The sequence below is a fragment of the Sphaerisporangium sp. NPDC051011 genome, from assembly GCF_040653595.1.
Taxonomy (GTDB): domain Bacteria; phylum Actinomycetota; class Actinomycetes; order Streptosporangiales; family Streptosporangiaceae; genus Sphaerisporangium.
Genome location: NZ_JBFAGG010000015.1, coordinates 171,116 through 228,013 on the forward strand (window position 1 = coordinate 171,116; position 56,898 = coordinate 228,013).

Genomic DNA, 56,898 nt, shown 5'->3' on the forward strand with positions numbered 1-56,898 from the left:
TGGCCGCGGGCGAGGTGGTCGCGCTGCTCGGGCCCGAGGGCTGCGGCAAGACCACGGCCCTGCGGGTGCTGGCGGGGCTCACCCCGTCCCTCGGCGGGCACGTCCTGCTGGACGGGGCGGCCGTGCACGCCCGCGCGCCCCGCCGCAGGTCCGTGGCCATGGCCGGGCGTGATCCGCTGCTGTTCCCCCACCTGACCGCGCTGGACAACGTCGCCTTCGGCCCGCGCTGCCAGGGCGAGCCCAGGGGGCAGGCGCGCCTGGCGGCCTCCGCCTGGCTGGAGCGGATGGGCCTCGGGGCGCGCGCGAGCGTCCTGCCGCGCGAGCTGTCCCCGGGCGAGGCCAGGAGGGTGGCGTGGGCCCGGGCCCTGGCCGCCCGCCCGCGGATCTTGCTGCTGGACGACCCGCTCGCCGCCCTGGACCCGGAGGAGCTCGCCCCGGCGCGGGTCCTGCTGCATCGGCATCTGACCGATTTCACCGGCGCGTGCCTGCTGGTGACGGGCGACCCGCTGGACGCCATGGTGGCGGCCGACCGGCTGCTGGTGATGGACGACGGCGCGCTGGTCCAGGAGGGCGCGCCCGCCGAGGTGGCCCGCCGCCCGCTCACCGGCCACGCCGCGCGCCTCGCCGGGCTCAACTTGTGCCGGGGGCACGCCGCGGGGCGGTCGGTGTCGGTCGGTGGCGGGACGGGTGCCGTCCGGGGAGGCGAGGTCACGTTCACGGTGCGGGAGGCGCTGCGCGGGCCGGTGTTCGTCGCGTTCCCGCCCTCGGCGGTCACCCTGTCGCGGACCGTCCCCGGCGGGACGCCGCGCAACCTGTGGCGGGGCGGCGTGCAGGGCATAGAGGGGCACGGCGACCGCGTCCGGGTCCGCCTCGGCGGGCCGATCGCGGCGGCCGCGGATCTGAGCCCGGCCACCCTCGCCGACCTGGGCCTGGCCCCCGGCGACCAGGTGTGGGCCTGCGTCCCGGCCGCTGAGACCCACGCCTACCCCGCCCCCGCGCCGTCCCCGTGAGGCCGCACGCGCGACCGAACGACTCGGTCGCGGTGCCTGCGGTAGTGCCGCCGGGCCTTGAGGCGGTTGCCACAGGTGTCCATCGAGCACCGCGTCTGCTCGACGCGGGCCACTTCGCCGTGAAGAACGCGCGCCGTCAGGACATGCCGCGCAGCGCCGAGGCCGGGAGCGGGATCGCGGGGAACGGGTTGTCGGGCAGGAGGATCATGCGGCGTGGCTCGCCGGCCCGGCAGGCCGCGTCCAGGTGCAGCAGCGCCGAGCCGATGCCCGCCGCGCCGATCATGTAGCCGGTGTCGGCGGTGACCTCCCAGGGCCGCAGCCGCCGATAGGCCTGGTACCAGCGGTAACCGGCCTGGTCGTGCCCGGTGGCGCGGCCGATCAGGTTCTCGGAGAGGATGCGCGCGAACTCCAGGTCGTCGGGCTCGCCGGTCGCCGCCCACAGGCCGACGAACAGCTCGAGCAGCCCGGCGGTGCCGCAGCATTGGCAGGCGACGTTCCAGTAGCCGGCGGTCTGGCGGCGGGGGACGCCGCTGCAGACGATGCCGGCGGCGAGCCGCCGCACCCAGTCCAGGTCGCCGGGGTCGCCCGTCACGCGGTGGAGCTCGTAGAACAGGCGGGCCACCCCGGCCGAGCCCGAGCACAGCCCGAGGTAGTGCAGCCCCCGGCCCTGCGGCACGTGGTGGGGCACCAGGACGTGCTTGTCGGTCACGACGCTGACCGTGCGGACGAAGTCTGCGCCGCGCCGGGCGGCGTCCAGGAAGCGCCTGTCCCCCGTGACACCGTACAGGCGGGCGAGCAGGAACGCGGTGCCCGCGGTGCCGGACAGGAAGCCGGGCGTGACCGCGTCCTCCGGCAGGTCCGGGCAGCCCTCCCGGCCGAAGCGGTGGCCGGGGACGACGCGGTCGGCGACGCACGCCCCGGCCTCCACGGCGACCTCCTCGTAGGCGGCGACGCCGAGGATGCCGGAGGCGTGCAGCAGGCCGAGGATGATGCCGCCGTCGCCGCGCTGCGCCGGGTCGCCGGTCCAGCCGACGCCGTCGCCGGTCCTGCGCAGGCTGCGCACGACGCGGTCGGCCGCCGCCCGCGCCGCCGCGGAGAGGCTCTCGTCGCCGGTCGCCCACCCGGCTTCGGCGAGCGCGAAGACCATTCCGGTGAGCCCGTGGTAGAGCGAGAGGTCGGGCTCGTCCTCCCAGGTGGCGGCGAGGTAGCGGGCGCCCTGCCGGGCGTCGTCGAGGTAGGCCTCGTGGCCGGTCGCGGCGGCGAGCTCCAGGAAGAACAGCACGATGCCGGCGACGCCCGCGTACAGCGAGCCGGGCTGCCCGGAGCGGGCGGAGCGGCGGCGGGCGTCGGGGTTGGCGAGCCAGTGCCGGCCGCGCCCGTCGTCGACGGCGGCCGAACGGATCCAGCGGCCCGCCATGATCGCCGTGGTGAGCGGGGTCTCGGCGCGCGGCCATGATGGATGGTGGATCCGATCTGAGCTCATATCGCCTCCTCCACGCTCCCAGCATCCCATAAAACCCATGAATCTGGTAGGAAAACTAGGCAATCGCTCAACATCCGGTCAGCGTCTCCACCGAGACCCGGCGGGCTCCGTGACCCGCCGCATACCCGCGATATCAGAACACTCTCACATACGGCGGGCCCACGGGGCGATCGATCGGCATCGCTACCGGCACAATCCCGTACGTGCCGGGCCACATGGTCCGCCTTGAAGACGGGAAATGCACCCTCCGGGACGTTCGTCCAGATTTGCGATCACCAGGGGACCCACGGGCCACGGCGAGCGGCCGAGACGAAGGAGGCCGACCAAGTGAGCACACCGGCACCGGCCGGCGCCGTCCGCCGCGTCGTCGTCGACACCGACATGGGCATCGACGACGCCTGTGCGCTGCTCTACCTGGCCGGGCGCCCGGACGCGGAGGTCGCCGCCGTGACCTCGGTGGCCGGCAACTGCCCCGAGGAGCAGGCGGCGCGCAACATCGCCCACGTCGCCGGCCTGGCCGGGCTGGAGGCGCCCGTGGCGCGCGGCGCCGCCGAACCTCTGCCGGGGGCCCCGCCCGTCCCCCGCGACTCCCACGGCGCGGACGGCCTCGGCGACCTTGGCCTGGACCGCCCCCCGCCTCCCGCCACGGACGAGACGGCCGCGGCGCTGCTCGTGCGACTGGCCCGCGAGCGGCCGGGCGAGCTGGACCTGCTGGCGCTCGGGCCACTGACCAACCTGGCCCTGGCGCTGCGCGCCGATCCGGCGGTCTTTACAAAGTATCGTTCGGTCGTGGTGGTGGGCGGCTCCGGCCCCGGCGGCGAACGCCTCTCCGACACCAACGTCACGTGCGACCCCGAGGCGGCGCGGGCCGTCCTGTCCGCCCCGCACGGCGAGCTGACCATGGTCGGGGTGAACGTCACCGCCACCACGCTGCTGCCGGACACCGCCCTGGACGTCCTGCGCGCCGCCGGCACGCCGGGCGCACGGTTCGCCGCCGCGGTCCTCGCCGCCTACCGGGACATCAAGCGGCGGCGGCTGGGCAGGCCGGTCATCCCCCTGCACGACCCGCTGGCGGCGGGCGTCCTGCTCGACCCCGGCCTGGTCACCGAGGCCGTGACCGGGCCGGTCGCCGTCGTCCGCGACGGCACGTCCTGGCGGGCGCGCCCGGCCGCCGGACCGGGGCCGGACGCCCGCGTGGTCACGGCGGTCGACGCGGCCCGGTTCGTCGCGCGGTTCACCGCGACCCTGGCCCGGACGTCAGCCCGGTGACGAGCCGGCAGGCTCGGGCGCGGTCACCCTGCGCCGGCGGAGAGGCGGCCGAACAGCTCCAGGGCGGCCTCCCGCACGCTCGCCGGGGTGATGCCGTCCAGCGCGGCCCGCGCCTCGGCGATGTCGCGGGTTGTGGCGCAGGTGATCGCCACCGAGGTGGCGGCGGCGTGGTCGAGCGAACCGGCCGGCGTCCTGTCGGCCATCTCGCGGGCGGTCGTGGCGAGATCGAGGTTGTCCAAATGCGGCGCGGCGGTCATGAATTCTCCTCGCGGTCGTGATCGGCCCGGGCCGGGCCGACGCGAGCGCGCGGCGCGGCGGCCCCTCCGCCCCCCGGCGGCGGCCCGGCACGCGCCGGCGTCCGGTTCCAGGTCCTCAATCCTGCTCCTAAACGGCACGTTCGTGCCAGTCGGGAGGCGCCGCCCGGCCGCGTCGCGGATCTTGGATGTGGCGGGAACGCCGATGGGACAGGGCTTCACCAGCGGAGACGATCTTTTTCCGGCGTTTCTCCGGTTTCCGGAATATCACGGCATTCCGCAGGGCTGGACCGAGCAGGAACACGCGACAGTACGAGACCACCTGAGGATGCACATGGAAGCCATAAAGCTCGGTGTGGCGCTCCCCACGTCGGGACCACTCGCGTCACCCGTGAACATCGCCCGCGTCGCCCGGCAGGCCGAGCGGCTCGGATACGACTCCCTGTGGACCTACGAGCGGCTGCTGCGCCCGATGGCCGCGCTGCCCCGGCCGGACGGCGGCGAGCCGGAGCGGGTCCCGGAGATCTACCGGCTCACCTACGAGCCCCTGGAGACGCTGAGCTACGTCGCCGCCATCACCGAGCGGATCGCGCTCGGCACCAGCGTGGTCGACGCGCTCTTCCACCCGCCCGTCGTGCTCGCGCGCCGGTACGCGACCCTCGACCAGCTCAGCGGAGGCCGGGTGATCGCGGGCCTCGGCCAGGGCTGGATGCCGCAGGAGTTCGAGACGGTCAACGTGCCGATGCGGCGCATCGGCAACGGCATGGACGAGGCCGTCGCCGCGATGCGCGCCTGCTGGGGCCCCGACCCGGTGGAGTACGAGGGCCGTTTCTACCGGATCGCGCCCTCGGAGGTGAATCCCAAGCCGGTGCAGCCGCGCATCCCGATCCTGCTCGGCTCGATCACCCCCAAGGGGATCGAACGGGCCGCTCGCATCGCCGACGGGCTCAACCCGATCGCCCTCTCACTCGAGGCGGTCACCGGGTTCGCGGGCGCGTTCCGGCAGGCCGCGCGGGACAACGGCCGCGACGCCGACGCGCTGTCCGTGGTGGCGCGGGCCAACGTGCCGATCACCCGGGAGCCGATCGCCGAGGACGACCGGCCGTTCCTGGCGGGGTCGCCGGGACAGATCGCCGAGGACGTCAAGCGGCTGGAGGGCAGCGGCGTCGACCACGTCCTGTTCGCCAACCTGGCGGAGAACGACATCGAGGAGGAACTGGGGCTGCTGGAGGAGCTGAAGGCCGCCCTCACCCGCTGATCCGCGCCGCCGGAGTTCACGCCCGCCACTTCGGCGGCCCCGGTGGTCCGGTGCCGATCCGTCACCGCCCGCCGGCGAGGCGGATTCCGGACATGGCCCGCCGGGGTGGTGACGGGAGCGAGTCCTCGGGCTGGATGCGGCCATTCCGCGGGAGGAACGTTCGCCTAACACTCACCTCGTGACGCGCTCCGCCATGGCTGAAATCCGTTGCCCACCATGGAGGTACAGCCCGGCGCGGACCGAGGAGAAGCGTGATGGATGACGGGCCGGAGTTGACGTTGCCGGAAGAACTCCTGTTGCTGTGCGCGAGTCCGTCCACCGGAGTGCTGGAGCGGCCGAGGTACTTCACGCGCGTGCTCGCCGGGGGCGTGCTGGCCGAGCTTGAGCTACACGGGGCGATCACCGTCGGAGGTGGCTGTATCGACGAGGTCACACCGGTCGAGCTCCTCGATCCGATCATGGAGCGGGCGCTGGCCAGGATCGTGCTCGACGTCCGGCTCGGCAGGCCCGGGGCGCGGCAGACGCGGCTGGTGGGACTGCCGACGGACTATGACGGCGTGCCCGGGCAGGCGCCGACGACCGGCTGGGGGCGGAGGGTCGCCCGGGCGCGGGTCGTGATGCGAGCCGCGGGCGCCGGGACCCAGCCGCCGCGGGAACTGCGCAGCTGGATGGGATACGCCGAGTTCCATGACCTGGACCGGCGGTACGCCGAGGCCCTGGAGAGGCGGGGCATGCTGGTCGCGGACCGGCGCCGCGCTCTCGGGATCGTGCCCGTCACCAGATGGACCGTGAGCTCGTACGACCCGCTGCGGCGGGTGGCCGACCGGATCGACCTCGAACTCCGGCCGCACCTCTACGGCCGCCCGCCCGTGCCCCCGAGCCTTCGCACCGTGCACCTGATGGCCCTCGCCGGCGTCGCGGGCCTCGTGGGACACCTTTATCCCCTGCGGGACCACCCCGACCTGCGCCGGTACATCGAGCGCCTCACCGCCGGCCACGCACTCGCCCATGCCGCCTACGAGCTCATCAAGTCCGACGAGGAACGAGACTCGTGAGATCCGCGGAGGCCCCCGATCGCCGGCGCCGGCGAGAAAGGCGCCCGGCGGTCGCAACGCTCCGGATCGTTGTGGCGGCGGGACGCGCGACGCACCGCGATCACGGGCGACCGCGCGTGATCGGATCCGGCGCGGGGCGCGGCCATGGGTAGCGGGTATCCGGTCCGTGGCCGCGCATTCATGCCGAGTTCGCCGCTCGGCCAAGTGATCCACGCACGATCGGACCTGATCGATTCGCCGTGACTCACCTCCGAGCCGGCGGTCCCCCGATTCGCGTTCCCTCCGGCACACCGGCGGCCCGTGCCGTTCTCACGGCGCACGCCGCGACCGGGCCCCTCCTCGATCCGACTCTGAACAAGGAGTTCTCGTGAAGCGTGTCCGTTTACGGAAGGGAGGGGCTCTGCGGGCGCTGACCTTGACCGCCGTCCTCTCCACCTCCCTGTGGGTGTCCCCGTCGGCGCCGGCCCGTGCCGCGGGGGCGGACGGCCCCGCGGCCGTGCCGAGCCCACCGCTTCCCGTGGCGACCCTGGCGGGCTTTTCGGGCGCCTACCGTGACTCCGCGGATTACCCCGGCAACTTCCGCCCGGCCGCGATCAGCGCCGATGGCGACACGATCGCGTACACCTATACGCCGTTCACGACGTTCCAGAGCCAGAGCGTCATCGTGAACCGGAAGACGGGAACGTCCGTCACGCTCCCGGCGGACGGCGTTCAACTCAGCGAAGACGGCCGCAAGGCGGTCTATGTGACCACATGCGGCAACTCGTGCGCCAAGTTGTACGTGAGGGATCTGACCACGGGTGCCGACACCCGGCTGGACGTGCCCGACGACCGGCAGGAGAACTCGGTGTACGAGGTCTCCTATGACGGCGTGCGCACCGTCGTCTACCGGTCGCGGTCCGCCCAGGTGCCGGGAGCGGGCCTCTACCAGTGGTATGTACGCGACCTGGTGACCGGAGACGTCCGGACGCTGAGAGATCCGCGCGCTCCCGAGACGGTCACCACGTGGTACGGCCACGGCTCGGCGGTAAGCCCCGGAGGACGGTTCATCGCGATCAGCTGGCTGGACGCGGCGTACAAGGCGTGGGTGTCGGTCTACGACCAGGTGACCGGGCAGTACACCCTCGTGACCAAGGTCTACAACGGGGCGCCCAGCACGCTGACCCCGCTCGGCGGCATCAGCAACAGCGGCAAGATCGCGTTCATCACCGAAGAGCCGCTGGTGCCGGAGGACACCGACACCTTCCCCGACGCCTACGTTCGGGATCTTGTGACCGGAACGGTCACCCTGGCCAGCGGCACCATCGACGCAGCCGCCACCACCGCCACCATCAGCGCGAACGGCCAGTACGTCCTCCACACGCAATGGTCCGGCGAGGGTCTGGCCTACGTCTTCTGGAACCTGGCGACGGGCGCGCGGCGGATCCTGACCGGCATGGACGGCAAGGCGTCGTCCCTCGGGGCGCACATCGGCGGCCCCGTGCTGTCCCGCACCGGCCGCTACCTCGTGACATCGGCCATGACCGAGGCGGGCCGCGTCGGTGTCGCCCTCCGCGACCAGGCGCAGGACTGCGCGGGTGACTTCGTCACCGGGTCCGCCACCGGTCCCGGTGCGCTCTACGGCTCGCCGTTCGACGACGTGCTGTACGGATCCCCCGGCCCGGACACCATCTACGGGTTCGACGGCGACGACGTGATCTGCGGGCTGGACGGCGACGACGTCATCGACGGTGGTCGCGGCGACGACGCCCTCTACGGCGGGGCGGGTGATGACCGGATCGAGGGCAACGAGGGCGACGACGTGGTCGAGGGCGGTGTGGGTGCCGACAGCATGAACGGCGGCACCGGTACCGACGCGCTGCTGTACCGCTACGCCACCTCCGGGGTGGACGTGGCCCTCTACCGGGTGACCCCCAACGGCATGCCGGGCGAGGGCGACCAGGTCTTCAACGACTTCGAGCAGATCTACGGCTCGGCCCACAACGACACGATCAGCGGCCGTGACGGCGACGAGACCCTGGTCGGCCTGGGCGGTGACGACCTGCTGCTCGGCCAGGGAGGCAACGACATGCTCTGGGGCGGCGACGGCAAGGACATCCTGGTCGGGATGGCGGGGGACGACTACCTCAACGGCGGATTCGGCACGGACTCCTGCGCCGGCGGCACCGGGACGAACACCTTCGCCGACTGCACCAATACCTCGAACATCCCCTGAGCCCGGCGTCCCGTCACACCCGCGAACCGGCGTCCGCCCGCCTGCCCACCGGGCCGGAGGAAGCGGACGCCGCGCTAGCCGAGAATGCGGGCGGCGCCGAACCCGGCGGCAAGCGTCGTCCCGGCGGCGAAGCGCTGGGGGCCGAAGGCCGCCAGCCGGGGGTCGGTGGCCTCGCCGAGGACCAGCCGCGCCACGTGCTCGCCCCAGGCGGGGGCCAGTTTGAACCCGTGGCCGCTGGTGCCGGCGTCGACGAAGATCCGCTCGCCGACCCGGCCGGTCACCGGCTGCCAGTCCGGGCTGACGTCGTACAGCGACGCCCATCCGCCGGTCACGGCCGCCCGCCGCCGGGCCGGGCTCCGGCGGGCGACCGCGCGGGCGAGCCGGGCGAGCTCGGACTCGCGCGGGGCCGCCAGGAAGTCGTCCGGATCGGCCTGGGAGGCGGGGACGACGCCGCCGACCAGGAACTGCGTGCGCGGCTGCGGCGTGGAGTAGTGACCGCCGGCGACGTCGATGAGCACGTGGGGCACGATCTCGGCGGTGTCGGCGAGGTCGTGTTCGAGCACCGCGACGACGTGCCGCTCCACGGTCAGGGGCAGGTCGATCCCGAGCGGGCGCAGCAGCGCCGCGGTCCACGGGCCGGCCGCGACGAGCAGGTGGCCCACCGCGACCTCGCGGCCGTCCGCCGTGGTGACGACCACCTGGCCGGGCCCCTCGGCGATCCGCGCGACCCGGTGACGGGTGAGCAGGTCCGCGCCGTGCCGCCGCGCGGCCTCGGCCAGCCCGAGGGTCGTGGCGAACGGGTCGGCGAACCCCGCGCCCGGCTCCCAGACGGCGACGGCCACGCCGCCGAGGTCGAGCCCCGGCAGCCGCTCCGGCAGATCGGCCGCCGGGACCACCTCGCTCGGGACGCCCGCCTCGGCCAGGCGGGCGGCGGTCCGGCCGGCGGCGGCCACGTCGTCCGGGCCGTGCAGGTAGAACGCTCCGGTGCGGCGGAAGCCGGACTGGCCGCCGCCCGTGCGCTCCTCGAAGGCGTCCAGGAAGGCGATGCCGTCGCGGGCCGTCTCGACGAGGAACGGGTCGGTGTAGTAGGCGCGGCAGATGCCGCCGGAGCGCCCGGTGGGGCCGGCGGCGGGGGTCAGCCGCTCGAAGACGGCGACCCGGACGCCGCGCCGCGCCAGGTGGTAGGCGGCGGCGACGCCGTGGACGCCCGCTCCGACGATGCCGACGTCGTACGTCGCGTGTGCCGCCGTCATGCGCTCACATCCCTTCATTACCCAGTCAAAAGGTAGGAATAATCGGATTTCTCTGTCAACCTCCGCACGCCGCGCGGCGGCCAGGCCGCAGACAGGTCCATCACCATGATCGGCGCGGTGGCCGACTGGACCGAGCCGCCCGCGGACTGCGACGCCCACCTTGGTGGCCGCGCCCGGGGCGCCGAGGACGACCGGCGCCGTGCGGCCCGAGGCGTCCGGCCGGGTGGTGCCCTCGGGGAGCGCGCCGCCGGGGCCGATCCGCCCGGACGTGACGCCCGGCCGCGCGTCCCGGGCCATATTTAGAACTAATCAGGTAGGAATTGCATAACTTGTGATCGCGGGGCTATGGTCGAGAAAGGCCGGCCCGGCGACCCGGACGGCCGGCGGAACCGGGGGGCGCGAGCGGTCGAGCGGCCCGGGGCACCCCGGGAACACGCGCCCGTCGCCGCCGACCCTCCGAGCCCGGAACGGGAGACCGCATGAAGTTCCTCGCCATCACCCTGATCGTCCACGGCCCCCACCCCCTGACCGGCGAGACCAAGCCGACCACGGCGCGACTGCGCGAGGTGGTCGACAACGCCGTCCTGGCCGAGGAGCTCGGCTTCGACGGCTTCGGGGTGGGCGAACGCCACGAGCGCCCGTTCATCTCCTCCTCTCCGCCCGTGGTGCTCAGCCACATCGCCGCGCGCACGTCCGCGATCCGGCTGTTCACCGCGGTCACGACGCTGAGCCTGCTGGACCCGGTGCGCGCCTTCGAGGACTACTCCACGCTGGACCACCTGTCGGGCGGGCGGCTGGAGCTCATCATCGGCAAGGGCAACGGCGCCGCCCAGGCCAAGTTGTTCCACGTGACGGCCGAGGACCAGTGGGACCGCAACCGGGAGGGCTACGAGCTGTTCCGCCGGCTCTGGCGCGAGGACAAGGTGACCTGGTCGGGCCGGTTCCGCCCCGAGCTGCGCGAGGCCGAGGCCCTGCCGCGCCCGCTCCAGCGGCCGATCCGCGTGTGGCACGGCAGCGCCACCAGCAAGGACTCGGTCGATCTGGCCGCGAGGTACGGCGACCCGCTGTTCTCGGCGAACGTCACCAACCCGATCGAGCCGTACGCCGAGCTGATCGAGTACTACCGCGAGCGCTGGGCCCACTACGGGCACGACCCGGCGGACGCCCTCGTCGGCGCGGGCTCGGCGGGCTACTACGCCGCGAGGACCTCCCAGGAGGCGATCGAGACCTACCGGCCGATCTACGACGCGCGCATGGCGCTGTTCAGGAAGGCCGGCGTGGAACCGGTGTTCCCGACGCTCGAGGACGCGATCGAGCGCAGCTCGATCCTGGTGGGCAGCCCGCAGCAGATCATCGACAAGGTCCATCGCTACCACGCCCGGTTCGGCCACGAGGTCATGCACATCGCCGCCGACGCCGACGGCCTCACCGACAAGCAGCACCGGGCGGCGCTGGAGCTGTTCCAGAGCGAGATCGCCCCGGTGCTCCGCCGGGAGATCCCGAGCAGGCCCTTCCCCGGCGAGACCCCCGCGACCTGAACCGGCGCCCGGCCTGGCACAGAAAGGTAGACGAAGGCACCCATGGCACCCCAACGGACCCCGCTGTCCATCCTCGACCTGGCGCCGATCCGCTCCGGCGGCACCGTGGGCGAGGCGTTGCGCGACACCATCGACCTCGCCCGGCACGCCGAGGAGTTCGGTTACCACCGCTACTGGCTCGCCGAGCACCACTTCGCCGCCGGGGTGGCGAGCTCGGCCCCGGCCGTGCTGATCGCGCTGGTCGCGGCGGCCACCAGCCGCATCCGCGTCGGGTCGGGCGCCGTGCAGCTCGGCCACCAGTCCCCGGCGACCGTGGTGGAGCAGTTCGGCACGATCGACGCGCTCTACCCGGGCCGGATCGACCTCGGCCTCGGCCGGTCGGGGCAGAAGCGCACCGAGGTCCTCAGGGACGCCCCCGAGCCCACGCCCCCGCAGCCGCCCGCGAGCCGCGGCGAGGCCGGCCCGAACGGGAAGGGCCCGAACGGGAAGGGCCCGGACGGCAAGGGCGGCCACATCGTCGACGGCCTGCTCATCCCCCCGCCCTTCTCGTTCGCCCCCCTGATCAGGTCGCCGCGCTTCGCGCTGTACGCCTCGCTGCTCCAGCAGCCGGGCGCGCAGACCCCGGACTTCGCCGAGCAGGTCGACGACATCCTCGCCTTCCTGGCGGGCACCTACGTGTCGCCCGACGGCATCGACGCGCACGCCGTCCCGGGCGAGGGCGCCGACCTGGCGGTGTGGGTGCTCGGCAGCAGCGGCGGCCAGAGCGCCCAGGTCGCCGGGGAGCGCGGCCTGCCCTTCGCGGCCAACTACCACGTCAGCCCGGCGAGCGTCCTGGAGGCGGTGGACGCCTACCGGGCCGCGTTCAAGCCGTCGGCCACACTCGCCGCGCCGCACGTCCTGGTGTCGGCCGACGCGCTGGTGGCCGAGGACGACGCCACGGCCCGCGAGGTGGCCTCGCCGTTCGGCCACTGGGTGCGCTCGATCCGCACAGGCGAGGGCGCGATGCGCTACCCCTCGCCGCGGGAGGCTGCGGCCGACCCGCTGGGCGAGGAGGACCTGCGGCTGGTGGCCGACCGCCTGGACACCCGGTTCGTCGGCACCCCGGAGGACGTCGTGGAGCGGCTCCGCGTGCTCAGGGACGTGACCGCCGCCGACGAGCTGCTCGTCACGGCGACGGCCTACGAGCACGCCGACCGCGTGCGCTCCTACCGGCTGCTCGCGGAGGCGTGGAACCGGCCGTAGGCGACGACCCGCCCCCACCGGAGAACCAGGTGCGCCGCCGGGCGGCGGGGCTCGGCGCCGCGTGAGCGTCCCGTCGTCCCGCCGGAGCCCGTCGGCCGCGTAGACCAGGCATCATGTCTACAGCACCCGACGACCGAGGAGCGGCACGTGACCAAGCGTCCCCTTGTACTTCTGGACGTGGACGGGGTGCTGAACCCGGCCCGGCGCCACTCGCTGTTCCTCCGGCGGCACGAGTGCGTCCTGGACGGCCGCTCGTACCGCATTCTGCTGAACGCCCGGCACGGCGCCAAGCTGGCGAGGCTCGCCGGCGACACCGGCGCCGAGCTGGCCTGGGCCACCACCTGGGAGCAGCACGCCAACGCCGAGATCGCCCCGCGGCTCGGCCTGCCTCCCCTGCCGGTCATCGCGGTCAACAGCGACCCCGGGTCGCGCGCGGGCGAGCACTTCAAGACCCGTCACGTCGCGGAGTACGTCGCCGGACGCCCGTTCGTCTGGTTCGACGACAGCCTCGGCGTCGCCGACTGGCACTACCTCAAGGACCACCCAGGCGTGGACGAGTTCCTGCTCGTCGACGTCGACCCGGGCACGGGCCTGACCGACGCGCACCTGGCCCGCGCCCGCGAGTGGCTGTCGGGCAGAGACGCCACGGCCGTTGATCGTTAACCGGTCCGCCACCCCGGGTACAGGTGCGGCCGTTAGCGTGCCCCGCGAAACGAGAGAGTGGGGTGTGCCCGGACATGAAGAAGATGCTGACGGTGCTGACGACGGCGCTCACGGCGGGAGCGGCGTTCGCCGTACTCGCGCCGCAGAACGCGACCGCCGGAGACCGTGACCGCCACGACGACCGCGTTCCGCTCGTCATCGGCCACCGCGGCGCCAGCGCGATCCGCCCTGAGCACACGCTGTTGTCGTACGAGGCCGCGATCAAGCTCGGGGCCGACTACATCGAGCCCGACCTGGTCTCGACGAAGGACCACGTGCTGGTGGCCCGGCACGAGAACGAGATCGGCGGCACCACCGACGTCGAGAACCACCCCGAGTTCGCCTCGCGCAAGACGACCAAGACGATCGACGGCGTGGCCGTGACCGGCTGGTTCACCGAGGACTTCACGCTGACCGAGCTGCGCACGCTGCGCGCGAAGGAGCGCATCCCCGACCTGCGGCCGGACAACACCGCGTTCAACGGCCTGGCGCAGATCCCGACCTTCGACGAGGTGATCGAGCTCGCGCAGAAGAAGGGCGTGGGCGTCTACCCGGAGACCAAGCACCCGACCTACTTCGACTCGATCGGCCTGTCGCTGGAGGAGCCGCTGCTGGCCGCGCTCAAGCGCCACAACTGGGACGGCTCGCGCGCGCCGGTCTTCATCCAGTCGTTCGAGACCACGAACCTCAAGCAGCTGCGCCCGCTGACCCGCCTGCCGCTGATCCAGCTCGTCAACGGCACGGGCGCCCCGTACGACCTGGTGGTGGCGGGTGACAAGCGCACCTACGCCGACCTGGTCACCCCCGACGGCCTGCGCGACGTCGCCCGGTACGCCGACGGCGTGGGCGTGGCGACCTCGTGGATCGTCCCCGTCGGCCCCGACGGCAAGCTGCTGCAGCCGACCTCGGTGATCAAGGACGCCCACCGCCGCGGCCTGAAGGTGCACACCTGGACGATCCGCCCCGAGAACTCGCAGCTCCCGGTCGACTACCGCCTCGGCAACCCGGCGAGCCCGGCCTACCCGCGCGCCACCGGCGACGTCATGGGCTGGCTGGAGCGGCTGTTCGGCCTCGGCGTGGACGGCGTGTTCTCCGACGACCCGGGCATCGCCCGCGCCACGCGCGACCGCCTGTTCTCCTGACGGAGGGCGACCCGTCCCCCTCGGGAAAAGGGGACGGCCGCCGGCGGACCCGCTCCGCCGGCGGCCGTTCGCGGTTCCAGAGAGGACGACCTGGAGTCCTCGCCGGAACCGCGGGGAGAGACGATCAGCTGACGTTGGCGCAGATCACGTAGACGCTGATGCCGACGTCGTTGTACTTGTTCTGGCGGCCGAGGCCGATCCAGCCGGCGCCGTCGTCGGTCGGGAAGCTGCCGACGAGGATCGCGTCGTTGCCCTGGGCCTCGGCGCCGCCGCCGACGGCGTGCTTGCCGGAGGGGCACCGCACGACGCGGCGCTGGAAGTTGGGGACGTTGGCGTTGGGGAGCTTGACGATCTGGTATCCGGTGAAGTCGGCGGCCCGCTGAGCGGCCGGCGCCGGGACGGGGGCCGCGTCCGACGCCGGGGCGGCGGCGATCGTGGCGAGTCCCGCGCAGCAGGCGGCGGCCACGCCGAGCATCCAGACCTTCTTCGCGCGCATTGATTCTCCTTCGATGGTTCCCCGCCCCGTCCCGCACGGCCGTCGAGGGGTGACGCCCTCGCGTGCTCCCGGGCGGCCGGGGGCTGGGGATCTTCGGTTCGTCACCGGAAGTATCCATACGACTACATAGTGTGTCCATCGCCTCGCGCGCCGCCCGGCCCTCGCAGGCGCGGCGCCCACTTCGGTCGGCGCGAGCTCTTGACGCGGCGAGTCCCCGTGCGACCTGCGCCTTCCTCCCGGCGCCCGCCGCGCGACCCCGTCCGCGCGCCCGCGCCGCCGCTCCCCCGTGCGGCCACAAGAGGACAGGACGAGACCCCGGCGAGCGCCCCTTACATCCGCTTTATACGGCATGATCCGCATATCGGGGAGATCGTGGGCTTTTGAGCCGATCATCCCCTTTGGGCTTCATGGGGGGGAATGCCGGGTACGAGATGCTTAGCCAGCGGCCCGGCACCGGCGCACCCGGAAGGGCCGCCCTCTCGTCCTTCACGTCCTCGACGGCCTTCGCGGACCCTCCGACGCCCCGCCCGCCCTCTTCGCCGCCCGCCTGCCGCGACAAGGAGGTCTCCACGGCTCTGCCGACCGTACACGCCTCGTCCTAGGAGGTCTCATGATCGGTACAGAGAACTGCGACGCGCGGGTCCGCGGTCCGGCGGACGTGGAGAGGTTCGCGCGGCGATGCTTCCGCGGCTCCCCCGACCCCAGCGGCCCGGCCGACCCGCCGGATCCCCCGGCCTCCCCCTCCCACGGCTCCTCCCCCTCTCACGGCTCCTCCGGCTCCTCCGGCGACAGGGTCGGGGTCGAGCTCGAGTTCCTCGTCTTCGACCGCGCCGAACCCTCCCGGCAGGTCACCGTGGCCCGGATCGTCGACGCCCTCCCCCCGCTGACGCGCGGCAGCGCCCTGACCTTCGAACCCGGCGGCCAGCTCGAACTGTCCGGCCCCGCCGCCCCGCTGGCACGGGCCGTCCGCGACATGACCGCCGACCTGGAGACCGCCCGCCGCGCCCTGGCCGACGACGGCCTGCTGCTGGCCGGGATCGGCCTGGACCCGATCCGCCCGCCCCTGCGCCAGCTCCGGCAGCCCCGCTACGAGGCGATGGCCGATCTTCTCGGCGTGCCCTACGGGCCGATGATGATGTGCCTGTCGGCGTCCATCCAGGTCAACGTGGACTTCGGGGACCGGCCGCACGTCCGCTGGCACCGGGCCAACGCGCTCGGCCCGGTGCTCAACGCCGCCTTCGCCAACTCCCCGCTGTCCGGCGGGCGGCCGTGCGGATGGATGTCGGGACGCCAGGCCGTATGGCTCCACCTCGACTCCACGCGCACCCGCCCGGTGACGGGCGACGGCGACCCGGCGGCGGCCTGGGCGCGCTACCTCGTGGACGCCCGCCTGATGCTCCTGCGCGAGAAGGGCACCCGCCGCCCGCCCACGCCGAGCCGGGCGACGTTCGGCGACTGGATGCGCTCCCCGCACCTCGGCGGGCACCCGCCCACGCTGCGCGACCTCACCTACCACGCGACCACGGTGTTCCCCCCGGTGCGGCCCCGGGGATGGCTGGAGATCCGCTACCTCGACGCGCTGCCGGTGCGGTGGTGGCCGGTGTGCGTGGCCGTTACCTGCGCGCTGCTGCTGGACGACCGCGCCGCCGACGCCGCCCTGGCCGCCGCCGGGCCGCTCGCCGACCGCTGGTGGCACGCCGCGCACGTGGGCCTCGGCGACGAGCGGGTGCGGCGGGCGGCCGACGCGTGCTTCCGCGCCGCCGCCGGGGCGCTCCCCCGGCTCGGCGCCGAACCGTGGCTGGTCACGGACGTGGAGTCCTACGCCGACCGTCACGTGACGCCCGGGCGCTCCCCCGCCGTGGACGCGCTGACGCGCTCGCGCGGGCCGGGCGCGGGGCCGCTCGCCTGGCTGAGCGAGGAGGTCGCGGCATGAGCGCCGTGTTCCAAAGCATGTTCCAGAGCACGTTCCCGAAAGTCCAGGAGGTGGAGGCGTTCAAGGAGCGGATCGCCGCCGAGCTGGAGGATGGGCGCCGCCGGTCGCTCGCCTACACCGACATCGACGACGACCTGCTGGTGCGCCAGCACTCGGCCCTGATGTCGCCGCTGGTGTGGGATCTGGCCCACGTCGGCAACTACGAGGAGCTGTGGGTGCTGCGCGCGCTCGCCGGGGCCGACCCGACCCGCCCGGAGATCGACCCGCTGTACGACGCCTTCGCCCACCCGCGCAAGGACCGCCAGAACCTGCCGCTGCTCGGCCCCGCCGAGGCCCGCACCTACATCGCCGGGGTCCGGGGCCGCGTCCTGGACGTCCTGGAGGGGCTGGGCGAGGCGGACCTGTGCGGCGCCGACCCGCTGCGCGCCGGCGGGTTCGTGTTCGGGCTGGTCCTGCAGCACGAGGACCAGCACGACGAGACGATGCTCGCCACGCTGCAGCTCTGCGGGCGTCCCGGGCTCGTGCGCGACGGCGGCCTGCCCCCCGGACGGCCCGGCGGCCCCGAGGAGGTGTTCGTCCCGGCCGGTCCGTTCCGCGCCGGAAGCGGCGCGAACGCCTGGGCCTACGACAACGAACTGCCCGCCCACGACGTCGACCTCCCGGCGTTCTGGATCGACCGCCACCCGGTGACCGCCGGGGCGTACGCGGCGTTCGTGGACGACGGCGGGTACGCCGAGCCGCGGTGGTGGAGCCCGCGCGGATGGCGCTGGCGCGCCGAGCAGGGCGTCACGGCCCCACTGTTCTGGCGGCGCGAGGGGGACGCCTGGTGGCGCACCCGCTTCGGGCGGGACGAGCCGGTGCCCGCGGAGGAGCCCGTGCAGCACGTCAGCTGGTACGAGGCCGACGCCTACGCGCGCTGGGCCGGCAAGAGGCTGCCCACCGAGTTCGAGTGGGAGAAGGCGTGCGGCTGGGATCCGGCCGCCGGGCGGGCCCGCTCCTACCCGTGGGGGGACGCCGCGCCCGGGCCGGAGCACGCCAACCTCGGGCACCGTGCCTCCCGTCCCGCGCCGGTGGGCGCGTTCCCGGCGGGCGCGTCCCGCTACGGGGCCGAGCAGATGATCGGGGACGTGTGGGAGTGGACCGGCTCGTGGTTCCTGCCCTATCCCGGCTTCCGCGGCTTTCCCTACCGCGAGTACAGCGAGGTGTTCTTCGGGCGCGCCTACCGGGTGCTGCGCGGCGGCTCCTGGGCCACGCACGCCCGCGCCGTGCGCACCGGCTTCCGCAACTGGGACCTGCCGAACCGGCGGCAGATCTTCGCGGGCTTCCGCTGCGCGCGGCCGGCGCCGGGAGAGCCGGCGGAGGGGGCGTAGGTGTGCCGCCACGCGGCGTGGCTCGGCGCCCCCCGCCCGCTCACCTCCCTCCTCCAGGAGCCGTCGCACGGCCTGTTCCGGCAGTCCCACGCGCCGCGCATGCAGCGGTGCGGGGTCGTGAACGCCGACGGCTTCGGGATGGGCTGGTACGACGCGGGGCGCGAGGAGCCGGTGCGCTACCGCCGTTCCATCCCGATCTGGGCGGACGCGAACCTGCCGGGACTGGCCGCCGCCGCCCGTTCGGCCTGTCTGGTGGCCGCGGTGCGCTCGGCGAGCCCCGGCATGCCTGTCGAGGAGTCGGCGACCGCGCCGTTCGCCGAGGGGCGCTGGCTGCTCAGCCACAACGGGCGGGTGGCCCGCGAGGCGGTGCGTCCGCTGACCGGCGGGCGCACCCCGGAGAGCCCCTGCGACTCGGCGTGGCTGGCGGCGGCGGTGTTCGCGCGGCTCGGCGCGGGCGCCACGCTCGGCGGCGCGGTGTCGGAGGTCGTGGGGCTGGCCGGGCTGAGCGACCCCGCCGCCCGGCTGAACCTGCTGGTCACCGACGGCGACATGATCGCCGCGACCGCCTGGAACGAGACCCTGTTCCTCCACCTCGGCGAGGGGGCGCTCCTCGCCAGCGAGCCGCTGGACGACCGGCCGGGCTGGGACGCCGTGCCCGACCGGCACATCGTCCTCGCCACACCCGACGGCGTGTGCGTCCAGCCGGTGTGACCCCGCCGGGGAGGGCTCACGCCGCGCGCCGCCGCCCGTCCACCCGTCACCTCAGGAGGTTCGCGTGTCCGTCACACAGATTCCGCTGCCGTTCCTGTACACGGTCGACCACATGGGCCCCCACTACCTGCGCCGCGCCCTCGCCGAGGACGTCCGCGCCGGGCTGACCTCCGTCCCCAAGACGCTGCCGCCGAAGTGGTTCTACGACGCCACGGGAAGCGAGCTGTTCCATCGGATCACCCGGCTGCCCGAGTACTACCCCTCCCGGCGGGAGCTGGCCCTGCTGCGCGAGCACGCGCGCGAGATCGCCGCGCTCACCGAGGCCGAGAACCTGGTCGAGCTGGGGTCGGGGACCAGCGAGAAGACGACGCTGCTGCTGGACGCGCTGACCGCCGAGGGCACGCTCAAGACCTACACGCCGGTCGACGTGGACGGGGAGACGCTGGAGGCCGCGGCCCGGCGGGTGGCCGCCGCCTACCCGGGCCTGGCCATCTGGGCGGTCCGCGCCGACTTCGAGCGGCACCTGTCCCTGCTGCCCCGGATCGGCAGGCGGCTGGTCGCGTTCCTCGGCGGCACGATCGGCAACATGGACGAGGAGGCGCGGGCGTCGTTCCTGGCCGAGCTGCGCGCGACGCTGTCCCCCGGCGACGGCCTGCTGCTCGGCGCCGACCTGGTCAAGGACACCGGGCGGCTGGTCGCGGCCTACGACGACGCACAGGGGGTGACGGCGGCGTTCAACCGGAACGTCCTGTCGGTGATGAACCGCGAGCTCGGCGCCGACTTCGCACCCGAGGCGTTCGAGCACGTCGCGTTGTACGACGCCCGGCTGAACCGGATCGAGATGCGGCTGCGCGCCGGCCGGCACATGCGGGTCCGCTTCCGCGAGCTGGACCTGGTGGTGTCGTTCAAGGCGGGCGAGGAGACGCGCACGGAGATCAGCTCGAAGTTCTACCGCTACCGGCTGGAGCGCGAGGTGGAGCGGGCCGGGTACGCGCCGCTGCGCTGGTACTCCGACCCGGACCAGGACTTCGCGCTGTTCCTGTCGCAGGTGCCCGGACGGCGCGTGGAGCTGAGGCCGGCCCCGAACCCGCAGCGCCGGAGGCGCGGCCATGGGCTCAGTTCGGGGCGCGGCGGTGTTCTGGAGGAGGAGGGAGGAAGGGGGTGAGGAACGAACCCCTTCCGAGTGACGACGGAAGAACGCCGCCTCCGGGCGCCTCGAACCGCCGTACCGGAGGCGCGGCAATAGGCACAGCCCCCGTGGCGCGAGCGGTGCGCCGGGGGCGTAGCGTGGAGCGATCCAGTGGTCGAAAGGTCGGCAGATATCCGAGAGATATATCCCGTTATTACCTTTGAGGCCTATTCATCCACCCGTTTGCCGGTCGCGCGATGGCGACTTTCCAGGCAACGTTGGAAAGATGAGTAGCGATTCCCCCGCTCGCGAAGGCGTCCCTCCGTGAGGGAACCATGAGGCTTCGGAGTTGCCCGAGATATATGCTTTGGAGATCAATATGGCTTTTGCCCATTGATATCCGCTGCCACGTGTGCGAACCGCATCACCGACCGAGGAGGCTTCAGGGGTGTCGGCGCAGGAAAGACGGCTCTCGGCGATCGGAGAGGCCGCGGCAGAGGTCCTCCGCCACACCGACTACCATCTCGTCAGGGCCGAGGACGTCGCGGCTGCCGTGCGGCTCTCCCGGGAGGGCCACAGCGGGCGGCGCAGCGCCGTCTGGCTGTACAACGAGGTCAAGAGCCGCAGGGTGCTCGTCGCGCTCGCGCTGCGCCACGCCTTCGCGGAGTTCGCCGACCGCGCCGGCCCGCGCGAGCCCCTGGAGACGCCCGGCTCGCTCGTCGAGGCGCGCGACCTGCTCACCCAGGCGCTGCTGCTCGTGGCGCGCTTCCACCGCGCCGAGGCGTTCCTGACCCAGCAGGTCCAGCTCGGCATCGGCGACATCGCGACCTCCGAGAAGCGCCAGTCCGCCCAGGGGCCGCCGAGCTGGCCCGACACCGCCATCGGGCGGACGGCCGTCGCGGGCTGGTCGGGGCGGATCGTCGCCTACGCCGACCACCTCGCCCCGGTGATCGCGGCGGCGGCGCGCGCGGTCTGCCTCCCCCCGCCCGGCTGGGCGCGCGGCTGCGCCGAGAAGCTCTCCGACCTCGCCTTCGACGCCCTCACCGACGACCTGGACGGCCCGGTCGACCGCCAGGCGGCGGCGCTGAGCGCGCACTGGTACGAACGGCACCTGGTCCCCCTGGCCGGCACCTGGATCAACGACCTGGACGTGGCCGAGCGCGCCCGCGACGTGGCGCGCCGGTCCGCCCCGGGCGCCCCCGCCGAGGCCGACGCGCAGGCGGGCGTGCTGCGCGCGCTGCTGGACACGGGAATCCTGCTCAAACGGGCCGCCCGGGAGGCCGGGGAGCCGGCGGGGCTGCTGGACTCCCCGGACGCGGGCCGGGAGGCCGGCGCGGACCTCGGCACGCGCTGCGACGTGCAGAACCGGCGCGGGCTCGCGCTGCTGCGGTACGGCGACCTGGAGTCGGCGCGGGCGAGCTTCGAGTCCTCGCTGGAGATCGCCGAGAAGGAGCGGTCCCTGGAGCCCGACGAGGCCGCCGCCTACGCCGCGCGCTCCCGCCACCACCTCGGCGAGACCCTGGTCGAGGCCGGGCGCCCCGTCGAGGGGCTGCGTCTGATCGAACAGGCCCGCTCGGCGCCCGAGGCGGGCGGCGCGGAGGGCGCGGGGGCCGCGTCCCGGGCCTGGCGCCGCCTCACCCTGACCGCCCAGGCCGCCGCCCGCGCGGCCGTCCGATCCGGCCGGGTCGTCGAGGGGCTGTGCCAGGCCGAGGCCGTGGTGACCGACCGGCAGGCCCGCCTGGGCGGCGCCGGGGACATAAACGTGGTCGCGGCCCGGGTGTCCCTCGGGGAGGCCCTGCTGGAGGCCGGGCAGCCCATCGAGGCCCGCCACCTGCTCCAGGAGGCCGGGCGGCAGCGCGCCGACCTGCTCCAGCCGACCGCCTACTGGCCGAACCACGACATCGTGCGCACGGCGCAGGCCGAGCTGGCCTTGCGTGATCCGGGCACGGTCGTGCGGCTGCTGGAGCGGGCGCCCGTCCTTTCCGACTGGTTCGCCGCGCAGGTCTCCTCCCGCCTGTGGGCGGAGGCCCGGGTGGTGCACGCGCAGGCGCTGGCCCTCGGCGAGGACCCGGGGGCGGCCGTGACCGCGCTGCGCGAGCTGGCCGAGCGGCTGCCGCCGGACGCCGGGGACGCCCTGCCGCTCCTCGTGCGGCGGGCCCTGGCCGAGGTACTGCTGTGGGCCGGGGACGCCGACGAGGCCGCCGCCGTGCTGCGGACGGTGCGGGCCGCCGAGTCCGTCCCGGGAGACCCGCCGGGCCGGGTCCGGACATCGCTGCTGGCCGCGCGGTGCGAGGACGCGCGCGGCGACGACAAGGCCGCCGCGCGCCACCGCGCCGCCCTGGCCGGCGTCAAGGGCCTGGACCCGGCCCACCCATTGCTGCTGGAGGGGCGCTACGACGAGGCGGCCCGCCGCTTCGAGACCGGCCGCTTCGACGGCCTGGACGAGCTGCTGGCCCCCCTGCTGGACCGCACGCCGCTCGCCCACGGCCGCCCGGCGCTCGGCGACGGCCATCCGCTGCTGCTGAAGGCCGTCGCCCTGGCCGACCGCAGCGGCGCGGTCCGCCTTCCCCGCGCGCCGCGCCAGGTCCTGTGGGAGGACGCCTGAGGCCTACCGGGCGCTCGCGGGCCCGAAGGGACGGTCGCCGCGCAGGGTGATGCGGTGCATGACGCGGCGGGTGTCGCCGTAGTCGCGGTTGGCGTAGTGGGAGGTGCTGCGGTTGTCCCACATCGCGACGTCCCCGGCCCGCCAGCGGTGGCGCACGATGTGCTCGGGCTTGGTGAGGTGGGCGTACAGCAGGTCCAGGATCCCGCGGCTCTCGGCGTCGGAGACCCCGGCGATGTGGGAGGTGAAGCCGGGGTTCACGAAGAGCCCCTTACGCCCGGTCTCGGGGTGCACGCGGACGACGGGGTGCTCGACCGGGTCCAGGCGCGTCACGGTCTCGCCCTCCCACACGTTGCCCCGGCCGCCGCGGCGCTGGGCCAGGTAGTAGCCGAACTCGCGGTTGCCGTCGTGGAGGGCGGTCAGCCGGTCCGCCAGGTCGCGCACCGGCTCCGACAGGGAGTCGTAGGCGAGCTGGGAGTCGGCCCAGCTCGTGTCGCCGCCCGACTCCGGCAGGCTCACCGCGCGCAGGATCGAGCCGAGCGGGGGCCGGGGCATGAAGGTGACGTCGGTGTGCCACACGTCGGCGAAGCCGTTGTCGGCGCTGTCGATCGCGTAGATCTCCGGGTGGGCCTCGTCCACGCCCGCGACGACCGGGTGGGATGGGGTGAGCTCGCCGAGGCGCCGCCCGAGGGCGATCTGGCCGTCGTCGTCGAGGCTCTGTCCGCGGAAGAACAGCACCTTGCGCTCGACGAGGGCGGCGCGCACGGCCCCGAGCTCGGCGTCGGTGGCGGTCGCGAGGTCGAGCCCGATGACCTCGGCGCCGAAGTGCGGGCCGAGCGGGTCGAGGGTCAGCGCAAGGGCCGGCTTCTCGGATGTGTAGGTCATCTCCGGGTCCTCCGATCTGTGGTGGCGGTCGCATACGGGCGGGCGGGCCGGTTCGGGGGCGGGGGTCAGGCGGCGGCGCGGACGGCGTGGCCGATCTCGGCGCGCAGCGAGGCGTATGCGGGCAGGGCGCGCAGCTCGTCGGGGTCCGGCCCGGTGCGCGGGAGGTCGACGTCGATGTCGAGGGCCACGCGCCCGGGCCGCCGGGTCAGCACGACGACGCGGCTGCCGAGGAACACGGCCTCGTCCACGCTGTGGGTGACGAAGACCGAGGTGCGGCCGGTCTCGGCGCTCACCCGGCGCAGGTCCTCCTGCAGGCGCTCGCGGGTGAGGGCGTCCAGCGCGGCGAACGGCTCGTCGAGCAGCAGCAGCGGGTCGTCGCCCGCGAGGGCCCTGGCGATGGCCACGCGCTGCTGCTGGCCGCCGGAGATCTGCCAGATCCTGCGCCCGGCGACGTCGTGCAGGCCGACCCGTTCCAGCAGCGCGGTGACCCGGCGCGGGCGCTCGGCGCGCGGGACCCCGGCGTAGCGCAGGGCCAGCTCGACGTTGCCGCCGACGGTCTTCCAGGGGAAGAGCCGGGGCTGCTGGAACACGACCCCGGCCCCCTTCCCCGGGACGGGGACCGCGCCGGCCGTGAGCACCGAGCCGGACGCGGGCGCCTCGAAGCCCGCGATCAGGCGCAGCAGCGTGCTCTTGCCGCACCCGGACGGTCCCACGAGCACGAGGAACGCGCCCGCGGGGACGCTCAGCGAGATCGGCCCGAGCGCGGTGACGGCCTGCGGGCCGCGGCCGTAGACGTGCTCCACGTCGCGGACCTCGACGGCGGCGTGCTCTGTCCGCGTGGCCGGGCCGGTCCCGGCGGCGTCAGGAGAGGGCATCGGGCAGCCCCTTGGTGTAAATGGCCTTCTGCACGGTGGCGAGGTCGGGCACCGCGTCGATCTTCTGCTGGCCCTTGAGGAACTCGGCGGCGCTGACGAGATCGCCGGCCAGTCCGCCGGCCTTCCCGGGCGTGCCCAGCCACTCGGGCGAGGACAGGTCGGCGGGGTCGAGGAACACGCCCTGGGAGAGCTGGTTCCCGGCGTCGGCGGGGCTGATGTTGAGCTCGGCGCCCACGGCCGCCGCCGCGGCCTGCCGGTCGGTCTTGATCAGGGTGAGGGCCCTGGCCTCCGCCTTGCGCCAGGCGTCGACGGCGTCGGGGTGGGCCTCGGCGAACGCGGTGGACACGACGCCGAGGTCCAGCGTGGGCTTGCCCGCCGTGGCCAGCTCGCGGCTGGAGACCAGCACCTTGCCGTTCTTCTTCAGCGTGTCCAGGGCGGGCAGCCAGACGTAGGCGGCGTCGATGTCGCCGCGCGCCCAGGCGGCGAGGATGTCCTGCGGCTCCAGGTCGACGATGGTCAGCGCCGACTCGGGGACGTTCGCGCGGGCCAGGGCGGCGAGCAGGCTGTAGTGCGACGTGGAGGCGAAGGGGCTCGCGACCTTCTTGCCGCGCAGATCGGCGATGGAGGAGATGCCGGTGCCGTCCCGGGCCACCAGGGCCTCGTTGTCCCCGGCCACGTCCAGCACGAACGCCACTTGGTAGGGGATGTTCAGCGGCGCCGACAGCCCGCGGGCGACGGGGCTGGAGCCGATGGCCGCGATGTCGACGGCCTTGGCGACGAAGGCGGTGTTGATGCTCGCGCCGGAGTCGAACTTGGTCCAGGTGATCCGGTAGCCCGGCAGCGCCTCCTCCAGCCAGCCCTTGTTCTTGACGACGAGGTCGCCGCTGGGGAACGCCTGGTAGGCGATGCGGATCGTCTTGGCCGCGCCGCCGCCCGCCGCGGACGGGCCGGCGGACGCGGCGCCGTCGCCGCAGGCGGCGAGGACGGCGGCCGTCGCGGCGGCCGCGGTGAGCAGGAGCAGGCGCCTGAGGCCTGGTCGGGCCATGGGTCGGTCTTCCTTGTCTCTCTCCGGGCCCCGTTCCGGGATCCCGGGTGTTCCGGTTTGCGTGCCGGGGCCCGCCGCGGGCCGGTTCAGGCGCGACCCCGCCAGGGGATGATCCTGTTCTCGGCCAGGCGCAGGACGGCGTCGATGAGCAGGCCGGAGATTCCGATCGCCAGCAGGCCGAGCACGACCACGTCGGTCTGCAGGTAGCGCTGGGCGTCGCGCACCATGCCCCCGATGCCGGGCACGCCGTTGATCGTCTCGGCGGCCACGACCGAGGAGTACGCGAGGCCCACGGCGAGGCGGACGCCGGTGAAGATCTCCGGGAGCGCGCTCGGCAGGACGACGTCGCCGATGACGTTCCACCGGGTGGCGCCGAGCGCCCGCGCGGCCTCGACCAGGCCGACCGGCGCCGCGTACACCGCCGAGGCCGTGGCCACGGCGACCGGGGGCAGCGCGGCGATGGTGAGCAGCCACAGCTTCGGCGTCTCGTCGATGCCGAACCAGATGATCAGCAGGCTGAAGTACGCCAGGGGCGGCAGGGCGCGGACGAAGGTGACGACCGGCTCGGCCACCACGCGGATCCAGGGGACGGTCCCCATGACGACGCCGAGCGCCAGCCCGGCCGCCACGCCGAGGACCGAGCCGATGAGGATGCGGCGCAGGCTGACCCCGAGGTGCTCGATCAGCAGGTGGCCGCTGTAGCCGCGGGTGCCGTCGTGGACGGTCGAGGTGAGCACGAGCTGGTCCCACACCGCGCGCGGCGAGGGGATGAAGGACGGGTTGCGCGTCGCCGCGGCCAGGAGCTGCCACAGCGCCAGCAGTACCACCAGGGCCAGCGCCCTGACGCCGAGCCGGCGGTACCGCGCCGCGCCCGCGCGTGGCCGTCCCGCCGGGGAGGCGGGGCTCTCGCCGGAGGCGCCCCGGACGGGAGGCGAGCCCGGGCGGACGGAGGGGGGCGAGGTCACGGGCGTGCGCGCGGAGGACGGCGAGAGGTGGCGGTCACACGTATTTCCTACCGTAAATATGGGGATTAGGCAACCCTCAGCCGCCCTCCAGTGTGCCCCGCAGGCCGCTCACCGCGCGGCTCACCCGTTCCAGCGGCCCCCTCTCGACCTGGCAGGGACGGCCCCGCACGGGCGTCCCCGCGCGCACGCCGTCCGCGATCGCGTCCAGGCACCGCACGACGTCCCGCACCGCCTCGTCCGACGGAGGCGGCGCGCCGTGGCCGGTGCGGGCGACGGTCGCCGCCGTCGCGTCGGCGACCTGCTCCAGCGCCGTCATCGGCGCCATCCAGGTGGTGACGCGCCGGCTCACCACGGGCGGCTCGGTCACCGCACGCTGGAACACCGTGCGCAGGTCGGCGAGCGCGTCGAACGCCCGGCGCTGCGCCACCGCGCGGCCGGGGTGCCCGGGCTCGAAGGCGTGACGCAGGTACCGCGCGGTGGCCGCGACCGCGTCGGCGAAGCGCGGCCGCACGGGCGCCTCCCAGCTCGCCGGCCACGGCAGGTAGCCGAGCAGCAGCACGATGGCGCACCCGACCAGGGTGTCCACCAGGCGGATCTCGGCGATGCGCGGGCCCGCGCCCGTCAGCAGGTCGACCAGCAGCACGACCACCGGCACCTGGAAGGTCGACATCAGCCCCCAGTTGCGCTGCTGCCCGTACGGGAGCAGCGCGGCGAAGATCGCGATCGGGATCAGGATGGCCGGGCCGTACGGCACCACGTACAGGACCGCGGTGCCGATCACCGCGCCGACGACGGTGCCGAGCCCGCGCTGCACCGCCCGCGCGAAGACCGACCCGAAGTCCGGCTTGAGCACCAGGGCGACGGTCAGCATCGCCCAGTACGACCGCTCCAGCCAGTGCAGCTCGCTCACCACCGCCGCCGCGCCCATGCACAGCGCCAGCCGGATCGCGTAGACGCGGGTGAGATGCCCCGAGCACATGCCCCGCGCGATCTGCCGCAGCTTCGCGCCGGGCCCGACCCGCTCGTAGGGCCGCTCCTCCTCCGCCTCGGCCACCGAACGGCCCGAGATCAGGTCGGCGGCCCCCCGCACCGCCGCGCACAGCGCCGCCAGGGCGGGCGAGCCGGTCTCGAACGGCACCGTCACGGGGTGGCGGTCGCGCTCCAGCGCCTCGGCCAGCGACCGCAGACCGTCCACGACCTCCGGCGGCGGGCCTCGGTCCTCCTGGACCAGGGCGACCAGGGCGTGGCGGATCCGCGAGGCCTCGTTCAGCAGCGCGGTCAGGCGGGTGCGCTCGGGGTCGGGCCCCGCCGCGGAGGACCGCGCGCCGAACACGACCTCATACGCCCGCTTCAGCGCCGTGTCGAACGTCTCCAGGACGTCGCTCGCGCGCGGGTCCTCGGCGAGGCGGGCCAGCGTGCGGTAGACCCCCGCCACGGCGGCCTTCTCCGCGGCCCGCGGGTCCAGCGGCCAGCCCGCGACCGACAGGAGCAGCGACCACAGCGCGCCGGCCAGGTACATGAGCGCGCCCCGCACGGGCGTCTCGGGAAACGGCACGCCGAGGCCGATCACCGTCATGACCAGAAGCTGGAGCGCGCCGTACGAGCCCGCGCCGCCGGCCGTGCTGACCAGCGCCGAGACGACGGAGGCCAGGACGACGGCCGCCACCGTCCACCAGCCGAGCCCGGGCACGGAGTGGCCGATCAGGAAGCCGGTGGCCCCGCCGATCGCGCCCGCCCCGGCGCGGATCACCCGCGCCCGGTAGGAGCCGCCCCGGTCGGCCAGCGCCGCCGCCATGGCCCCCATGGACGGCAGCAGCCCCAGGGTGATCCGCCCGGCGAGCTGGGCCACCAGCAGCGGCGTGGTGACGGAGGCGGCCACGCGTGCCATGGCGCCCCAGCGGGGCCGCACCGGGACGGGCCGCACGGCCTCCACCAGCCAGCCGGGCGCGACGTCCGCGAGCCGGTCGGCGGGACGGCGCAGCAGGCCGCTCATCCCGCCCGGTCCCTCAGCGCACCAGCCGGTCCAGGCGGATGGGCAGGTCGCGGACCCGGATCCCGGTCGCGTGGTGGACGGCGTTGGCGACCGCGGCGGCGGTGCCGACGATGCCGATCTCCCCGATGCCCTTGGTCCCCATCGGGTTGAGGTGCGGGTCGTCCTCCTCCACCCAGTACGCCTCGATGTCCGGCACGTCCGCGTTGGCGGCGATGTGGTACTGGGCGAGGTCGTGGTTGAGGTAGTCGCCGAACCGCGCGTCCATGACGCTCTCCTCCAGCAGGGCCATCGACATGCCCATCGTCATGCCGCCGACGAACTGCGAGCGCGCGGTCTTGGGGTTGACGATGCGCCCGGCGGCGAACACGCCGAGCAGCCGCGTCACCCGGGTCTCCCCCGTGTCGGCGTCCACGGCGACCTCGGCGAACTGCGCGCCGAAGGCGTGCCGCGCGTACCGCTCCTGCCCGCGGATCTCCTGCGCCGTGGTGGCCGACGCCTCGGCCCCGCCCGGCGGAACGACGCCGCCGGACCGTTCCAGCTCCCGGGTCAGCGCCTCACACGCCCGCACGACCGCGGTGCCCCAGGACGCGGTGCCCATCGACCCGCCCGCGATGGACGCCCGGGGCAGCGCGCTGTCGCCGATCTCCACCCGGACCCGCTCGACCGGCGCGCCCAGCGCGTCGGCGGCGATCTGGGTCAGGACGGTCCTGGCGCCGGTGCCGAGGTCGGCGGCGGCGATCCGCACGGTGAACGTGCCGCCGGTCTCCGCGCGGGCCCAGGCCTCCGACGGCGAGCGGTAGGCCGGGTAGGTCGAGGAGGCGACGCCGGTGCCGTACATCAGCCTGCCCCGGCGCCGGACCGCGGGGCGCGGGTCGCGCGACTCCCACCCGAACCGCCGGGCCCCCTCGCGCAGGCACGCCACCAGGTTGCGCGAGCTGAACGGCAGGCCGGTCGCGGGGTCGGTGGCGGGCTCGTTGCGGACGCGCAGCTCGACCGGGTCCACGCCGCACGCGACGGCCAATTCGTCCATCGCCGACTCCAGCGCGAACATGCCGGGCGCCTCGCCGGGCGCGCGCATCCACGACGGCGTCGGCACGTCCAGCCGCACGAGCCGGTGGGTGGTGCGCCGGTGCGGCGCCGCGTACATCATGCGGGTGACGACGGTGGTCTGCTCGGCGAACTCCGTGAGGGTCGAGCTCTGCTCGCAGGCCTCGTGCGAGATCGCGATCAGCCGCCCGTCCTCCTCCGCGCCGAGCCGCACCCGCTGGATCGTCGGCGTGCGGTACCCGGTGACCGCGAACATCTCCCGCCGCGTCACCGTGAGCTTCACCGGGCGCCCGACCTGCTTGGCGGCGAGGGCGGCGAGCACCACGTGCGGGTGCGCGCGGCCCTTGGAGCCGAACCCGCCCCCGACGTACGGCGAGATGATCCGGACCTGCTCGGGCGGCATGCCGAACAGCGGCGCGAGCTCGCCGCGCAGCGCGGTCGGCCCCTGCGTCGAGTCGTGGACGGTCAGCCCGCCGCCGTCCCACTCGGCGACGGTGGCGTGCGGCTCCATCGGGTTGTTGTGCTCGGCCGGGGTGGTGTACGTCGCGTCGACCACGACCGGCGCCGAGGCGAGGGCGGTATCGGGGTCGCCGCGCACCTCGTCGGCCGGGAAGCGCGGGTTGACGTACTCCGGGCGGTACAGGCGGGGGTGGTCGGCGCGCAGCTCGACGTCGTGGGTCTCCTCGGCGTACCCGACGCGCAGCAGTCCCGCAGCCTCCCTGGCCGCCTCCAGCGTCTCGGCTACGGCCACGGCGACGTACTGGCCCCGGTAGGCGACCCTCGGCGACTGCAGGACCGACAACTCGGCGGCGTCGCTGGGCGCCAGGCGCGGCGCGTTGCCGTGCCAGATCACCGCGATCACGCCGGGGACCTTGAGCGCCGCACCGGCGTCCATGCCCGTGACCTCGCCCCGGGCGATCGTCGCCTGCACGGGCGCGGCGTAGGTGAGGTCGCGCGGGTTGTGCTCGGAGGCGTACCGGGCCCGGCCGGTGACCTTCTCCAGGCCGTCCACGCGGTCGATCGGGGCGCCGACGTACTTGATCTCGGTGGTGGTCATGGGGTCTCCGCGAGGTCGGCGAGGACGCGTACGAGCAGGTTGCGGGCGAGGGGCACCTTGAAGGCGTTCAGCCGCAGCGGGCGGGCGCCCCGCATCTCGGCGTCGGCGGCCCGGGCGAACTCCTCCTCGGTCGCCGGCGCGCCGCGCAGCGCGGCCTCGGCCGACTCGGCCCGCCACGGCACGTGGGCGACGGCGCCGAGCGCGATCCGGCAGTCGCGCACGCGGCCCTCGCCGTCCAGGTCCAGGGCCGCCGCCACCGACACGACGGCGAACGAGAACGACGCGCGGTCGCGCACCTTGCGGTAGCGCGACCGCGCCGCCATCGGCAGCGCGGGCAGTTCCACGGCGGTGATCAGGTCGCCGGGCGAAAGGACGGTGTCGCGGCTCGGGTCCTCGCCCGGCAGCCGGTGCAGGCCCGGCATGGGGACGGTCCGAGCGCCGCCGGGGCCCTCGACGTGGACGGTCACGCCGATCGCCGCCAGGGCGACCGCCATGTCCGACGGGTGGGTGGCGACGCAGCTCTCGGAGTGGCCGAGGATCGCCAGGTTGCGGTGGTCGCCGGTGCGGGCGGGGCAGCCCGAGCCGGGCGCCCGCTTGTTGCACGGCTTGGTGACGTCCTGGAAGTAGGAGCAGCGGGTGCGCTGCAGCAGGTTGCCGCCCACCGTGGCCATGTTGCGGATCTGCCCGGACGCCCCCGACAGGACCGCCTGGGCCAGCATGGGATAGCGGCGCCGCACCAGCGGGTGGGCGGCCAGGTCGCCGTTGCGCACGCCAGCGCCGATCAGCAGGCCACCGTCCGCGGTCTCCTCGATCGTCGCGGAGGCGACGCGGGTGACGTCGACCAGCGTGCCGGGCCGGGCGACGCCGAGGCGCATCAGGTCGACCAGGTTGGTGCCGCCGCCGAGGTACATCGCGTCCGCGCCCGTTTCCAGGCCCGCCTCGAGCGTGGCCACGGCGGACCGGACGTCGGCGGGGCGCTCGTAGGCGAAGGGCCTCACCGCGCCACCTCCCCGATCGCCGCGACGATGCCGGGGTAGGCGCCGCACCGGCACAGGTTGCCGCTCATCCGCTCGCGGATCTCCTCCTCGCCGAGCACGGGCTCGGCGGCGGTGTCGGCGATGTCGGCGGCGATGTCGGGGGTGGCGGCGCTCGGCCAGCCCAGCGCCGCCTCGGCGAGCATGCCCACCGCCGAGCACAGCTGCCCGGGGGTGCAGTAGCCGCACTGGAAGGCGTCGTGCTCGATGAACGCCTTCTGCAGCGGATGCAGCCCCCGCTCCCCGGCCAGTCCCTCGACGGTGGTGATCGGCTTGTCGTCCACGGTGACCGTGAAGGTGAGGCAGGCCTTGACGCGCCTGCCGTCCACCAGCACCGTGCAGGACCCGCACTGCCCGTGGTCGCATCCCTTCTTGCACCCGGCGAGGTCGAGGCGTTCGCGCAGGGTGTCGAGCAAGGTCTCACGGGTGTCCACCGTGAGCGGATATAGCTGGTCGTTCACCGAAAGTTGGAGGTCGACAATCATCGGTCCAGGGGCGGTGTCGCCCCGCGGCTCGTTCGCTCGGGCTTTCACCCGCGCTTCCCTACCCCCGCGATCCCCAGGCTTATCCCATGAAACGGCCATGCTGACCGGGCCTGGACGCCCGCAGGGTCAGCGTTCGGCCCGCCGGAGATGTGGAAGGGGCATGGAAGGACGCGTCCCGCGACCCCTAGGACCCCTACGCGGCCCGCGCGGGTTGGCACTCGGGGTGGCTCTGTTGTGAAATATGGTTTGCCCGGATCTATGGCGCGGCACGTGCCGCCTTGGTCGACAGGAGGGGTCCCGGTGGGCATATCGGAGCGCCGGGGCCGCGACGACGACCGCGAGGAGCGCGCGGAACAGGCGGACCGTGCCGACCGTGCCGACCGTGCGGACGTCGTCGGCGCGCGGATGCGCCGCTTCCGCAAGGAACGCGGCATGACCCTGCGCGGCCTGTCCACCCGCTCGGGCCTGTCGATCGGCTTCCTGTCACAGGTCGAGCGCGGCATCTCCTCCATCGGCCTGACCGCGCTGAACGGCGTGGCGGCGGCGCTCGACCGCAGCGTGGCCGACTTCTTCGAGGACGACGCGCCCGAGGGCGAGGGCTCCAAGGTCGCCCGCCTGCCCTTCCACTTCACCCTCACCCGGGCCGAGGCCGCGGCCACCGAGTACGTCTCCGGCCAGCAGACCTACCGCATGCTGTCCTCCCGGGGGCCGCACCTGGTGCTGGAGCCGTTGCTCGTGCGCATCGCCCCCGGCGGCAGGCGCGAGGACGCCTACGAGCACGCCGGGGAGGAGTTCGCGTTCGTGCTGGAGGGCGAGTTGCTGTGCGAGGTCGAGGGCGTCGAGCACCGCCTGTACGCGGGCGACAGCGTCCACCTGCGCTCGACCGTGCCGCACAGCATGTACAACGACACCGACCGCGTCACCACGGTGGTGTCGGTGGTGACTCCGCGTCTCTACTGATCTTTCCGAACCTGAACCCCGGCTCGTGTACCGGAACCAGGTCCTGTTCAGTTGGACGTGAACATCATGAACAAAGCTCATGTTGTCCGGTCGGCGCGGCCCTTCCAGCGGGGCGGTCACATGGACGTGCGGGCCGACCAGAGCTCGGGGAAGACGTCGCGGCGCAGGCTGCGCTCCAGCCACGTCAGGCCGCTCGATCCGCCGGAGCCGGGCTTGGCGCCCATCGAGCGGCGCACGGCCATCAGGTGGCGGTAGCGCCAGTCGGAGAACCGCTCGGACAGGTCGGTGAGCGTCTCGGCGAGCGTCCAGAGTTCGTCGCCGGGCCCCCGCTCGGCGTAGATCTTCACCCAGGCCGCCTCGACCAGGGGGCTCGGCACGTACTCCTCGGCCGGGTCGCCCGCCGGAGGGACGTCGAACCCGCGCCGGGCGAGCAGGGCCAGCACGGTGTCGTACAGGCTCGGGGCCCGCAGCGCGTCCACCAGTTCGCGGTACACCTTCGCGTCGCGCCGGTGCGGCCGGGTGAGCGACTCGGACTTGTTGCCGAGAAGGAACTCCAGGTGGCGGTACATGGCGGACTGGAATCCGGAGGCCTCGCCGAGCGCGTCGCGGAACGAGTTGAACTGCGCGGGGGTCAGCCAGCCGAGCGCGCCCCAGGATGCGTTGAGCGCCTCGAAGTAGCGGACGCTTCGGGCCAGCACGGCGGTCGCCCCGGCCACGTCCTCGGCGTCCAGCAGTCGCTGGGCGAGCCGCCATTCCGCGCGGATCAGGCCGAAGTAGAGCTCCATCACCTGGGTCGTGACGAGGAAGGCGCGCTCCTCGGGGATGTCGGTGATCGGCCGCTGGAGGGCGTGCAGGGCCTGCGCCGCCACGTAGTCGTCGTACGGTGTGCCGGAGGTGAACTCCAGCGTCGGCCGGCCGTGGTTCGCCGCCGCCCGCGCGGCGCGCTGCCGTCCACCCGCCGGGCGCACCCGCGCCCCGCCCACCCGCCGTCTGGTCGTCATTCTCGTCTCCCCTGTTTCACCTCCATGTTCACTTAAGTCGAATTTTAGTGAAATACTGGGTCCGGAGCGATTCTGGCGTTCGGCTTTCTGGATGAAAGGTGCAGACCGGATTCCGGTTTGCGAATGACGGAGCGTGACCGTGGACGCGATGGACTGGGCCCTGCTGGCCGAACTGCAGGCGGACGCGAGGCTGTCGTACAGCGAGCTGTCCCGCCGCGTGCACCTGTCCGCGCCCGCCGTGGCCGAGCGGGTGAGACGACTCGAAGAGGCGGGCGTGATCGCGGGCTACCACGCCCGCGTCGACCTGTCCCGGGCCGGCCGCAAGGTGAGCGCCCTCATCCGCATGTCCTGCTACGGCGTGCGCTGCGTGCTGCGCGACCCGGTGGCGCTGGCCTGGCCGGAGATCGTCGAGGTGCACCGCGTGACCGGCGACACCTGCTGCCTGCTGCGCGTCGCCACCACCTCGATGACCGCCTTCGAGGAGCTCATCGACCGCCTCGCCCCGTACGGCCAGCCGTCCAGCATGATGATGCTGTCCAGCCCCCTCCCCTGGCGCGCGCTGAGCCCCGTGGAGGATTGACGCCGAGCCCCCGTGGCGGGCCCGGCCGGGACTTCCACACCCCGACCAGCGGGTGACGACCGTACTCGATCACCGGGACGGCGACGCCAGGCCCGCCTCATAGGCGATGATCACAAGCTGCACCCGGTCGCGGGCCGCGAGCTTGGCGAGCAGCCGGGTCACGTACGCCTTGACGGTCGCGACGCTGATCACCAGCTCGGCGGCGATCTCGGTGTTGGACATGCCCCGCCCGATCAGCGTGAGCACCTCGCGCTCACGCGCGGTGACCCCGTCCAGAGAGCGGGAAGGCGGGGCCGCCGGGGCGGGACCCCGGGCCGCGAACTCCTCGATCAGGCGGCGGGTGACGCTCGGCGCGATCAGCGCGTCGCCCGCCGCGACCACGCGGACCGCCCCGAGGATGTCCTCCAGCGCCATGTCCTTGACCAGGAAGCCGGACGCGCCCGCGCGCAGGGCCCCGTAGACGTACTCGTGGTCGTCGAACGTCGTCAGGACCACGACCCGCGCCGTCCCCGCCGCTGTGATCAGCCGGGTCGCCTCGATGCCGTCCATGCCGGGCATGCGGATGTCCATCACCGCGACGTCCGGGCGCAGGTCATCGGCCAGCCGGACCGCCTCCGCGCCGGTCCCGGCCTCCCCGGCGACCTCGAGGCCGGGAGCCTCGGCGATGACCATGCGCAGGGCGGCGCGCACCAGCGGCTGGTCGTCGGCGAGCAGGACACGGACCGTCATCGCACCCTCACGGGCACGGGCAGCCGGGCCGCCACCCGGAAACCGCCCTCGGCACGCGCCCCCGCGAAGAACGTCCCCCGCAGAAGCCTCACCCGCTCCCGCATCCCGGCGAGCCCATGCCCGCCGTGCCCGCCATCCGCCGTCACGCCGTACCCGCCCTCGGCCGCCGCATCGCGCCCGTTCTCCGCCACCACACTGTGCCCGCCTTCGACCGCCGCATCGCGCCCGCCCCGCGCCGTCACGCCGTACCCGCCCCGCGCGGCCATGTCGGAGCCGTCCCCCGCCGGCGTGCCCGCCTCGCGCCCGCCGTCGAGGACCTCGATGGACAGCTCGTCCTCCCCATAGTCGATGGACACCTGGCAGGAGGGGGCGCCGGCGTGGCGCACGACGTTGGTGACCGCCTCCTGGACGATGCGGAAGGCGCACGCGTCGACCTCCGCGGGCAGCGGACGCCGTTCGCCCTGCCACCGCACGTCGACACGCACCCCGGCGTCCGTCGCCGTCGCCGCCAGCCGCTCGACATCGGCCAGTCCCAGCACCGGCCCAAGTCCCGATTCGCGCCCCCGCCAAGAGGCGGGTTCGTGTCCCGGTCCGGAACCCACGCCGCTCGCCTGGCCGAGGGGCGGTCGCGGCGGCGCACCCGGTCCGGGCTCGCGGAGCCCGCCGAGCATGAGACGCAGGCCCGTCAGCGCCTCCCTGCCGACAGTCTCGATCGCGCCGAGCGCCTCGCGCGCCCGTTCCGGCCGGGTGTCGATCACCCGCCGCGCCGCGCCCGCCTGCAGGGCGATGATGCCGATGCTGTGGGCGACCGTATCGTGCACCTCGCGCGCGATCCGCAGCCGCTCGTCGGTGGCCGCCCGCGCCTCGGCCTGGGCGCGCATGCTCGCGGCGTGCTCGCGGGCCTGGCGCGCCGAACGGCCGGCCAGCCAGGCGATCACGGCCGTCATCGCCACGGCCAGCTCCGCCGACGTCCCGATGACCCAGCCGGCCAGCAGCCGCGTGGCCAGATACCCGGCGAGCACGGTGAACGCCATGGCCAGGGCTGCGGCGCCGACGCGCGGCGGCCGGGAGGCCGTGACGAAGAACAGCGCCAGATCCACCGCGAGGAACTGCGCCATGGGGATCTCGGCCACCCCCAGGGGGAGCGACGCGATGACCGAGCCGGCGAGCGACAGGAGCATCCCCGCCAGCGGGCGGCGGCCCACCACGAGAGCCCCGGCCACCGCAGCGGCGGTGGCCGGCGCCATGGACGTCAGACCGGTCCACCGGTAGAGCAGGACCCCGGACCGTTCGGCGGGATACCACTCACCGGGCAACCTGACGCGCAGCAGGAAGGTGAACGCCAAGCCCGCGCACCAGGCCAGCACCGTCCAGGCTGCGGGCGGCACCCGCCTCGGCAGCGGAAACGGCGGCGTGACGTCCATGCGCCAGATCGTACCGAGCGGTCCCGGCACGGGCATCGGACCACGGGTGTACACCCCCGGTCCGCCGCGACCAGTAGGCACACGCCCCTGATCCGCCGCGATCGTAGGTGTACGCCCCCGATCCGCCCCGACCACGGGTGTACGCCTCCGGTCCGCCGCCGCCCGCGTGAATGCCACCGGCCGTCCGATGCGGCACGACGACGACCTGCGGCACCGTCCCTTGAGTGATCGACCTCAGCGAACCTGCCCCTCCCGATGTCTCCCGGCCCGACGCCCCGCCCCCGACGACCACCCGGGCGCGCACACCGCGCCGGCCCGAAGTCCGTCCCCTCCCCCGGGACGCGAACGCCCTGTCCCGAGCGGACGCAATCGCGCCACCTCGCCCGAGCCCCGAGGCCCCGGACCTCGTGGGGGTAGACGCCCTTCCGGCCCACCCGGCAGGCGGGAAGCCCTCGAAAGAACAAGCGCCTCCCCCAGCGCCCCCGGAGAAGGGGCGCCCAGCGTCTGCGTGCCCGGTAAGGAAGCGTCCGCGACAGGACTCGCGGACGCGCGGGATCGGACGTGCTCTGCTCGCCGCGCTGGTCGGGGCCTCGGTGGCCGTGCCGGTGACGGGCGCGGCGCGGCCGGGGGCGGTCCCGGCGCCGGTCCCTCCCCCGCTGCCCTCGCTGGGCATCGCGACCCCCGCCGCGCTCGCCGCGCGGTACGCCGCCACCCGCGACGCCGTTCGGGCGGCCGGGCGCGTGGCCGCCGCCCACGGTGACGTATGGCGGGCCGCGATGCTGCGGGCGATGGCGGACCCGGCGCGGCACTTCCTGTCCTTCGACGGACGCGACGGCGGGCGCGTCGCGGAGGTGTTCGGCGACCTGTCCCGGGCCGAGCGGATCGCCGTCGTGGTCCCCGGCTCCGACACCAGCCTCGACAAGTACGGGCTGCTGCGCGGCGGCTCGATGAGGCTGCACCAGCGGCTCGGCGACCGGGCCGCCGTCGTCGCCTGGCTCGGGTACCGGACGCCGAACACCGTGAGCCTGGCCGCGCTGACGTCCGCCCGCGCCGATGAGGCCTCCCCCGCCCTTGGTGCGTTCGTCCGGGACCTCGGCGCGAGCCGTCCGGGCGTCCCGATCTCCCTGCTGTGCCACTCCTACGGCTCCGTGGTCTGCGCACGAGCAGCGTCCGGGCCCGATGTCACCGCGAACACGACTCGTCCCGACGACACAAGGCACACTCCCGGCACTGCAAGCCCCGGAAACACCGGAAAGCCCTGGAACACCGCCGCTACCGGCACCGGCGACACCCACGACGCCGTAGACAGAACCGACAGTGCGGGCGATCGCGACATCGCGGACATCGCGCCCGTGGTGAACATCGTTCTGTACGGCAGCGCCGGCGTCACCGTTCGCGACGCGGCCGCGCTACGCACGCGGGCCTCCGTCTGGGCCGGGCGAAGCACCGGCGACTGGATCGGGAGCGTGCCGCACGTACGGATCCGCCTGCCCTTCGCCGACGTCGGCTTCGGCGCCGACCCGGTGTCCCCGGCGTTCGGCGCCCGGGTCTTCACGGCGGGCGACGGCGGCCACAGCGACTACCTCCGCCCCGGCCCGGCCCTGGAGAACATCGCCCGCATCGTCTCCGGACCGCTCCCCACCGACTGGATCCTGCCCGGCCGATCCACGAACCGGACTTCCCGCCGGGAGGAACCATGACGCGCGATCTCGCCCGGCGCATCCAGACGCCGGACTCCCCGCCGAGGCGAAGCGTGATCCGCAACCTTGTCCGGCCGACCCACACGCCGGACTTCCCGCTAAGGCGAAGCGTGGTGCGCGATCTGGCCCGGCGAGTCGGCACGGCGGAGTTCTCGTCGAGGACGGCCGCGGTGCGTGACCTCGTCCGGCGGATCGACGCGGCGACTCCGGAAGGACGTGACCGCGGGGTCGACGCGTTGCGCGCCGTGGGCATCCTGGGCGTGGTGCTCGGCCACTGGCTGGTGACCGCGCTGGTCACCGACAGCGGCACGCTGCGCGTGGGCAGTCCTCTGCGGAACATGCCCGAGTTCGCCCCCGCCTCCTGGCTACTGCAGACGATGGCGATCTTCTTCCTGGTGGGCGGGCACGTGGCGGCCACGAGCCGGGCGAGCGCCCGGACCAGGGGCCTGACGTACCGGGCCTGGCTCGCCGCTCGCATGGCCCGCCTGTTCCGGCCGGTCGCCGCCGTCCTGGCCGTGTGGACTGTGGTGGCCTGCGCGATGCTCGCCGCCGGCGCCGGCCCGCAGACCGTGTACGTCCTGGTCAAGGCGGTCCTGTCGCCGCTGTGGTTCCTGCTCGTCTTCGCGGCGCTCACGACGGCGACCCCGCTGGTGGCCAGACTGAACCCGCTGTGGCCATTGGCCGTCGTCGCGCTGGTCGACCTGGTCCGCTACGGCCTCGACGGCCCCGCCTGGATCGGCTGGGTGAACGTGGCGGCAGGTTGGCTGGTCCCATACTGCCTAGGCGCGACGTGGTCACGACACCAACCTCGCGAACACAACCCCAGACAGCCGCGAAGCCAGGGGAACGAACACAAAACGGGGCGAACGCGAAGCCAAGGACACGAAACCGAGCCAGGACAGAGCAGACAGGTCGAGCACGACACGGGGTCAGCACAGAGCAGACGGGACAACCAGGAAACCGGGCCGGCGCGGAGCCGGGGGGACAACCGAGAAGCCAGATCGGTGCAGAGCGGACTGGACGCGTACGAAACGAGGTCAGTGCGGAGCCGGGGGGACGAGCGTCAAATAGCGGCGGTGCGGGGCCGAGGGGACGACGATGGGACGGGGTGGTCGGGGGGACGGATGTGGGGCCACCGGGCCGGGTGGGTGCTGCTGCTGGGCGGCAGCGCGGCAACGGCGGCGCTCGTCCTGTGGGCCGGGTATCCGGCGTCGATGGTGGGGGTGCCGGGTGCGCCGATCTCCAACCAGTCCCCGCCCACCCTCGCGGCCGCGACGTTCGGCCTGGCCCAGTGCGGGGCCGCCCTGCTGCTGCTCGGCCCGCTGCGCCGGGTGCTGCGCCGCCCGGCGGTCTGGGCGCCGGTCGCGCTGGCCAACCTGTCCGCCATGACGATCTTCCTCTGGCACCAGACGGCCATGATCGCCGTCACCGCGCTCGGCCTGCTCGCCGGCGAACCGCTACCCGGCCTTCACACCGTCCCGGACGACCCCGGCTGGCTGCTCGCCCGCCTGGCCTGGCTCCCGGCGTTCGCCACGGCACTGCTGGCGTGCCGTGCCGCCTTCCACACGTTCGAGAAGCCTCCCCGCACCCCCGGCCACCCGGTCCCCTCCCCGCAGGGGCGATCAACATGAAGGCGAGTCTCCACCCCCATCCGCTCGGACGAACGACCCCGACACTGGCCGCCGCTCCCTCACCACTCGAAAGATCCATGTGTGGACGAGCCACCGCCCCCACCGGCTCGGGTGGGCGGTCTCGATGCCGGGCCGCCTTGGGATTCGTTCAGCCGTGCCAGGGAGTGAGGCGGGTGGTCAGTTCGCGGGCCGTGTGGGCCCAGATCGGGGTGGACGGGTCGATGACCGACCAGTGGTCGCCCGGCCGTTCGATGTAGGCCGCCTCGTCGCCCGCGGCGGACGCGTATCTGCGGGCCATGTCCACGAGGTCGAGGTCGTCGGAGGCGCCCTGGACGACGATCTGCGGCACCCCGAGCGGCAGCCGCAGCAGCGGGCTCGCGGCGGCGTACGTCCCGGGGATCTCCTCGGGCGTCCCGCCGAGCGCGTCGTGGACGGCCCCCGAGCTCATGTGCCGCCGGTACCCCTCCACCAGGTCCAGCACCCCGGCCAGCGACACGGCCACCGCGACCGCTCCCCCGGCGTCGGCCGCCGCGCGCAGAGCGAGCTGCCCGCCCGCCGAGTGACCGGCCACGACGACCCGGTCGAGGTCCACCGGAACGTCCAGTGAGCGCAGCGCGGTGATGCCGGCGGCCACGTCGGCGGTCGTGGCGTCCCATCCGTGCAGGTCGGGGCGGCGGTATTCCAGGTTCCAGGACGCGATGCCCCGGCGCGCGAGGTCGATCGCGAGCGCGTCCATGAGGTCGGCGCCCCAGATCGACCGCCAGTAGCCCCCGTGGACCAGCACCACGACGGGCGGACGCGATCCGGTGCCGCCGATGGCATCGTCCGGGACGGTACCGGCGACGTCATCCGAGCCCATGCCGGCGACCTCGCCCGAGCCGGCGCCGGTGAGATCGTCCGAGCTCACGTCGGCGACGCCGCCCGCGCCCGTGACGCCCTGCCTGCCCTTGCCCGGGACGCCGCCCGCGCCCGGGCCGGTGTGGTGAGCCGGGCCGATGCCCTTTACAAAGTATCGTCCGGGGTCGGTGGCCACCGGCAGCGGCGCCTCCGCCACCGGAGGTGCCGCCCCCTCCCGCGGCTCGGCCGCCGCGGCCGATTCGGCATCCGAAGGGCCCGATCGGGGCGCCGGAGGGCCTGCGGCCATGGGAAGGCGCAGGTCCGCCCACTGGTCGGAGTGGTCGCCGTACGCCACCCGGCGCGCGGGCCATCTCAACCGGTGCACCGCGTGGCGGATCGCCCAGATCAGGCCGGCGACGCCGCGCCCCTGCTGGTGCGCCGCTCCCCCGGCCACCGGGATCGGCCCGGTGCGCTCCAGGTCGAGCCACACCGTGCGCGGCGAGTACGCGGCCGGCACGTCCATGAGCCTCCGGGCATCCGGGCACGGCCCTGGCACGGCGACGACCGCACAGTCGCCGGAGGTCGCGCCAAGCTCCGCCTCCAGCGCCGCGGCGCCGTCCGCGACGGCGAACCGCGCGGGCACCCCGAGCGCGGCCGTCTCGGCCCCCGCGACCTCCCTGAGCAGCCGCTCATCGGCCGCCGGCCCCGGCCCCGTCAGAACGACCACGCGCACGATCCGCACCTCCGTCCCCTAAGCGAACCTACCCAGGACACCGGCGGAGTCCGGACGCCCGCCGAACCACGGAGCCCGGCACGCCCCCTCGGACACCGGCACCACCCCGCGCGCCGCTCCCGTACGGCGCGAGAGGGTACGGGTTCAGGCACGCGGCGCCGAACCGCACGCGCCGGGCGGCGGCGGCCGTCTGTACCAGCCGCCCGTCTTCCCGCTGTGCTGCGCTCCAGCGTGAAGTGGTCAGGTGCGAGTGTCGTCGCGGACGACGGTGCCGGCCTTCATCACCCATCTCACCGTGCGGAAGGCCGAGTCGGAGGCGAGGGGGTCGGCGTCCGTCGCGACGAGGTCGGCGTACTTGCCGGGCTCGACGGTGCCGAGGCCGGCGTCGGCGCCGAGCCGACGGGCCGGGCCGAGCGTCCCGGCGTGGAGGGCGCGGACAGGGCCGAGGCCCGCCTCGGACATGTGCTCCGGTTCCCTGACCGTGGCGTTGGTGCCCTCGAACGGCCAGAACCCCCGCCGCCGCGGGACCGTCAGCCGCAGCCCTCGAACTGGGGCACGCTGAAGTTGAGCGCCAGCCCCGATTTGGCGAACCACTTCTGCAGCAGCTTCTTGGCCGTGCCGTCCTGGTACATCTCGGTGATGGCCTTGTTCACCGCCTCGCAGCCGTCGATGTCGCCGCTGCGGATGCCCACGCCGTACCGCTCGTCGCTGAACGGCGCGTTGACGATGATGGTGCCGGCGGTCGCGTACCCGGCGAGGATCAGATCGTCGGTCGAGACCGCGTCCACCTTGCCCGAGCGCAGGTCCGCCATGCAATCGCTGTAGGACGCCGAGGGGACGAGGACGACGGGGATCTTCCGCTCCTCCTTGACCCGCTTCCAGGAGTTGGACCCGGTGACCTGGCACAGCTTGCGGCCGCGCAGGTCCCGGACGTTGTTGATCTCGCGCTGGCCGGTGCGCACGAGGGTGTCCTGGTGGGCGACGTAGTACGGGCCGCCGAAGGCCACCTTGGTCTTGCGCTCCGGGGTGATCGAGTAGCTCGCGAAGATCAGGTCGACGGCGCCGTCCATGAGCAGCTTCTCGCGCTGGGAGGAGGGCGCCGGGACGAACCGTGCCTGCTTGCCGAGCTTGGCGGCGACGTAGGTGGCGACGTCGACGTCGAACCCCTCGTACCTGCCCGACACCAGATTGCCGAGGCCGGGCTGGTCCTTCTTGACCCCGATGACCAGGGAGTCCTTGTCGAGCACCGAGGTGCCCGCCGCGCACGACGTGGCGAGGGGGACGGCCGCCGCCACGGCGAGCGCGACGGCGGCCGCGCGGCGCAGGCGGCCGGCCCGGCCGGTCCCGCCGAGAGGGCCGCGCGTCCGGATGAGCGTGAGCATCGATACGTTCCCTTCAGCGGTACTCGGCGAGCCGGGGCCGGACACCGGCGAGGACCAGCACGATGGCGACCAGCACGGCCACCGGGGGCAGCCAGTTCCACCCGCCGAGGGCGCCGTCGCCGTCGGCCACGGCGTCGTCGAACGCCGTGCGGTGCAGGCCGGTCAGCTTGACGAGCGCCTCGTCGTACTCGCCGAAGGCCGGTCCCATGACCCTGCCGACGGCGTCGCGGCGCGCCCCGCCCGTGGCGACCTGGCGTATCTGCTGGTCGTTGCGCTGGAACGCCTGGTAGAGGCGCAGCACGCGCGCGACGGCGGCCTCCTGCCCGGGAAGGCTTCCGCCGGAGGCCTCGGTGCCGTAGAACCCGAGGAAGGTGACCTTGCCGGGGTAGGCGGCCACCGCCGAGTCCAGCGCGGCGTAGTACTTGTCCAGGTTGCCGCCGGGCACGTAGAGCACGCTCTGCGACTTGTCGAGGTACACCTGCTCGTAGGTGTCGGCCCGTTGCGGGTCCAGCAGGTAGCGGATCTCGTCGCCGTGCAGGGTGTTGCCGATGGCGCGGGCCCGCGACAGGGCGAGGACGGAGTTGAAGCCGTCCTCCTTGGCGGACGTCAGCGCGTTGCCCTCGTGCTGCAACACGACCACCCCGGCGAGGGTGAGCGCGCCGACGACGGCGGTGGCCACCAGCAGCGGCAGGTTGAGCGTGCGCCGGAAGCCCCGGCTCAGGAAGACCTGGAGCGCGACGAGCGCGGCCAGCGCGATCAGCCCGGCGAGGCCGACCCACAGCCGCCCGGACTGCACCGAGGACAGCTCGGCGAGGTAGGAGTGCCGGACGATGGTGGCGCTGTCGAGGGTGAGGTTGTAGGCCTGGGGCAGGAGCTGGAGCCGCATCAGGTCGGTGGCCTCGCGGTACTCCCGGAGCACCTCGGCCGGCGGCGGCCCGGCGCTGTGGCCGGACTGCTCGTCCAGCAGCAGGGCGCGGGCGGCGAGCCGCTCGTAGCGGCCGAGCCCGTCCAGCAGCGCGCGTACGGTGGTCTGCCCGGTGGCGTCGCCGCCCGCGAGGTCGGCGGCCTGGAGCACCGCCCCGTCGGCCTGCGCGCGGCGCTGCTCGTAGCGGTCGAGCATGCCCTGGCGGCCCGCCTGGAACCCGGGGTCCCTGCCGGTGAGCAGCAGCCCGGCGACCTGCGCGTCCATGTCGCTGAGCGCGAAGTACAGGTCGGCGGTGGCGACGACCTGCGGGCCGGCGGTGTGGCCGATGACCTGCAGGCCGTCCCGGGCGTGCCCGACGGCCAAGGCGACCGCGCCGAACACCAACAGGACGGTCGCCACGACCAGGCCCGTGAGCAGGCGGATCCAGCCGGGCACGGTGCGCACGCGGGTGACCCGGCGCCGCGACGGGGAGCCGGCGACGGAGCCGGGCACCGGGACGGCGACCGTGCCCGGCGGCGTGGCGGGATCGGGGGGCGCGGCTTGCGCGGGGGCGGGGGCCGCGGGGGGACCGGCGATCGTCATGTCAGCCCTTCCGCACGGTGAGGAGGGTCCAGGCGCCGACGTGGACGCGGTCGCCGTCTTGGAGCGGGACCGGCACGTTGACCTCGATGAGCTTGCCGTTCACCAGCGTGCCGTTGGCGGAGCCGGGGTCGACGATCTGCCAGCTCCCGTCCGGCTGGGCGAGCAGCACGGCGTGCAGGTGCGACACACCGGGGTCCTCGGGCGGCTCGGACAGGTCGATCTCGGGCACCATGGGCCGCGACTGGCGCCGGCGGCCGATGCGCGTCTCGGGGCCGCGCAGCGGCACCCGGCGCTCGGGGCAGTAGGGCGGGAACGCGACCCTGGCCGCGTCCGGGCCACCCTGGGCGATCATGCTGTCGTAGTGCGCGCGGTCGGCGGCGATCACCGCGATCCAGCCGCCCGCGGGTGGCGGGGCGGGCGCGGGTGGCGGGGCGGACGCGGGAGGCGGCGCCGTGCGGTACGACGAGGAGGGCGGGGGCGGCTGCCATCCGGGCTGGGCGGGCCGCCAGGGCTGGGCCGGCTGCGCGGGCTGCCACGGCGGGGGCTGCGCGGAGGAGCCGGTGGGGGGTGCCTGCTGGGCGGGACGAGCGGCCTGGGACGGGGCGGCGCCCGACCCGCCGAGCACGAAGTCGTACCCGCAGTTCTCGCAGAACCGGCCGGTGCGCGGGGCCCCGCAGTCGGGGCAGGGCCCGTCCCCGCCGCCGGAGGCCCCGGAGGTGCCGGCCGGCGCGGCGGACGACGCCGCGGGCACGCCCCCGGCGGACGCGCCCGTGATCCGCGCGCCGCAGGTGTCGCAGTACTCCTCGTCGGAGCTTTCATGCCCTTCTGGGCAGATGGCCATCGCTCAGCTCTCCGGGTCCTTGCGCATGCGGACGGTTCGGACGGAGCGGGTGTCGAGTGCGATCTCATCCGCTTTGTCAACGACACGCTTGAGGCGGGCGGTTCCCGTCGCGGGGTCGATGTCGATGACCTTGTCGAGCAGCTTGGCGGTCTCCTCGTTACCGGCCTGCTCGGCGATGCCGCGCGCCTTGCCGAGCCGCGCGGTGGCCGTCTCGACGTCGCCGTCGTTGCGCGCCTGCAGGCCCTCCTGGATGAGCGAGGCGAGCTCCTGCTGGCCGGTGTAGTGGGCGACGCGGGGGTTGATGCGCGTGGACTGGGCGGGGTCGTCGCTCCACTGGGCCAGGATGTTCCCGCCGGCCATGACCTCCCCCGTGGAGGGCTGGACCAGCTTGACCAGGGCGGCGCGCATCTCCTGGCCGACGTTGCCCGCGGGCACGCTGACGCTGATGTGGTACTCGCGGGTCTCGCCGCCCCACGCGCCGGTGGGGTAGTCGCCGGTGAGGGCGTCCACGTCGGTGCGGCGGCCGGTCAGGTCCTCCAGGGTGGGCGACACCTGCTTGACGAAGTTCAGCGTCGCCGCGCGGGGCGTCCACACCCGCAGGGCGATGTCGGCGACGGTCTTGCCCATCGCGGCCTCGGTCATCGCCCGGAAGTCGGCCTCCAGTTCCTCGGGCCTGCGGACGTCCATCACGCTGCCGAGCAGGGTGGAGCCGATCCTGCGGACCTCGGCGACCACCCAGTCGGTGCCGACGCCGCGGCAGTCGCAGACGAACTTCCCTGCCGAGTAGGCGAGGTTGGCGTCGAACTCGGGGGCCGGCTCGTGCTCGTTCTTGCCGTCGGTGAGCAGGATGGCGTGCCTGATGGCACCGGGGTGGTCGGCCTGGTGGGCGCTGAACAGATCGGCGGCGCGGCGCAGCCACCGCCCCATGGCGGTGCCGCCCTCAGCGCGCAGGAGGGCGATCGCCTCCTTGGCGGCCTGACGGCTCTGGAAGTCGGCGGGGACGAGCCGCCCCGAACCCGGGAAGATCACCTCGGCCTGGTGGTTGCCGGAGATCACGGCGAAATGGACGCCGTCGCGCAGGGTGTCCACGGCGGCCTGCGCGGCCTTGCGCGCGTCGTTGATCTTGCCGTAGGACATGGAGCCCGACGTGTCGATGATGATGACCTCGGCCGCCTCCGCCACGGAGGAGCTCTGGACCGGCCCGCTCGCCTCGGCCGTGATGATGCCGTGGACCTCCTGGCTCCCCGCGGGCAGGTACTTGTTCTGGTCCACGCGGATGGTGAAGTCAGTCACTTCTCTCCTTCGGGAAAGCCACCGTGGTGTCCGTCCGATCCCCCTGGCCGAACGGGATGATCGCCACGGTGATGTTGTCGTGGCCTCCCGCCTCGATGGCCAGGCGTACGAGCCGCCGCGCCGCCACGAGAGGGGTGTCGTTCAACGCCGTGGCGGCCAGCGCCTCCGGCTCCGGGTAGTAGTTCCACAGGCCGTCACTGCACAACAGCACCGCGCCGGGGCCGTCGGTGGTGAACGTCCTGACGTGCGGGACGACCTCGCCGGCGTCGGCGCCGAGCCAGGCGGTGAGCATGTGGGTGCCGGGGGTCGCGTCGTCCTCGGTCAGCAGCGCCGACTGGCCGCCGAGCCAGTACGCGCGGCTGTCGCCCACCCAGCCGACCGTGACCTGCCGCCCGTGGACGATCGCCGAGACGTAGGTGCACGCCGGGGAGTCCTCGCCCGGGGCGGCGGAGGCGGCGACGGCGTCGGCGGCCAGGCGGACGGCCTCGCGGGTCGCGGCCCGCGCGTCGTCGCCGTCGGCCAGCCTCTTGACGATGGCCGCCGCCGCGACGTCGGCCGCCGCCTGGGACGCCTCGTCGGGGCGGGGCGAGGTGGACACGCCGTCGCAGACCACCGCGACGACCGCGCCCTGGCCGCCGGGCAGCAGCGCCATCGCGTCCTCGTTGCGGCTGTGGCGCAGGCCGCGGTCGCTCACGGCGGCCGAGTACGCCGCCTCGATCTCGACGTGGTCGCGGCCGGTGGGCTGGAGCATGCCGCAGTTCTCGCAGTAGCCGTCGGGCCCCACCGCCGAGGCCCCGCAGGCAGTGCACGGGCCGGCGGGAACGGACGGGACGGACGACAGGTCGTGCCCGCAGCTCTCGCAGAACGCCTCGCCGGCCAGGACGCGGGTGCCGCACGCGGGGCAGGCGCCGCTCACCATGCCTCTCACCACAGCGTCCTCGGGCGCACGGAGTTGGCGCGGCCGATCAGCGCGTAGCGGTCCTCGGTGGACCCGGCCGACCGGGCGAGCGCGCGGTACACCCGCTCCAGCTCGCCGCGCAGGCCGCGCTCGTTCAGCGGCGTGCCGAGCAGCGTTCCGGTGCCGGTGACGGACTGGCCGGTGACGAACCGGGCGAGCGCGCTCTCCAGGACCTCCGAGGCCAGGCCGTCGCGGTCGCGCGAGTCGAGTTTCAGCACGCGCAGCCGCTCGCCCGCGGAGAGCAGCTCGGGCTCGGCCGGGGCCTGGCCGCGCACGATGACCGCGACGGCGGCGACCTGCGCGGCGGTGCGGTGGATGGAGGTGGGCGGCACCTCGTCCAGGGCGTGGATGGCGTCGGCCCGGTCGTCGTGGGCGAGCGCGATACGGCCGAGCCCGAAGCAGGCGCTGACGTAGGAGCGGTCGGTGCGCCAGACGGCGGCGAAGTGGCGCGCGGCCTCGGCGCCCGCCCCGGCCGCCTCCAGGGCGAAGGCCAGGGCCAGCCTGGGCGCGGGCTCGCCGGGGAACCAGGAGTAGAGCCCGTCGAAGAACCGCGCGGCCATGGCCGGGTCCCCTGAGGCCAGCTCGGCGACGCCGCGGTACCACCACAGCCGCCAGTCGCCAGGCAGGTCCGCGGCCGCGGCGGCGTACAGCGAGTCGGCCACGGGTCGGCCGAGCTCGCTCAGCACCCGGATCAGCGCGAGCTTGGTCTCCGGGGTGGGCGGCGCGGACTGCAGGACGGCGATCAGCTCGTCGGGGCTGCCGGAGGTGAGCCCGGCGAGGAACCCGGCGGCGGGGTCGAGCGGGTCGACCAGGGGCGCGGGGAGCGAGGACGCGGCGTCGAGGCGGTCCAGCGGCCCGAACACCCGGCCGGTGCTCGCGGCGGCGAGCTCGGTGCCGACCGCGCCGCGCTCGGGGCCGAAGACGCCGGACTGCGCGGGATGGGGCCTGCCTTCCTCCTCGGCCCTGGTCTCGCGCAGCACGCCGACGAGCTGCTCGGTCATCTCGGCGGCGCTCTCGAACCTGCGGGCCGGGTCGGGGTCGGTGGCGCGGCGCAGGAAGCGCATGAACGACTCGCGGCCGACGCCCATGTCGGGCAGCGGGGCCGGCTCGCCTCCGCTGGTGGGGCTGAACGGGAAACTCAGCACGGCGAGGGTGCGGCCGACGGTGTACAGGTCGGAGGCGATCGACGGGCCCTGCGCGGCGATCTCGGGGGCCTGGTAGCCGATGGTGCCGTAGATCGCGCTGTCGGGGTCGTCGAGGCGGCGGACGGCGCCGAGGTCGATGAGCTTGAGCTGCTCCTCGACCTGGATCACGTTGGCGGGCTTGAGGTCGCAGTACAGCATGCCCCGGTCGTGCAGGTAGCCGAAGGCGCGCAGGATCTCCAGCCCGTAGGCGATGACCTGGGACAGCGGCAGCGCCTGGCCGTTGGAGGTCTCCCTGAGCCGCTTGCGCAGCAGGTCCTGCAGGGACTCGCCGCCGACGTACTCCATGACGATGTAGCCGACCATCGTCCCGGTGCCGGGGTCGGGGTGGCTCACGAAGTTGAAGATCTTGACGATGTTGGGGTGGTCCATCGCCGTGAGGTAGCGCCGCTCGGCCTCGGCGGCGGCGAGCGCCTCCAGGTCGCCGGTGTCCAGCAGGCCCTTCATGACGACCCAGCGGCCGTCGAGGTTGCGGTCGGCGGCCAGGTAGATCCAGCCGAGGCCGCCGTGCGCCAGGCAGCCCTTGACCTCGTACTGCCCGGCCACCAGGTCGCGGGGGTGCAGTTTGGGGGTGAACGAGAAGCGCTGGCCGCAGTGCGGGCAGAAGCCTTCGGGACGTCCGGGGCGCCCGTCCCTGCGGCGGCCGACGGGCTTGCCGCAGTCGGGGTTGCCGCAGAAGCGGCGGTCCTCCGGGACGACGGGGTCGGCCATCACGACAGCGGAGGGGTCCCGGTAGGGGACGGGGGGAACCTCGACCAGGCCCATGCCGAGCATGCCGCGCCGCGAGCGGGTGCTGCCGCGGCGGGAGCCGCGGGTGCTCGGCGCGGCGCCGGACGCGCCGGTGGCGAGCGTGCCGCCGATGGACGGCATCGTCACCGGGGGCATCGGCGCGGACGGCGAAGGAGCGGAGGGCACAGGGGCCGAAGGGGGCGCACCCGCCGGGGCGGACGGCCACGCCACGCCGGGTCCGCCGGGCGCGGGAGCCGAGGGCCAGGCCACGCCGGACGCGCCGGGGGCCGGCGGGAAACCGGGGCCGCCGGGGCCGGGCGGGACGCCGGGCGCCCACCCGGAGGGGGCGCCCGCCTGCGAAGACGAGGACGGGGCGGGCGCTGGGGCGGACGCCGCGACGGGCGCCATGCCGCAGGTGTCGCAGTACCCGTCCACCACCGTCCCGGCGCATCCGGGCTGCGTGCAGTTGGTCATCCGGCCGCTCCGATCCGCGTGATGGCCCGCTGATATTCGGCGACCGCGACGGTGGCCCGCCGCAGGTCGCATGGCGCCGTCCAGAGCAGGTCGCGCGCCTTGCCGTACAGGTCGGCGAGCGCCATGTCCTCGGCGTGGCCGAGGCGGAAGGCCTTGGCCTGGAAGGCGGACAGCCGCCCGCGAAGCTCGTCGCGGCGGCCGATGAGCCCGCCGAGGGATTCGGCGACGCCCCGGGCCTGGGCCACGGCGTCGTCGGCCGCGCGCTCCATCGCCGAGAGGCGGTCGGCCAGTTCCAGCCAGCGGCCGCCGAGCGTGCCGAGGGCGCCGAGGCGGTCGCGCAGCGCGGGCGCCTGGCCGGGCATCGCGGGCAGGGCCGGTGCGGCGATCTTGGCGAGGACGACGTCGCGGACGCGCAGCGCCTCACGCTCGGCCTCGGCGACCTGCTCGATGCGCTCGCCCAGGCGGCGGGCGCGCACGGCGTAGTCGTCGCGGGCGAGCACGGCCCGGTCCAGCGCGGCCCTGCGCGCGGCCACGGCGGCGGCCAGCGCGTCGAGCTCGCCGCGGCGCTCCCGCGAGCCGAGGGGGTCGGAGGTGACGGCGGCGCGCAGGCGGGCGGCCTCGGCGTCCAGGCGCTCCAGGTCGGGGTCGTGGACGTCGAGGTCGCGGGCCAGGTCCCTGGCGGCGGCGCGGGCGGCGTCGGCCCCGTCCAGCACGGGCAGCAGGTCGGTCCAGGCGGCGTCCACGGCGGCGACGGCCGCGGCGACCTCGCGGTAGGCCTCGTCCATACGGGCCAGCAGCACGTCCAGGGTGACGCGCTCACCGGCGGCCTGGAGCAGGGAGCGCTTCTCGACGGGCACGTCGTCGGGCTTGAGCTCGGCCGAGGGGCCGGTGAGCAGCGCGGTGAGGGCGGCCAGGTCGGGCCGGCCCGCGGCCCTGAGCTCCTGCGCGCGGTCCAGGACGCGGCGGTAGGCGTCGAACAGCCACCACAGCGTGACGTACCTGCCCTGGGCCTGCTCCCAGCGGCGGCCGGTCTCGCCGGTGGGCGTCATGCCGGTCAGCAGGCGGTGGCTCGGGTGGTCGTCCAGGTCGAGCAGGTCGCCGGCGACGCGGTCGCGCTCCTCGGTGCGGCGGCGCAGGGCATGGTCGAGCTCGGCCAGACCCATCTGCGGGCCGCCTGCCCCGCGCATGACCAACGCTCCGCGCCTCCCCCGGTACGGGATGGACCAGTCCGTCTACATACACATTCTTTACCTAAACCCGGGGAGTGCGCGCCCCGCGCCGCGACGGGCGAGCCAGGATTCGATCACATACCGGTCACGCGGCCGTCACGGCCGGGGTATTGGCCGGGAATCGGCGGGGAACACGCGCGGAAACGGATGGTGTCCGGGACGGCGGTTCGGGCGCGGGTCAGTGACTGACGAGCCAGTTCCATATGTTGCGCACGACGTCGAACCCCACGTCGGCGACCCTGCCGACGACGCGGGCGACGGCGTTCCTGACCAGGTGCTCGATGGCGGTCTCGTCGCGGTGCTGCACCGCGTCGTCGAGCCGTGCGACGTACTCGGTGTCCTCCCGGCGCCTGGCCTCCACGGCCCGGGTTATGTCGTCGTCCTCGATCATGTCGTGTCCTCGTGTCCGGCCGGGGCGCCCGCCGCGGCGGCGTCGGGGAGTGGTTGCGCGCAGGTGCTCACCGGGGGCTCAGAAGGGCAGCTGGGACAGGTCGAAGGCGCGCGTGCCGCGGATGCCGTCCCACACCAGGAAGTTGCCGTATTCCCGCATCGCGCTGACCGGCACGCCCGCCAGCTCGGCGATGTCGTCCAGCACCCGCTGGAAGCGGAAGATCGCGGTGGGCCCCAGCTTGTTGACGACGTTCACCATCAGCGCGGCGAGGTTGAAGCGGAACAGCGCTGAGCAGGGCAGGACGCGGTGGTTGTCGCGCAGCCGTGAGAAGACGTCCGCGTGCTCGGGGTGGGCGGCGGTGTACCGCTCGCAGACCTCCCGCGAGAAATGCCCCCGGTAGGTGACGGTCTGCCGGTCGAAGCCGAGCCGGTCGTCGCGCACGGCGAACTCGCCGTTGTTGTAGGTGTGGGCGCTCAGCAGGTCGCCCCAGGGTTCGACGACCATCTGCTCGAAGTGGGCCGCCTTGACCTCCATGCGGCCGGCGAGGGGCCGGCTGGGGACGAACGAGCCGCGTTCCCCGCGCATGTCGAAGATCCACGGCGGCGGGGTGAGCAGGTCGGCCTTGGTGAGGACGTGGGTCACCTTGCCGACGATCCGCCGCCGCGCCCCGGGGTCCGCGTCATCGAGGAGGCGGCGCAGATGGCGGGCCTCGTGGTCGGTGCAGCGGCTGTCGGCGTGCATGGCCCAGATGACGACGTCGCACTCGGCCAGTTTCTCCAGGTACATCGCGCGATAACCCGCGTCCAGATCCTCCGAATCCCCTAGTCCCGGCATATCCCAGAATGTCAACGTGTGGCCGGAATTACTGGGAACAGAGATGGCCTGAGGTTCGCGGGTGGCGGGCTTCACGTCCCCCACGGGGAAGTGTGTCCCGAACAGAACGTTGAGCAGAGAGGACTTTCCCACGCCGCTCTGCCCCATGATCGCAACACTTAGGGCTTTATTCGCCTCGGTGTCACGTTCGCGGCGTACGCTCTGTCTGACACGGTCGAGTTGATGCTCGTCGAGCGCGTCGACCGAGATCAGTTCGGTCCTTGCCACGGGCTCACCTCGGGTCATAGCGTTGACAACGTCACGGCGCTCACGGCGTTGACGGCGCTCCCGGCGTCCGCGACCCCATGGCTCCACGACTCTTTTTGCCACCGGCCCCATCGTGGCCAATGATCCTTGCGATGTCCTTGCGGGGAAGGCCGTCGAGTGAGAATCGCGAACCGATCCGGCGGTGAATGTGGCGGAATTCGACATCAGAGTCCTCGGCGAGGTCGCGATCCTGGCGGACGGAACGCCGAGGAAACTCCTCCCCCAGACGGCCAAGGCCCTGGCAATGCTGCTCTCCTCCAGGAACCCCGTCCCCCAGGACACCCTCGCCGCCGCGCTCGGCCAGGGCCCCGACTGGCCGGTGCCGGACGTGGCGCCGCCGCTTTCCCGGCTGAGACAGGCACTCACCGGGGCGAACCTGGACATCCCTCCCGCCAAGTGGTCCCACGCCTACGAACTGGTGGAGAAGGAGCCGGGCGTCCTCGCCGCCGCCCTGGACGCCTCCCGGTTCGAGGCGAAGCTGCGCGAGGGACGGGAGCTGTACGAGTCCGGTGACCTCGCCGCCGCGCTCGCGTGCCTGCGGGCCGCGGCCGGCGAGTGGCGTGGGGCGCCGTTCGCCTCGCTGGCGGCCGGGTGGTCGCTGCCCTGGGTCTGCGAGACCCACCGCGCCCGGCTGGAGGAGCTGCGCACCGAGCTCGTACGCCTGGTCGCCCGCATCGCCCTGCGGCTCGGCCGCCACGAGGACGCGGCGTTCCTCAGCGAGGGCGCGGTGGGCGAGGGGCACGAGGACACCACCGCGATGTGGCTGCTGCGCTTCCTCACCACCCTGGGCGAGGACGGCGGGGCCGCCGCCCGGCGCCTGGCCGAGGCGCGCCGCGCCCACGCCCCCGGCGACGAGGCCGTCCGGCGCGCCGAGGACCTGCTGGCCCTGTACGAGCACGGCTTCGACGTGCGCACGCCCCTCGGCGCCGATTCCGGCCTCGCCGAGCAGGGCGGGCCCCGGGAGGTGGTCGGCCGTGAACGGGAGCTCCGGGAGCTCTCGCGCCTGATCGGGCGGCTGGGCGGCGGGGACTCCGCCGCCCTCGCGCTGTGCGGCGCGGGCGGCATCGGCAAGACCCGCCTGCTGCGTGAGGCGGCGCGCCTGGCCGCCGGGGCGCGCGTGCGCGCGGTCACCGTGATGTGCCGGCAGGAGGACGGCCTGCAGCCGTGGCGCGAGCTGGCCGGCACCCTGTGGAGCCACGTGCGCCGCGACCTGGCCGCGCCCGCCGACCCGATCGGCGCCCAGGAGCGTGGCACCCTCGCCAAGCTCATGTCCGCCGCCGCGCTGGACTCCCCCGCCCGGCCCGGCCATGAGCGCGACCCCCGGGAGCTGACCTTTCTGCTCACCGGCCTGCTGCGCCGCGCGGCCGGGCCTGGCCTGCTGGTGGCCTTCGACAACGCCCACCTGCTCACCGGGTACGCCGAGGAACTGCTCCAGCATGTGCGCAGAGGGCTCGGCGCCGCGCCCGTGGGCTTCCTGCTCGCCACCCGTACACAGGCCGCGCACTGGCAGCCGGTCATGGACACGCTCACGCTCGCCCCGCTCACCGTGGAGGAGGTGGGCCGGTGGCTGGGGCGCGCGTGGGGCCGCGAGCCCACCGCCGACGAGACCAGGCAGGCGGCGCGCGTCACCGACGGCGTCCCGCTGGAGCTGTACAACCTCACCGAGTACGGCGAGCCCCGTCCCGCGCCCGCCCGCGCCGAGCCCGCGGGTACCCCGGCCTTCCGCTGGCTGGCCGCCGCCGCGATCACCGCGGTGGGCCTGGACATCGACGCCGCCCTGGTCACCCGCATGCTCGGCCTGCGCCCGGAGGAGGCGGACCGCGACCAGGCGCTGGCCGCCGCGGGCAACACCGTCCTGGTCCACGACCGGCTGTGCTTCCCGCACGACCGGTCCCGCGAGGCCGTCCTCGACGGCCTCAAACGCGACCCCGCGCTGGCCAGGGACCTGCACCGGCGGGCCTTCGAGGCGCTCACCGAGCGCATGACCGGCGGCGGCTGGGTCGACCCGGCGCTCCCGGTGCGGGTCGCCCGGCACGCCCGCGCCGCCGGGGCCGGCCTGCCGCAGGAGCGCGTCGCCGCCGCGTGCCTGGACGCGGCCCGCGCCGAGCAGCGCGGGTTCGGCGTGGACAGCGCGGTCGGGTGGGCCCAGGCCGGGCTGTTGCTGCGGTGCGACTCGGCGACCCGCGTGGGGCTGCTGATCACCCTCGGCGACGCGCTCAGCGACGTCGGCGAGATGGACGAGGCGGGCCGCCGCTACCAGGCCGCGTACGAGGCCGCCGAGGGGCTGCCCGAGCTGGCCGCCGCCGCGGCGATCCGGCTCGCCCGCCGGTGGTCGGCCCCCGGGCAGGCCGACCAGCAGCTCGTCCACCTGCTGCGCGGCGCGCTGGCCGCCCTCGGCGACGGGCCGGGCGCGCAGGCCGCCGAGCTGCGCCTCCAGTTACGCGCCCATCTGGCCAAGAAGCGGACGATGGCCGTCAGCCCCAGCGCCGGCGCCGTCCCCGCCGGGCCGCCGCCGGAGGTCGAGCTCGCCCGCGCCACCCTGCGCGAGCTGCCCGAGGACGGCGACCCGCTGGTGCGCTGCGAGGTGCTGAACGAGTGCCGCTGGGCCCTGTTCGACCACGCCTACCCCAGCGAGCTGATCGGCATCTCCGCCCGCCTGCGCGAGGCGGGCATCGGCGCGGGGTCGGCGTACTTCCAGAGTGAGGGCATGGTGGCGCTGGCCGTCGACCAGCTCAGGCTCGGCCTGCTGCCCGACGCGCTCGGCACCGTGGACGACCACCGCAGGCACGTCGCCCGCAACCCCCGCGCGCTCGGCCCCTGGCTCCAGGCGACCCTCGACACCGTGATGGACCTGTGGGGCGGCGACTTCACGCGGGCGCGGGAGCGCCTGATGGGCGAGTCGCTCGGCATCGTGCAGGAACTGGCCAAGGGCCAGGCCATGCCCGCCGAGACGCTGCAGCAGACCTGGATGGGCCAGTACTTCTGGCTGCTGCGCGAGCGGGGCGCGATGTCCGAGCTGTTCGACGGGGGCCTGGCCACCCAGATCGAGCAGCACGGCTACTTCCCGGTCTGGCGGGCCGCGCACGTGCTCGCCCTGTGCGAGACCGAGCGGTACGACGAGGCCGCCGACCGGCTGGCCGCCGTCGTCCGCGACACCGCGGGCCTGTCCGCGCTGCCGCCGCACGGCTGGACGGTGCCCACGCTGGCGGTGCTGGCCGATGCGTGCGCGATGATCGCCGAGGCGGGCGCGGAGGGGGCCGAGACCGACGGCCACGTACGCCTGCTGCGCGAGCGCTTGGCCGCCTACCCCGGGGAGATCGTGCTCGCCGGGTGGCCGACGGTGCTGATCGGGCCGACGGCGCGGTTCCGCGGCGTCCTGGCGACCACGGCGGGCGACGCCGAGGACGCGCTGCGCTGCTTCGACGAGGCCAAGCGCCTGGTGTCGGGCGCGCCGCCTCACATGGCCCGCATCCAGCTCGACCGCGCCAAGGCCCTGCGCCTCCTGGACCCCTCCGACCCGGCCGGCGAGGCCACCCGCCTCCTCCACCGCTCCCTACGCCAGTCCACCCGCCTAGGCATGACCCGCCTGACGAAAGAGGCCCGCGCCCTCCTGACCACCTGACCACAGCCCCGGCCCCGACGCCATCTGGGCCGGTTGCGGACCGTAATGGGGCGCATGGCCATGCCGCCGCCGAGCCGCTATGCCGACATCGCCGGCCGCGTTCCCGGGGCGCGCGGGCGGCCGGGGTGCGGGGGCGGCCGGGGTGCGGGGGCGGCCGGGGTGCGGGGGCGCGGGTGCCTGGGGTGCGGGGGCGCGGGTGCCTGGGGTGCGCGATAGCGCGATAAGCGGAAACAGGGGTTCCGCACGGGTGACAAGGTGCGGACGGTGCGTGGGGGGATCCGCCGGGCGCGGGTGCCGGGCCTATGCCGGGCACGGGGTGCGCGGGTGCCGGTCGTGTGCCGGGCACGTGGGGCGGGGGCGATCCGTTCGGGCCCGCGTCGCCGCTGAGCGGCGGTGGCACAGGCCGGCGACTTCTCCCGCGAGGACCTCGTCTCGCGCGGAGCGGCCTGTGCTCGGGCCTCTTGCGTTCCGGCCCGGGGCCGGAGCG

The 56,898-nt window shown here is 74.3% G+C and carries 47 protein-coding genes (1 of these 47 running past the window's edge); 21 read left to right on the forward strand and 26 right to left on the reverse strand.

All coding sequences use genetic code 11. The features are described 5' to 3' along the window. Positions 1-1,010 carry the 3' portion of an ABC transporter ATP-binding protein gene (locus AB0H21_RS30765; RefSeq protein WP_358523543.1) on the forward strand. The gene continues 61 nt to the left of window position 1, outside the view, so only the last 1,010 of its 1,071 coding nucleotides appear in the window; its start codon lies beyond the left edge, outside the window; it ends in the stop codon at positions 1,008-1,010. A gap of 136 nt (positions 1,011-1,146) precedes the next feature. Here the strand turns inward: AB0H21_RS30765 and AB0H21_RS30770 are convergent, their stop codons facing one another. Continuing rightward, positions 1,147-2,493: a lanthionine synthetase LanC family protein gene (locus AB0H21_RS30770; protein ID WP_358523546.1), complete on the reverse strand. Its 1,347-nt coding sequence runs from the start codon at positions 2,491-2,493 to the stop codon at positions 1,147-1,149. Between the two features lie 327 nt (positions 2,494-2,820). On the opposite strand from AB0H21_RS30770, the gene AB0H21_RS30775 reads away from it, so the two are divergent. Further along, on the forward strand, positions 2,821-3,762 hold the full coding sequence (locus AB0H21_RS30775; protein WP_358523548.1) for a nucleoside hydrolase: 942 nt from the start codon (positions 2,821-2,823) through the stop codon (positions 3,760-3,762). Between the two features lie 23 nt (positions 3,763-3,785). Here the strand turns inward: AB0H21_RS30775 and AB0H21_RS30780 are convergent, their stop codons facing one another. Next, positions 3,786-4,019 carry a hypothetical protein gene (locus tag AB0H21_RS30780; protein WP_358523551.1) on the reverse strand — a complete coding sequence of 78 codons (234 nt, stop codon included), beginning with the start codon at positions 4,017-4,019 and terminating at the stop codon, positions 3,786-3,788. A gap of 331 nt (positions 4,020-4,350) precedes the next feature. Between AB0H21_RS30780 and AB0H21_RS30785 the strand changes: the two genes are divergently transcribed. From AB0H21_RS30785 to AB0H21_RS30795, 3 genes are all read left to right on the forward strand, one after another. Continuing rightward, positions 4,351-5,274 carry a TIGR03619 family F420-dependent LLM class oxidoreductase gene (locus tag AB0H21_RS30785; RefSeq protein WP_358523554.1) on the forward strand — a complete coding sequence of 308 codons (924 nt, stop codon included), beginning with the start codon at positions 4,351-4,353 and terminating at the stop codon, positions 5,272-5,274. A 254-nt stretch (positions 5,275-5,528) separates the two neighbouring features. Beyond that, positions 5,529-6,329 (forward strand): GPP34 family phosphoprotein, encoded by an 801-nt coding sequence (locus AB0H21_RS30790; protein ID WP_358523555.1) that lies wholly within the window; start codon positions 5,529-5,531, stop codon positions 6,327-6,329. A 367-nt stretch (positions 6,330-6,696) separates the two neighbouring features. Beyond that, on the forward strand, positions 6,697-8,544 hold the full coding sequence (locus AB0H21_RS30795; RefSeq protein ID WP_358523558.1) for a calcium-binding protein: 1,848 nt from the start codon (positions 6,697-6,699) through the stop codon (positions 8,542-8,544). A 74-nt stretch (positions 8,545-8,618) separates the two neighbouring features. On the opposite strand, the gene AB0H21_RS30800 is transcribed toward AB0H21_RS30795, so the two are convergent. Further along, complete coding sequence (locus AB0H21_RS30800) at positions 8,619-9,797, reverse strand: FAD-dependent oxidoreductase (RefSeq protein ID WP_358523561.1); 1,179 nt, start codon at positions 9,795-9,797, stop codon at positions 8,619-8,621. Positions 9,798-9,902: 105 nt separating this feature from the next. Here AB0H21_RS30800 and AB0H21_RS30805 point away from each other — a divergent pair, with 105 nt between their 5' ends. From AB0H21_RS30805 to AB0H21_RS30825, 5 genes are all read left to right on the forward strand, one after another. After that, on the forward strand, positions 9,903-10,100 hold the full coding sequence (locus tag AB0H21_RS30805) for a hypothetical protein (protein WP_358523563.1): 198 nt from the start codon (positions 9,903-9,905) through the stop codon (positions 10,098-10,100). 176 nt (positions 10,101-10,276) lie between these two features. Beyond that, positions 10,277-11,335: an LLM class flavin-dependent oxidoreductase gene (locus AB0H21_RS30810; protein ID WP_358523566.1), complete on the forward strand. Its 1,059-nt coding sequence runs from the start codon at positions 10,277-10,279 to the stop codon at positions 11,333-11,335. A 42-nt stretch (positions 11,336-11,377) separates the two neighbouring features. Then, on the forward strand, positions 11,378-12,577 hold the full coding sequence (locus AB0H21_RS30815) for an MsnO8 family LLM class oxidoreductase (RefSeq protein WP_358523567.1): 1,200 nt from the start codon (positions 11,378-11,380) through the stop codon (positions 12,575-12,577). A gap of 147 nt (positions 12,578-12,724) precedes the next feature. Beyond that, entirely contained in the window at positions 12,725-13,240 is a 516-nt protein-coding gene (locus tag AB0H21_RS30820; RefSeq protein WP_358523569.1) for an HAD domain-containing protein, read from the forward strand. 74 nt (positions 13,241-13,314) lie between these two features. Next, positions 13,315-14,421, forward strand: a complete 1,107-nt coding sequence (locus AB0H21_RS30825; protein ID WP_358523571.1) for a glycerophosphodiester phosphodiesterase — start codon at positions 13,315-13,317, stop codon at positions 14,419-14,421. Between the two features lie 124 nt (positions 14,422-14,545). Here AB0H21_RS30825 and AB0H21_RS30830 read toward each other — a convergent pair whose 3' ends face one another. Further along, positions 14,546-14,917 carry a hypothetical protein gene (locus tag AB0H21_RS30830; RefSeq protein WP_358523573.1) on the reverse strand — a complete coding sequence of 124 codons (372 nt, stop codon included), beginning with the start codon at positions 14,915-14,917 and terminating at the stop codon, positions 14,546-14,548. A 610-nt stretch (positions 14,918-15,527) separates the two neighbouring features. Between AB0H21_RS30830 and AB0H21_RS30835 the strand changes: the two genes are divergently transcribed. The 5 genes from AB0H21_RS30835 to AB0H21_RS30855 all read left to right on the forward strand — a co-directional run bounded on the left by AB0H21_RS30835 (position 15,528) and on the right by AB0H21_RS30855 (position 22,665). Next, positions 15,528-16,850 carry a glutamate-cysteine ligase family protein gene (locus tag AB0H21_RS30835; RefSeq protein ID WP_358523575.1) on the forward strand — a complete coding sequence of 441 codons (1,323 nt, stop codon included), beginning with the start codon at positions 15,528-15,530 and terminating at the stop codon, positions 16,848-16,850. 17 nt (positions 16,851-16,867) lie between these two features. Continuing rightward, entirely contained in the window at positions 16,868-18,220 is a 1,353-nt protein-coding gene (gene egtB, locus AB0H21_RS30840) for an ergothioneine biosynthesis protein EgtB (RefSeq protein ID WP_358523693.1), read from the forward strand. Beyond that, positions 18,221-18,931, forward strand: a complete 711-nt coding sequence (gene egtC, locus AB0H21_RS30845; protein ID WP_358523577.1) for an ergothioneine biosynthesis protein EgtC — start codon at positions 18,221-18,223, stop codon at positions 18,929-18,931. Between the two features lie 112 nt (positions 18,932-19,043). After that, positions 19,044-20,096 carry an L-histidine N(alpha)-methyltransferase gene (gene egtD, locus AB0H21_RS30850; protein ID WP_358523695.1) on the forward strand — a complete coding sequence of 351 codons (1,053 nt, stop codon included), beginning with the start codon at positions 19,044-19,046 and terminating at the stop codon, positions 20,094-20,096. A gap of 412 nt (positions 20,097-20,508) precedes the next feature. Next, complete coding sequence (locus AB0H21_RS30855; protein ID WP_358523579.1) at positions 20,509-22,665, forward strand: hypothetical protein; 2,157 nt, start codon at positions 20,509-20,511, stop codon at positions 22,663-22,665. 3 nt (positions 22,666-22,668) lie between these two features. Here AB0H21_RS30855 and AB0H21_RS30860 read toward each other — a convergent pair whose 3' ends face one another. From AB0H21_RS30860 to AB0H21_RS30895, 8 genes are all read right to left on the reverse strand, one after another. Beyond that, positions 22,669-23,547, reverse strand: a complete 879-nt coding sequence (locus tag AB0H21_RS30860; RefSeq protein ID WP_358523581.1) for a TauD/TfdA family dioxygenase — start codon at positions 23,545-23,547, stop codon at positions 22,669-22,671. Between the two features lie 65 nt (positions 23,548-23,612). Next, positions 23,613-24,422: an ABC transporter ATP-binding protein gene (locus tag AB0H21_RS30865; protein ID WP_358523584.1), complete on the reverse strand. Its 810-nt coding sequence runs from the start codon at positions 24,420-24,422 to the stop codon at positions 23,613-23,615. After that, complete coding sequence (locus tag AB0H21_RS30870; RefSeq protein ID WP_358523587.1) at positions 24,409-25,467, reverse strand: glycine betaine ABC transporter substrate-binding protein; 1,059 nt, start codon at positions 25,465-25,467, stop codon at positions 24,409-24,411. Before AB0H21_RS30870 ends, AB0H21_RS30865 begins: the two co-directional genes overlap by 14 nt. Before the next feature lie 86 nt (positions 25,468-25,553). Next, positions 25,554-26,432: an ABC transporter permease gene (locus AB0H21_RS30875; protein WP_358523589.1), complete on the reverse strand. Its 879-nt coding sequence runs from the start codon at positions 26,430-26,432 to the stop codon at positions 25,554-25,556. Between the two features lie 76 nt (positions 26,433-26,508). Beyond that, a complete protein-coding gene (locus AB0H21_RS30880) occupies positions 26,509-28,425 on the reverse strand; it encodes an FUSC family protein (RefSeq protein WP_358523592.1) in 1,917 nt (638 codons plus the stop codon). A 13-nt stretch (positions 28,426-28,438) separates the two neighbouring features. Next, on the reverse strand, positions 28,439-30,529 hold the full coding sequence (locus AB0H21_RS30885; protein ID WP_358523594.1) for a xanthine dehydrogenase family protein molybdopterin-binding subunit: 2,091 nt from the start codon (positions 30,527-30,529) through the stop codon (positions 28,439-28,441). Continuing rightward, entirely contained in the window at positions 30,526-31,527 is a 1,002-nt protein-coding gene (locus AB0H21_RS30890) for a xanthine dehydrogenase family protein subunit M (RefSeq protein ID WP_358523596.1), read from the reverse strand. The genes AB0H21_RS30885 and AB0H21_RS30890 overlap by 4 nt, the downstream gene beginning before the upstream one ends. Continuing rightward, a complete protein-coding gene (locus tag AB0H21_RS30895; RefSeq protein ID WP_358523597.1) occupies positions 31,524-32,048 on the reverse strand; it encodes a 2Fe-2S iron-sulfur cluster-binding protein in 525 nt (174 codons plus the stop codon). Before AB0H21_RS30895 ends, AB0H21_RS30890 begins: the two co-directional genes overlap by 4 nt. 300 nt (positions 32,049-32,348) lie before the next feature. On the opposite strand from AB0H21_RS30895, the gene AB0H21_RS30900 reads away from it, so the two are divergent. Beyond that, the gene (locus tag AB0H21_RS30900) at positions 32,349-33,008 is read left to right on the forward strand and encodes a cupin domain-containing protein (RefSeq protein WP_358523599.1); all 660 of its coding nucleotides are present in this window, start codon (positions 32,349-32,351) and stop codon (positions 33,006-33,008) included. 116 nt (positions 33,009-33,124) lie between these two features. On the opposite strand, the gene AB0H21_RS30905 is transcribed toward AB0H21_RS30900, so the two are convergent. After that, a complete protein-coding gene (locus tag AB0H21_RS30905) occupies positions 33,125-34,009 on the reverse strand; it encodes a tryptophan 2,3-dioxygenase family protein (RefSeq protein WP_358523601.1) in 885 nt (294 codons plus the stop codon). A 148-nt stretch (positions 34,010-34,157) separates the two neighbouring features. Between AB0H21_RS30905 and AB0H21_RS30910 the strand changes: the two genes are divergently transcribed. After that, the gene (locus AB0H21_RS30910) at positions 34,158-34,589 is read left to right on the forward strand and encodes an Lrp/AsnC family transcriptional regulator (protein ID WP_358523698.1); all 432 of its coding nucleotides are present in this window, start codon (positions 34,158-34,160) and stop codon (positions 34,587-34,589) included. A 69-nt stretch (positions 34,590-34,658) separates the two neighbouring features. Here AB0H21_RS30910 and AB0H21_RS30915 read toward each other — a convergent pair whose 3' ends face one another. Continuing rightward, a complete protein-coding gene (locus AB0H21_RS30915) occupies positions 34,659-35,318 on the reverse strand; it encodes a response regulator transcription factor (RefSeq protein WP_358523604.1) in 660 nt (219 codons plus the stop codon). Continuing rightward, positions 35,315-36,742, reverse strand: a complete 1,428-nt coding sequence (locus tag AB0H21_RS30920; protein ID WP_358523607.1) for a histidine kinase — start codon at positions 36,740-36,742, stop codon at positions 35,315-35,317. The genes AB0H21_RS30915 and AB0H21_RS30920 overlap by 4 nt, the downstream gene beginning before the upstream one ends. A gap of 593 nt (positions 36,743-37,335) precedes the next feature. Between AB0H21_RS30920 and AB0H21_RS30925 the strand changes: the two genes are divergently transcribed. Both AB0H21_RS30925 and AB0H21_RS30930 read left to right on the forward strand, forming a co-directional pair. Next, the gene (locus tag AB0H21_RS30925) at positions 37,336-38,442 is read left to right on the forward strand and encodes an alpha/beta hydrolase (protein WP_358523609.1); all 1,107 of its coding nucleotides are present in this window, start codon (positions 37,336-37,338) and stop codon (positions 38,440-38,442) included. After that, complete coding sequence (locus AB0H21_RS30930) at positions 38,439-40,073, forward strand: acyltransferase (RefSeq protein WP_358523611.1); 1,635 nt, start codon at positions 38,439-38,441, stop codon at positions 40,071-40,073. Before AB0H21_RS30925 ends, AB0H21_RS30930 begins: the two co-directional genes overlap by 4 nt. Before the next feature lie 148 nt (positions 40,074-40,221). Here the strand turns inward: AB0H21_RS30930 and AB0H21_RS30935 are convergent, their stop codons facing one another. From AB0H21_RS30935 to AB0H21_RS30970, 8 genes are all read right to left on the reverse strand, one after another. After that, complete coding sequence (locus AB0H21_RS30935; RefSeq protein WP_358523613.1) at positions 40,222-41,643, reverse strand: alpha/beta hydrolase; 1,422 nt, start codon at positions 41,641-41,643, stop codon at positions 40,222-40,224. 240 nt (positions 41,644-41,883) lie between these two features. Beyond that, positions 41,884-42,105: an amidohydrolase family protein gene (locus tag AB0H21_RS30940; RefSeq protein ID WP_358523616.1), complete on the reverse strand. Its 222-nt coding sequence runs from the start codon at positions 42,103-42,105 to the stop codon at positions 41,884-41,886. 68 nt (positions 42,106-42,173) lie between these two features. Continuing rightward, positions 42,174-43,025, reverse strand: a complete 852-nt coding sequence (locus AB0H21_RS30945; protein ID WP_358523618.1) for a glutamate ABC transporter substrate-binding protein — start codon at positions 43,023-43,025, stop codon at positions 42,174-42,176. A gap of 13 nt (positions 43,026-43,038) precedes the next feature. Beyond that, the gene (locus AB0H21_RS30950) at positions 43,039-44,532 is read right to left on the reverse strand and encodes a hypothetical protein (protein ID WP_358523620.1); all 1,494 of its coding nucleotides are present in this window, start codon (positions 44,530-44,532) and stop codon (positions 43,039-43,041) included. 1 nt (position 44,533) lies between these two features. Beyond that, positions 44,534-45,373 carry an FHA domain-containing protein gene (locus tag AB0H21_RS30955; RefSeq protein ID WP_358523622.1) on the reverse strand — a complete coding sequence of 280 codons (840 nt, stop codon included), beginning with the start codon at positions 45,371-45,373 and terminating at the stop codon, positions 44,534-44,536. Positions 45,374-45,376: 3 nt separating this feature from the next. Beyond that, positions 45,377-46,666, reverse strand: a complete 1,290-nt coding sequence (locus AB0H21_RS30960; protein ID WP_358523625.1) for a VWA domain-containing protein — start codon at positions 46,664-46,666, stop codon at positions 45,377-45,379. Then, the gene (locus AB0H21_RS30965) at positions 46,659-47,585 is read right to left on the reverse strand and encodes a PP2C family serine/threonine-protein phosphatase (protein ID WP_358523700.1); all 927 of its coding nucleotides are present in this window, start codon (positions 47,583-47,585) and stop codon (positions 46,659-46,661) included. The genes AB0H21_RS30960 and AB0H21_RS30965 overlap by 8 nt, the downstream gene beginning before the upstream one ends. Before the next feature lie 5 nt (positions 47,586-47,590). Then, positions 47,591-49,696 carry a tetratricopeptide repeat protein gene (locus AB0H21_RS30970; RefSeq protein WP_358523702.1) on the reverse strand — a complete coding sequence of 702 codons (2,106 nt, stop codon included), beginning with the start codon at positions 49,694-49,696 and terminating at the stop codon, positions 47,591-47,593. Here AB0H21_RS30970 and AB0H21_RS30975 point away from each other — a divergent pair. Beyond that, complete coding sequence (locus tag AB0H21_RS30975) at positions 49,686-50,051, forward strand: hypothetical protein (RefSeq protein ID WP_358523627.1); 366 nt, start codon at positions 49,686-49,688, stop codon at positions 50,049-50,051. The two genes, AB0H21_RS30970 and AB0H21_RS30975, sit on opposite strands and share 11 nt — an antisense overlap. Here AB0H21_RS30975 and AB0H21_RS30980 read toward each other — a convergent pair. The 3 genes from AB0H21_RS30980 to AB0H21_RS30990 form a co-directional block, all read right to left on the reverse strand. After that, positions 50,026-51,216, reverse strand: coding sequence for a hypothetical protein (locus AB0H21_RS30980; protein WP_358523629.1), 1,191 nt, complete (start codon positions 51,214-51,216; stop codon positions 50,026-50,028). The two genes, AB0H21_RS30975 and AB0H21_RS30980, sit on opposite strands and share 26 nt — an antisense overlap. A gap of 220 nt (positions 51,217-51,436) precedes the next feature. Next, the gene (locus tag AB0H21_RS30985; protein WP_358523631.1) at positions 51,437-51,649 is read right to left on the reverse strand and encodes a hypothetical protein; all 213 of its coding nucleotides are present in this window, start codon (positions 51,647-51,649) and stop codon (positions 51,437-51,439) included. Positions 51,650-51,727: 78 nt separating this feature from the next. After that, entirely contained in the window at positions 51,728-52,750 is a 1,023-nt protein-coding gene (locus AB0H21_RS30990) for a GTPase (protein WP_358523634.1), read from the reverse strand. A 181-nt stretch (positions 52,751-52,931) separates the two neighbouring features. On the opposite strand from AB0H21_RS30990, the gene AB0H21_RS30995 reads away from it, so the two are divergent. Beyond that, the gene (locus AB0H21_RS30995; RefSeq protein WP_358523636.1) at positions 52,932-56,411 is read left to right on the forward strand and encodes an AAA family ATPase; all 3,480 of its coding nucleotides are present in this window, start codon (positions 52,932-52,934) and stop codon (positions 56,409-56,411) included. Positions 56,412-56,898 lie beyond the last annotated feature (487 nt).

What these genes read in the sequence shown, in the direction of transcription:
- AB0H21_RS30770 (WP_358523546.1), bottom strand. Translation starts at nt 2,493, where the DNA reads ATGAGCTCAGATCGGATCCACCATCCATCATGGCCGCGCGCCGAGACC.
- AB0H21_RS30780 (WP_358523551.1), bottom strand. Translation starts at nt 4,019, where the DNA reads ATGACCGCCGCGCCGCATTTGGACAACCTCGATCTCGCCACGACCGCC.
- AB0H21_RS30785 (WP_358523554.1), top strand. Translation starts at nt 4,351, where the DNA reads ATGGAAGCCATAAAGCTCGGTGTGGCGCTCCCCACGTCGGGACCACTC.
- AB0H21_RS30790 (WP_358523555.1), top strand. Translation starts at nt 5,529, where the DNA reads ATGGATGACGGGCCGGAGTTGACGTTGCCGGAAGAACTCCTGTTGCTG.
- AB0H21_RS30800 (WP_358523561.1), bottom strand. Translation starts at nt 9,797, where the DNA reads ATGACGGCGGCACACGCGACGTACGACGTCGGCATCGTCGGAGCGGGC.
- AB0H21_RS30805 (WP_358523563.1), top strand. Translation starts at nt 9,903, where the DNA reads ATGATCGGCGCGGTGGCCGACTGGACCGAGCCGCCCGCGGACTGCGAC.
- AB0H21_RS30810 (WP_358523566.1), top strand. Translation starts at nt 10,277, where the DNA reads ATGAAGTTCCTCGCCATCACCCTGATCGTCCACGGCCCCCACCCCCTG.
- AB0H21_RS30815 (WP_358523567.1), top strand. Translation starts at nt 11,378, where the DNA reads ATGGCACCCCAACGGACCCCGCTGTCCATCCTCGACCTGGCGCCGATC.
- AB0H21_RS30825 (WP_358523571.1), top strand. Translation starts at nt 13,315, where the DNA reads ATGAAGAAGATGCTGACGGTGCTGACGACGGCGCTCACGGCGGGAGCG.
- AB0H21_RS30830 (WP_358523573.1), bottom strand. Translation starts at nt 14,917, where the DNA reads ATGCGCGCGAAGAAGGTCTGGATGCTCGGCGTGGCCGCCGCCTGCTGC.
- AB0H21_RS30835 (WP_358523575.1), top strand. Translation starts at nt 15,528, where the DNA reads ATGATCGGTACAGAGAACTGCGACGCGCGGGTCCGCGGTCCGGCGGAC.
- egtB (WP_358523693.1), top strand. Translation starts at nt 16,868, where the DNA reads ATGTTCCAGAGCACGTTCCCGAAAGTCCAGGAGGTGGAGGCGTTCAAG.
- egtD (WP_358523695.1), top strand. Translation starts at nt 19,044, where the DNA reads ATGGGCCCCCACTACCTGCGCCGCGCCCTCGCCGAGGACGTCCGCGCC.
- AB0H21_RS30860 (WP_358523581.1), bottom strand. Translation starts at nt 23,547, where the DNA reads ATGACCTACACATCCGAGAAGCCGGCCCTTGCGCTGACCCTCGACCCG.
- AB0H21_RS30865 (WP_358523584.1), bottom strand. Translation starts at nt 24,422, where the DNA reads ATGCCCTCTCCTGACGCCGCCGGGACCGGCCCGGCCACGCGGACAGAG.
- AB0H21_RS30870 (WP_358523587.1), bottom strand. Translation starts at nt 25,467, where the DNA reads ATGGCCCGACCAGGCCTCAGGCGCCTGCTCCTGCTCACCGCGGCCGCC.
- AB0H21_RS30880 (WP_358523592.1), bottom strand. Translation starts at nt 28,425, where the DNA reads ATGAGCGGCCTGCTGCGCCGTCCCGCCGACCGGCTCGCGGACGTCGCG.
- AB0H21_RS30885 (WP_358523594.1), bottom strand. Translation starts at nt 30,529, where the DNA reads ATGACCACCACCGAGATCAAGTACGTCGGCGCCCCGATCGACCGCGTG.
- AB0H21_RS30895 (WP_358523597.1), bottom strand. Translation starts at nt 32,048, where the DNA reads ATGATTGTCGACCTCCAACTTTCGGTGAACGACCAGCTATATCCGCTC.
- AB0H21_RS30905 (WP_358523601.1), bottom strand. Translation starts at nt 34,009, where the DNA reads ATGACGACCAGACGGCGGGTGGGCGGGGCGCGGGTGCGCCCGGCGGGT.
- AB0H21_RS30910 (WP_358523698.1), top strand. Translation starts at nt 34,158, where the DNA reads ATGGACTGGGCCCTGCTGGCCGAACTGCAGGCGGACGCGAGGCTGTCG.
- AB0H21_RS30915 (WP_358523604.1), bottom strand. Translation starts at nt 35,318, where the DNA reads ATGACGGTCCGTGTCCTGCTCGCCGACGACCAGCCGCTGGTGCGCGCC.
- AB0H21_RS30920 (WP_358523607.1), bottom strand. Translation starts at nt 36,742, where the DNA reads ATGGACGTCACGCCGCCGTTTCCGCTGCCGAGGCGGGTGCCGCCCGCA.
- AB0H21_RS30930 (WP_358523611.1), top strand. Translation starts at nt 38,439, where the DNA reads ATGACGCGCGATCTCGCCCGGCGCATCCAGACGCCGGACTCCCCGCCG.
- AB0H21_RS30940 (WP_358523616.1), bottom strand. Translation starts at nt 42,105, where the DNA reads ATGTCCGAGGCGGGCCTCGGCCCTGTCCGCGCCCTCCACGCCGGGACG.
- AB0H21_RS30945 (WP_358523618.1), bottom strand. Translation starts at nt 43,025, where the DNA reads ATGCTCACGCTCATCCGGACGCGCGGCCCTCTCGGCGGGACCGGCCGG.
- AB0H21_RS30950 (WP_358523620.1), bottom strand. Translation starts at nt 44,532, where the DNA reads ATGACGATCGCCGGTCCCCCCGCGGCCCCCGCCCCCGCGCAAGCCGCG.
- AB0H21_RS30955 (WP_358523622.1), bottom strand. Translation starts at nt 45,373, where the DNA reads ATGGCCATCTGCCCAGAAGGGCATGAAAGCTCCGACGAGGAGTACTGC.
- AB0H21_RS30965 (WP_358523700.1), bottom strand. Translation starts at nt 47,585, where the DNA reads ATGGTGAGCGGCGCCTGCCCCGCGTGCGGCACCCGCGTCCTGGCCGGC.
- AB0H21_RS30975 (WP_358523627.1), top strand. Translation starts at nt 49,686, where the DNA reads ATGGACGGCATCGTCACCGGGGGCATCGGCGCGGACGGCGAAGGAGCG.
- AB0H21_RS30970 (WP_358523702.1), bottom strand. Translation starts at nt 49,696, where the DNA reads ATGCCGTCCATCGGCGGCACGCTCGCCACCGGCGCGTCCGGCGCCGCG.
- AB0H21_RS30980 (WP_358523629.1), bottom strand. Translation starts at nt 51,216, where the DNA reads ATGCGCGGGGCAGGCGGCCCGCAGATGGGTCTGGCCGAGCTCGACCAT.
- AB0H21_RS30985 (WP_358523631.1), bottom strand. Translation starts at nt 51,649, where the DNA reads ATGATCGAGGACGACGACATAACCCGGGCCGTGGAGGCCAGGCGCCGG.